General features: G+C 67.5%; 57 protein-coding genes and 1 rRNA gene (1 of these 58 cut by a window edge). 16 read left to right on the plus strand and 42 right to left on the minus strand.

Annotation, left to right across the window (positions count from 1 at the left end; all coding sequences use genetic code 11):
• On the plus strand, positions 1-575 hold the 3' portion of the coding sequence (trpS, locus tag ACFXHA_RS34925; RefSeq protein WP_379363810.1) for a tryptophan--tRNA ligase. It extends 478 nt beyond the left edge of the window; only the last 575 of its 1053 coding nucleotides appear in the window; the start codon falls outside the window, past its left edge; it ends in the stop codon at positions 573-575.
• A 110-nt stretch (positions 576-685) separates the two neighbouring features.
• On the opposite strand, the gene ACFXHA_RS34930 is transcribed toward trpS, so the two are convergent.
• From ACFXHA_RS34930 to ACFXHA_RS34955, 6 genes are all read right to left on the minus strand, one after another.
• Positions 686-910, minus strand: coding sequence for a hypothetical protein (locus ACFXHA_RS34930; RefSeq protein ID WP_379363812.1), 225 nt, complete (start codon positions 908-910; stop codon positions 686-688).
• Between the two features lie 311 nt (positions 911-1221).
• Positions 1222-1533: a hypothetical protein gene (locus tag ACFXHA_RS34935; protein ID WP_379363814.1), complete on the minus strand. Its 312-nt coding sequence runs from the start codon at positions 1531-1533 to the stop codon at positions 1222-1224.
• Positions 1526-1801, minus strand: coding sequence for a hypothetical protein (locus ACFXHA_RS34940; protein ID WP_379363816.1), 276 nt, complete (start codon positions 1799-1801; stop codon positions 1526-1528). Before ACFXHA_RS34940 ends, ACFXHA_RS34935 begins: the two co-directional genes overlap by 8 nt.
• A 183-nt stretch (positions 1802-1984) precedes the next feature.
• The gene (locus ACFXHA_RS34945) at positions 1985-2290 is read right to left on the minus strand and encodes a hypothetical protein (protein ID WP_379363818.1); all 306 of its coding nucleotides are present in this window, start codon (positions 2288-2290) and stop codon (positions 1985-1987) included.
• A gap of 7 nt (positions 2291-2297) precedes the next feature.
• The gene (locus tag ACFXHA_RS34950) at positions 2298-2567 is read right to left on the minus strand and encodes a DUF6959 family protein (RefSeq protein WP_379363820.1); all 270 of its coding nucleotides are present in this window, start codon (positions 2565-2567) and stop codon (positions 2298-2300) included.
• Between the two features lie 11 nt (positions 2568-2578).
• Entirely contained in the window at positions 2579-3790 is a 1212-nt protein-coding gene (locus ACFXHA_RS34955; protein ID WP_379363822.1) for a serine hydrolase domain-containing protein, read from the minus strand.
• A gap of 124 nt (positions 3791-3914) precedes the next feature.
• Between ACFXHA_RS34955 and ACFXHA_RS34960 the strand changes: the two genes are divergently transcribed.
• Positions 3915-4973, plus strand: coding sequence for a helix-turn-helix domain-containing protein (locus ACFXHA_RS34960; protein WP_379363824.1), 1059 nt, complete (start codon positions 3915-3917; stop codon positions 4971-4973).
• On the opposite strand, the gene ACFXHA_RS34965 is transcribed toward ACFXHA_RS34960, so the two are convergent.
• The 6 genes from ACFXHA_RS34965 to ACFXHA_RS34990 form a co-directional block, all read right to left on the minus strand.
• Complete coding sequence (locus ACFXHA_RS34965; protein ID WP_379363826.1) at positions 4900-5625, minus strand: DUF998 domain-containing protein; 726 nt, start codon at positions 5623-5625, stop codon at positions 4900-4902. The two genes, ACFXHA_RS34960 and ACFXHA_RS34965, sit on opposite strands and share 74 nt — an antisense overlap.
• 2 nt (positions 5626-5627) lie before the next feature.
• Entirely contained in the window at positions 5628-6371 is a 744-nt protein-coding gene (locus ACFXHA_RS34970) for an SDR family oxidoreductase (protein WP_379363828.1), read from the minus strand.
• 125 nt (positions 6372-6496) lie between these two features.
• Positions 6497-6769, minus strand: coding sequence for a hypothetical protein (locus tag ACFXHA_RS34975; protein ID WP_379363830.1), 273 nt, complete (start codon positions 6767-6769; stop codon positions 6497-6499).
• A gap of 157 nt (positions 6770-6926) precedes the next feature.
• Positions 6927-9305, minus strand: a complete 2379-nt coding sequence (locus ACFXHA_RS34980) for an ATP-binding cassette domain-containing protein (RefSeq protein WP_379363832.1) — start codon at positions 9303-9305, stop codon at positions 6927-6929.
• Positions 9306-9357: 52 nt separating this feature from the next.
• Positions 9358-9771: a VOC family protein gene (locus ACFXHA_RS34985; protein WP_379363834.1), complete on the minus strand. Its 414-nt coding sequence runs from the start codon at positions 9769-9771 to the stop codon at positions 9358-9360.
• A 5-nt stretch (positions 9772-9776) separates the two neighbouring features.
• Positions 9777-10226 carry a helix-turn-helix transcriptional regulator gene (locus tag ACFXHA_RS34990; protein ID WP_379363836.1) on the minus strand — a complete coding sequence of 150 codons (450 nt, stop codon included), beginning with the start codon at positions 10224-10226 and terminating at the stop codon, positions 9777-9779.
• A gap of 229 nt (positions 10227-10455) precedes the next feature.
• Between ACFXHA_RS34990 and ACFXHA_RS34995 the strand changes: the two genes are divergently transcribed.
• Positions 10456-11481 carry an alpha/beta hydrolase gene (locus tag ACFXHA_RS34995; protein ID WP_379363838.1) on the plus strand — a complete coding sequence of 342 codons (1026 nt, stop codon included), beginning with the start codon at positions 10456-10458 and terminating at the stop codon, positions 11479-11481.
• Positions 11482-11591: 110 nt separating this feature from the next.
• Here the strand turns inward: ACFXHA_RS34995 and ACFXHA_RS35000 are convergent, their stop codons facing one another.
• The 5 genes from ACFXHA_RS35000 to ACFXHA_RS35020 all read right to left on the minus strand — a co-directional run bounded on the left by ACFXHA_RS35000 (position 11592) and on the right by ACFXHA_RS35020 (position 16639).
• Entirely contained in the window at positions 11592-12485 is an 894-nt protein-coding gene (locus ACFXHA_RS35000) for a GNAT family N-acetyltransferase (protein ID WP_379363840.1), read from the minus strand.
• A 59-nt stretch (positions 12486-12544) separates the two neighbouring features.
• Positions 12545-13654, minus strand: coding sequence for a PrsW family glutamic-type intramembrane protease (locus tag ACFXHA_RS35005; protein ID WP_379363842.1), 1110 nt, complete (start codon positions 13652-13654; stop codon positions 12545-12547).
• Complete coding sequence (locus tag ACFXHA_RS35010; RefSeq protein WP_379363844.1) at positions 13651-14220, minus strand: hypothetical protein; 570 nt, start codon at positions 14218-14220, stop codon at positions 13651-13653. The genes ACFXHA_RS35005 and ACFXHA_RS35010 overlap by 4 nt, the downstream gene beginning before the upstream one ends.
• Positions 14221-14401: 181 nt before the next feature.
• The gene (locus ACFXHA_RS35015) at positions 14402-15481 is read right to left on the minus strand and encodes a polyprenyl synthetase family protein (RefSeq protein ID WP_379363846.1); all 1080 of its coding nucleotides are present in this window, start codon (positions 15479-15481) and stop codon (positions 14402-14404) included.
• Between the two features lie 303 nt (positions 15482-15784).
• A complete protein-coding gene (locus tag ACFXHA_RS35020) occupies positions 15785-16639 on the minus strand; it encodes a lysophospholipid acyltransferase family protein (protein WP_379363848.1) in 855 nt (284 codons plus the stop codon).
• A gap of 454 nt (positions 16640-17093) precedes the next feature.
• Here ACFXHA_RS35020 and ACFXHA_RS35025 point away from each other — a divergent pair, with 454 nt between their 5' ends.
• On the plus strand, positions 17094-18518 hold the full coding sequence (locus tag ACFXHA_RS35025) for a DUF1254 domain-containing protein (RefSeq protein WP_379363850.1): 1425 nt from the start codon (positions 17094-17096) through the stop codon (positions 18516-18518).
• Between the two features lie 101 nt (positions 18519-18619).
• Here ACFXHA_RS35025 and ACFXHA_RS35030 read toward each other — a convergent pair whose 3' ends face one another.
• Together ACFXHA_RS35030 and ACFXHA_RS35035 are read right to left on the minus strand one after the other, a co-directional pair.
• On the minus strand, positions 18620-19387 hold the full coding sequence (locus ACFXHA_RS35030; RefSeq protein ID WP_379363852.1) for an ABC transporter permease: 768 nt from the start codon (positions 19385-19387) through the stop codon (positions 18620-18622).
• Positions 19384-20337: an ATP-binding cassette domain-containing protein gene (locus ACFXHA_RS35035; RefSeq protein ID WP_379363854.1), complete on the minus strand. Its 954-nt coding sequence runs from the start codon at positions 20335-20337 to the stop codon at positions 19384-19386. The genes ACFXHA_RS35030 and ACFXHA_RS35035 overlap by 4 nt, the downstream gene beginning before the upstream one ends.
• Before the next feature lie 104 nt (positions 20338-20441).
• Between ACFXHA_RS35035 and ACFXHA_RS35040 the strand changes: the two genes are divergently transcribed.
• A complete protein-coding gene (locus ACFXHA_RS35040) occupies positions 20442-21173 on the plus strand; it encodes a TetR/AcrR family transcriptional regulator (protein ID WP_379363856.1) in 732 nt (243 codons plus the stop codon).
• Positions 21174-21427: 254 nt separating this feature from the next.
• Positions 21428-21700: a hypothetical protein gene (locus ACFXHA_RS35045; protein ID WP_379363858.1), complete on the plus strand. Its 273-nt coding sequence runs from the start codon at positions 21428-21430 to the stop codon at positions 21698-21700.
• Here the strand turns inward: ACFXHA_RS35045 and ACFXHA_RS35050 are convergent.
• Positions 21630-23072 (minus strand): MFS transporter, encoded by a 1443-nt coding sequence (locus ACFXHA_RS35050; RefSeq protein WP_379363860.1) that lies wholly within the window; start codon positions 23070-23072, stop codon positions 21630-21632. The two genes, ACFXHA_RS35045 and ACFXHA_RS35050, sit on opposite strands and share 71 nt — an antisense overlap.
• A gap of 118 nt (positions 23073-23190) precedes the next feature.
• On the opposite strand from ACFXHA_RS35050, the gene ACFXHA_RS35055 reads away from it, so the two are divergent.
• Positions 23191-24078: a LysR family transcriptional regulator gene (locus ACFXHA_RS35055; protein WP_379363862.1), complete on the plus strand. Its 888-nt coding sequence runs from the start codon at positions 23191-23193 to the stop codon at positions 24076-24078.
• A gap of 72 nt (positions 24079-24150) precedes the next feature.
• Positions 24151-25404 (plus strand): hypothetical protein, encoded by a 1254-nt coding sequence (locus ACFXHA_RS35060; protein WP_379363864.1) that lies wholly within the window; start codon positions 24151-24153, stop codon positions 25402-25404.
• Here ACFXHA_RS35060 and ACFXHA_RS35065 read toward each other — a convergent pair.
• The gene (locus ACFXHA_RS35065; protein WP_379363866.1) at positions 25401-27674 is read right to left on the minus strand and encodes a bifunctional serine/threonine-protein kinase/ABC transporter substrate-binding protein; all 2274 of its coding nucleotides are present in this window, start codon (positions 27672-27674) and stop codon (positions 25401-25403) included. The two genes, ACFXHA_RS35060 and ACFXHA_RS35065, sit on opposite strands and share 4 nt — an antisense overlap.
• 188 nt (positions 27675-27862) lie before the next feature.
• Here ACFXHA_RS35065 and ACFXHA_RS35070 point away from each other — a divergent pair, with 188 nt between their 5' ends.
• Positions 27863-28393 (plus strand): hypothetical protein, encoded by a 531-nt coding sequence (locus tag ACFXHA_RS35070; protein WP_379363868.1) that lies wholly within the window; start codon positions 27863-27865, stop codon positions 28391-28393.
• 14 nt (positions 28394-28407) lie between these two features.
• Here ACFXHA_RS35070 and ACFXHA_RS35075 read toward each other — a convergent pair whose 3' ends face one another.
• The gene (locus ACFXHA_RS35075) at positions 28408-28989 is read right to left on the minus strand and encodes a TetR/AcrR family transcriptional regulator (RefSeq protein ID WP_379363870.1); all 582 of its coding nucleotides are present in this window, start codon (positions 28987-28989) and stop codon (positions 28408-28410) included.
• 75 nt (positions 28990-29064) lie between these two features.
• Between ACFXHA_RS35075 and ACFXHA_RS35080 the strand changes: the two genes are divergently transcribed.
• Positions 29065-30018 (plus strand): TauD/TfdA dioxygenase family protein, encoded by a 954-nt coding sequence (locus ACFXHA_RS35080; RefSeq protein ID WP_379363872.1) that lies wholly within the window; start codon positions 29065-29067, stop codon positions 30016-30018.
• Between the two features lie 100 nt (positions 30019-30118).
• Here ACFXHA_RS35080 and der read toward each other — a convergent pair whose 3' ends face one another.
• The 6 genes from der to ACFXHA_RS35110 form a co-directional block, all read right to left on the minus strand.
• Positions 30119-31534: a ribosome biogenesis GTPase Der gene (der, locus tag ACFXHA_RS35085; protein WP_379363874.1), complete on the minus strand. Its 1416-nt coding sequence runs from the start codon at positions 31532-31534 to the stop codon at positions 30119-30121.
• Positions 31531-32199: a (d)CMP kinase gene (cmk, locus tag ACFXHA_RS35090; RefSeq protein WP_379363929.1), complete on the minus strand. Its 669-nt coding sequence runs from the start codon at positions 32197-32199 to the stop codon at positions 31531-31533. Before cmk ends, der begins: the two co-directional genes overlap by 4 nt.
• 62 nt (positions 32200-32261) lie before the next feature.
• Entirely contained in the window at positions 32262-33194 is a 933-nt protein-coding gene (locus tag ACFXHA_RS35095) for a pseudouridine synthase (protein ID WP_379363876.1), read from the minus strand.
• Between the two features lie 1010 nt (positions 33195-34204).
• Positions 34205-35056: an SMC-Scp complex subunit ScpB gene (gene scpB / locus ACFXHA_RS35100; RefSeq protein ID WP_379363931.1), complete on the minus strand. Its 852-nt coding sequence runs from the start codon at positions 35054-35056 to the stop codon at positions 34205-34207.
• Between the two features lie 365 nt (positions 35057-35421).
• Positions 35422-36357, minus strand: coding sequence for a segregation and condensation protein A (locus tag ACFXHA_RS35105; RefSeq protein ID WP_379363933.1), 936 nt, complete (start codon positions 36355-36357; stop codon positions 35422-35424).
• A gap of 83 nt (positions 36358-36440) precedes the next feature.
• Positions 36441-37337 (minus strand): ParA family protein, encoded by an 897-nt coding sequence (locus ACFXHA_RS35110; RefSeq protein WP_379363935.1) that lies wholly within the window; start codon positions 37335-37337, stop codon positions 36441-36443.
• A gap of 485 nt (positions 37338-37822) precedes the next feature.
• Between ACFXHA_RS35110 and ACFXHA_RS35115 the strand changes: the two genes are divergently transcribed.
• A complete protein-coding gene (locus ACFXHA_RS35115) occupies positions 37823-38470 on the plus strand; it encodes a hypothetical protein (RefSeq protein ID WP_379363878.1) in 648 nt (215 codons plus the stop codon).
• The gene (locus ACFXHA_RS35120) at positions 38467-38841 is read left to right on the plus strand and encodes a hypothetical protein (RefSeq protein ID WP_379363880.1); all 375 of its coding nucleotides are present in this window, start codon (positions 38467-38469) and stop codon (positions 38839-38841) included. Before ACFXHA_RS35115 ends, ACFXHA_RS35120 begins: the two co-directional genes overlap by 4 nt.
• A 19-nt stretch (positions 38842-38860) precedes the next feature.
• Here ACFXHA_RS35120 and ACFXHA_RS35125 read toward each other — a convergent pair whose 3' ends face one another.
• Together ACFXHA_RS35125 and ACFXHA_RS35130 are read right to left on the minus strand one after the other, a co-directional pair.
• On the minus strand, positions 38861-39490 hold the full coding sequence (locus ACFXHA_RS35125; RefSeq protein WP_379363882.1) for an antibiotic biosynthesis monooxygenase family protein: 630 nt from the start codon (positions 39488-39490) through the stop codon (positions 38861-38863).
• 67 nt (positions 39491-39557) lie between these two features.
• Positions 39558-40445, minus strand: a complete 888-nt coding sequence (locus tag ACFXHA_RS35130; protein WP_379363884.1) for an alpha/beta fold hydrolase — start codon at positions 40443-40445, stop codon at positions 39558-39560.
• Positions 40446-40572: 127 nt separating this feature from the next.
• Here ACFXHA_RS35130 and ACFXHA_RS35135 point away from each other — a divergent pair, with 127 nt between their 5' ends.
• Positions 40573-41055 carry a hypothetical protein gene (locus ACFXHA_RS35135; RefSeq protein ID WP_379363886.1) on the plus strand — a complete coding sequence of 161 codons (483 nt, stop codon included), beginning with the start codon at positions 40573-40575 and terminating at the stop codon, positions 41053-41055.
• A 9-nt stretch (positions 41056-41064) separates the two neighbouring features.
• On the opposite strand, the gene xerD is transcribed toward ACFXHA_RS35135, so the two are convergent.
• The 5 genes from xerD to steA all read right to left on the minus strand — a co-directional run bounded on the left by xerD (position 41065) and on the right by steA (position 47162).
• Positions 41065-41985, minus strand: coding sequence for a site-specific tyrosine recombinase XerD (gene xerD / locus ACFXHA_RS35140; RefSeq protein WP_379363887.1), 921 nt, complete (start codon positions 41983-41985; stop codon positions 41065-41067).
• Between the two features lie 78 nt (positions 41986-42063).
• Positions 42064-42723: an NUDIX domain-containing protein gene (locus ACFXHA_RS35145; RefSeq protein ID WP_379363889.1), complete on the minus strand. Its 660-nt coding sequence runs from the start codon at positions 42721-42723 to the stop codon at positions 42064-42066.
• A gap of 432 nt (positions 42724-43155) precedes the next feature.
• A complete protein-coding gene (locus ACFXHA_RS35150) occupies positions 43156-44880 on the minus strand; it encodes a CTP synthase (RefSeq protein ID WP_379363891.1) in 1725 nt (574 codons plus the stop codon).
• Positions 44881-45022: 142 nt separating this feature from the next.
• Positions 45023-45943: a copper transporter gene (locus ACFXHA_RS35155; RefSeq protein ID WP_379363893.1), complete on the minus strand. Its 921-nt coding sequence runs from the start codon at positions 45941-45943 to the stop codon at positions 45023-45025.
• Between the two features lie 7 nt (positions 45944-45950).
• Positions 45951-47162, minus strand: a complete 1212-nt coding sequence (steA, locus tag ACFXHA_RS35160; protein WP_379363895.1) for a putative cytokinetic ring protein SteA — start codon at positions 47160-47162, stop codon at positions 45951-45953.
• A gap of 146 nt (positions 47163-47308) precedes the next feature.
• On the opposite strand from steA, the gene ACFXHA_RS35165 reads away from it, so the two are divergent.
• Complete coding sequence (locus ACFXHA_RS35165; protein WP_379363897.1) at positions 47309-47728, plus strand: SRPBCC family protein; 420 nt, start codon at positions 47309-47311, stop codon at positions 47726-47728.
• Positions 47729-47827: 99 nt separating this feature from the next.
• Here the strand turns inward: ACFXHA_RS35165 and recN are convergent, their stop codons facing one another.
• From recN to ACFXHA_RS35185, 4 genes are read right to left on the minus strand one after another with little or no spacing between them, the layout of a single operon-like run.
• The gene (gene recN / locus ACFXHA_RS35170; RefSeq protein ID WP_379363899.1) at positions 47828-49609 is read right to left on the minus strand and encodes a DNA repair protein RecN; all 1782 of its coding nucleotides are present in this window, start codon (positions 49607-49609) and stop codon (positions 47828-47830) included.
• The gene (locus ACFXHA_RS35175; protein WP_379363901.1) at positions 49587-50549 is read right to left on the minus strand and encodes an NAD kinase; all 963 of its coding nucleotides are present in this window, start codon (positions 50547-50549) and stop codon (positions 49587-49589) included. Before ACFXHA_RS35175 ends, recN begins: the two co-directional genes overlap by 23 nt.
• Positions 50546-51436, minus strand: a complete 891-nt coding sequence (locus ACFXHA_RS35180; RefSeq protein WP_379363903.1) for a TlyA family RNA methyltransferase — start codon at positions 51434-51436, stop codon at positions 50546-50548. The genes ACFXHA_RS35175 and ACFXHA_RS35180 overlap by 4 nt, the downstream gene beginning before the upstream one ends.
• Before the next feature lies 1 nt (position 51437).
• A complete protein-coding gene (locus ACFXHA_RS35185) occupies positions 51438-51758 on the minus strand; it encodes a hypothetical protein (protein WP_379363905.1) in 321 nt (106 codons plus the stop codon).
• 138 nt (positions 51759-51896) lie between these two features.
• On the opposite strand from ACFXHA_RS35185, the gene ACFXHA_RS35190 reads away from it, so the two are divergent.
• The gene (locus tag ACFXHA_RS35190; protein WP_379363907.1) at positions 51897-52655 is read left to right on the plus strand and encodes a class I SAM-dependent methyltransferase; all 759 of its coding nucleotides are present in this window, start codon (positions 51897-51899) and stop codon (positions 52653-52655) included.
• Positions 52656-52703: 48 nt separating this feature from the next.
• On the opposite strand, the gene ACFXHA_RS35195 is transcribed toward ACFXHA_RS35190, so the two are convergent.
• Both ACFXHA_RS35195 and ACFXHA_RS35200 read right to left on the minus strand, forming a co-directional pair.
• Positions 52704-53603 carry an HAD-IIA family hydrolase gene (locus ACFXHA_RS35195; protein WP_379363909.1) on the minus strand — a complete coding sequence of 300 codons (900 nt, stop codon included), beginning with the start codon at positions 53601-53603 and terminating at the stop codon, positions 52704-52706.
• 108 nt (positions 53604-53711) lie between these two features.
• A complete protein-coding gene (locus ACFXHA_RS35200) occupies positions 53712-54461 on the minus strand; it encodes a hypothetical protein (protein WP_379363911.1) in 750 nt (249 codons plus the stop codon).
• Between ACFXHA_RS35200 and ACFXHA_RS35205 the strand changes: the two genes are divergently transcribed.
• Complete coding sequence (locus ACFXHA_RS35205) at positions 54450-55799, plus strand: hypothetical protein (protein ID WP_379363913.1); 1350 nt, start codon at positions 54450-54452, stop codon at positions 55797-55799. The two genes, ACFXHA_RS35200 and ACFXHA_RS35205, sit on opposite strands and share 12 nt — an antisense overlap.
• 159 nt (positions 55800-55958) lie before the next feature.
• Here the strand turns inward: ACFXHA_RS35205 and rrf are convergent.
• Positions 55959-56075: ribosomal RNA gene (rrf, locus tag ACFXHA_RS35210) — 5S ribosomal RNA — on the minus strand.
• Positions 56076-56296 lie beyond the last annotated feature (221 nt).

Consider the following 56296-nt stretch of genomic DNA (forward strand, 5'->3'; position numbering starts at 1 on the left):
CCGACATCCTCTTCTGCAAAGGCAACCTGGTCCCGGTGGGCAAAGACCAACTCCCCCACCTCGAACTAACCCGAGTCATAGCCCGCCGCTTCAACGAACGCTACGGCCACGTCTTCCCCGAACCCCAAGCATTGCTCACCTCCACCCCCGAAATCCCCGGCCTGGACGGCCGCAAAATGTCCAAGAGCTACGGCAACGCCATCTCACTGTCGATGACCGCCGACGAAACCGCCACCCTGATCCGCCGCACCCCCACCGACTCCACCCGCACCATCACCTTCGACCCCGAATCCCGCCCCGGAGTCTCGGCATTGCTCACCACAGCGGCCCTCTGCCTAGGCAGCGACGAACAAACCTTGGCCGACAAACTCGGCGACAGCGGCAGCGGCGCCCTCAAAAAGCTGGCCACTGAAGCCGTCAACGACTACTTCGCCCCCCACCGAGCCCGCCGCGAAGAACTAGCCGCCAACCCCGACTTCGCGAGCGACATCCTCCGAGCGGGCAACCACCGCGCCAACGAATTCGCCGAACGCACCCTCGGAGAAGTCCGCACCGCCATGGGCACCCTCTACTAACCCCCACCAAGATCAGGGTGTACTCACCGCGGCGAACCAGACAAATTCCCGCAGTGACTACACCCTGATCTTGAAGACACCGCCCGGATCCAAGTCACATCCAACAAGGATCAACCACCCAGCGCGATCGGGTTGTAAGCCAACGCTTTATCGACGATCTGCTCGGGTGTGAGCCGAGGGTTGGAGTCGTCCCAGAAGATGTAGTCACCGACCCTCGGGTCGGCAACAGCATCTTTCAGAGTCCTGAGCCACTCATCCTGTTGACTCTCGTCGCCCTGCCCCTCATACAGCCGGTTCACAAGGTCGACAAGCTGCGCTCGATCGACTCCAGTCATCTCGAAATCCCTTATCCCAGAGGTTCAACCGCAACTGTCCGGCCGAGGTGCACAGGTTCGGAACGTCGTGGCGTCGATGAGACCCGCCCGCCCGAGAGCAGCGACCAACTCATCGGTGATGAACATTGCGCCCCAGGGGCCGATCTCGTCGCGCATTGCTCCGAGGGCGCGAATCTTTGCTGGAGCCCTTCGGGCTCTGCCACAGATTCCTGACTTAATCGACCCGTCGATCATGAACCCCAGGCTCCGACCGCCCGATCGACAAGCATTAGCCGGACCTTCGACAGCTATGACGCCTAGCGGTGAGCGACTTAGGCTGCGTGGCGGATGAATTCGAGGATCAGCGGGAGGTCGGCGGTGGTCAACGGGCGGGCCTGCGGGCCGGCGAGGTCCTTCTCGATCAGCGATCGGATGTAGGCGGACTGATTCATCCCCAGTTCGGTGGCCCGCGCCTTGCAGCGGCGGTCCAGTGATGCGGGGAGTTTGATCGAGCGGGGCACGATCGTGTCACCGCTGTCCGCGCCCGGGTCCGGAATCATCTCTTCGGCCTGCGCGGGGTCGAGGATCAGTCGCTGGGTCAGGGCCGCGACCTCGTCGGGGGTCATATTCTCGAAGTCATTCATTGCGGGCCTCCCATTGCTCGAATTCAGGGATCAGTTCCGGCGTTGGATGAAACGCATTGATGACGTAAATGTCCTTGCCGTCGATGCGGGCCAGTAGCAACAACGGTAGTCCGTTGTCCGTGCGCCCCATCAGCACCGACGCCTTCAGCCCTGTCGCGTCGTCGACGGCGGGCACGAACCACACTCGCCGCTCTCCCACGAGCCAAGCACTGACCAGGTCGTATACGTCGTCTATGTCGATACCGGACTGGGCCAGCAGATGCGCCAACCCCCAATACCATGTGATCGCCACATCCCAGACTACCACAGACTACCGACACCGGACTGCCGGGATGTACACATACACAGCGGTCACATACGTACTCGCCTATTCCGAGACCCACTGTTCAGTTTGCGGTGCTGGCGGATTGGTGGCCAGGATTGGGGAGCTTGTACAGCTGGGCGCGGATGATCATGACGTATGCATGACACTGAAGCCCATTACATCCCGAATTCCTTGTCCCGACAGTCGGATTCTTGCGACATGCGGCGGGTCGACGAACTCGGATGCGCGGCCGTAGCGAAGCAATCCGTCGATGACCAGGTCGACCTGGACGTCATCGCCATTTCCGGTCCGTCCCTTGATCACCCTGTCCCCAACCCGCACGGTTCCTTCAATGCATCGCACATCCAGGATCGCAGCACGATTACCGTCGATCTCGATCCTATTGATCTCAAAAGCTCCGCCCGTCGCCACACTGAACTCCTTCGCCTTCATTTTCCATTCAGGTGTAGTAGGGAAGTTTGAGGCCTTGTTTCTTCATCATGTCCTGGTAGGAGAGGTCCATGGCGGTGACGGTTTCGAGGGCTTCGCGGAGGGTGAAGAGGGCGTCTTCGATGTTGCCGGCGGCCAACTCTGATTCTGCTTCCTCCAGGACACCTCGGAGGATGTTGAGGCTGTCGCCCTGGATGGACAGGCCTGGGAACTTTCGGGGTTCCCATTTGACCAAGGCGTAGTTGCCCTGGGCGTCGAGGACTCGCGATTCGAACTCCATGCTTCGGGAGGCTAGTCTTCGAGGGCGGAGTAGACGGTGGTTAGGAAGTCGGGGCCTAGGGGGCTGCGCCATTCGGCGGCGATGATGATGTTGGCGGATTGGACGAAAAGTAGGGCTACCAGGTCCTTTTCGGGGTCGGCGTGCCAGTCGGTGCCTAGGCCGCCGGGCCAGGAGAGGGTGCCTGGCGAGGGGACACCGGCATTGGGCTCGGTTTGGATTTTCACGCCGTAGCCGAAACCTTGGTCTGACCAGATGGCCTGGCCCAGTGGGGGGTTGAAGGGTGGGGTCGCGTGTTGTTCGGGGGTGAGGTGGTCGCGGGTCAGGGCCGATACCAGCTCGGTGGAGAGGATGCGGGTGCCGTTGAGTTCGCCGCCGTTGAGGAGCATGTGGGCGAAGCGGGAGTAGTCGTCGGCGGTGGAGACGAGACCTGCACCGCCGGAGGGGAATAGGGGGTCGGTGGCCCAGGCGGTGGTGGCGGGGCGGTCGAGTTCGGTGGAGTCGGGGCCGTAGAGGACGCTGAGGCGGGCTCGCTTCGCTTCGGGGACGGTGAAGCCGGTGTCGATCATGCCCAGAGGATCCAGGACTCGTTCGCGGAGAACGGTTTCCAGAGGTTGGCCCGTTACCCGGGTGAGCAGGATGCCGAGGACGTCGGAGGCGGTGTGGTAGCGCCACACGGTGCCGGGCTGGGCGATCAGGGGTAGCTCGCCGAGCTTGCGCAGCCACTCGTCCGGGGACAGCTTCTCGGCGTTCGGGACGCCGATCGCGCCGGCGATGGGATCGGCTGTGAGGGCGAACAGTTGGGGGGCGAGGGTGGAGATGCCCCAGCCGAGGCCGAAGCGGTAGGTGAGGAGATCTTCGAGGGTGATGGGGCGCTCGGCGGGGACCACGTCGTCGAGGGGGCCTTCGGGGTCGCGGAGAACGGTGCGGTTCGACAGTTCGGGAAGCCACGGGTCGATCGGGTCGTGCAACCCGATCAGGCCGTCCTGGACCAGGGTCAGCGCGGCTACCGCGGTGATCGGTTTGGTCATGGAGGCGATGCGGAAGATGGTGTCGCGCTGCATCGGGAGGTCGGCGGCATGGTCCCGCCGGCCGACTGCATCAACCTGGGCGAGTTCGCCGTGGCGGTAGATCATCGCTACCGCGCCGGCCACTTCGCCGCGCTCGACGTAGCCCTCGAGGACTTCGCGCACCTTCGCCAGGCCGTCGGCCGAAAAACCGTTCACCACAATCGCTCCCTTCACATCGGCAGTCACCATCAACCGCCGGTGGCCACCGATATTCCCGGCCACGGAAGTGGGGGCATCGCGGCGGTTGCCACGCGTCCTACAGTTCGATGACGGGACAAGCATGTCGGCAATCCGGAAGGACGAGCACGTGGACACCCCGAACTCCGCACTGGCCAATACGGTTTCGTCGCAGGTCGCACGCGTGGTGTTGGATACCGCGGTGGCGTGCGGTGTCGATGAGGCCAAGGCCGCGCGGGCGGGTGCGATGGATCGGGAACTGCTGCACGATGAGCTGATCCGGGTGCCCTCGGCCAATCAGTATCGACTGTGGCTGCTGATGCATCATGTGGCCGGTGATCAGGTGGGGGTGCGGGCGGCCGAGGTGGCCGAGCCGGGTCGGCTGGGAGCCTGGGATTACCTGCTCGCCAATGCGCCGACGCTGCCGGACGGGTTCCGGGATGTCGCGCGTTTCGCGGCCGGGCCGTGCGATCCGCGGGTGCGGCTCGAGGTGCATGAGAACGGGTCGGCGCTGACGGTCACCCATCACGGCAGCGGCTACGGCGAAATCGGCGGCGTCGTCAGCGAATTCGCGATGATTCTGCTGACCGACCGCGCCCGTGCCGCGTTCGGTGCGCAGGCCGCGCCGGTGCGGGTGGACTTCGCGCATCCCGCACCGCGCGACCATCGCGTGCTGGCCGCCGCGCTCGGCACCGACGCGGTGCAATTCGGACAGCGAGCGGACCGGATCCATTACCGGCTGGGCCGCGCCGAGCCCCGCCCGCACGATCCCTACCTCCGCCGGATCGTGCAGGCGTCCGCGCAACGCGCCATCGACGACGCCCGCCCGATCCGGGGTTGGCTCGAAACCTTCCGCGCCACCCTGCGTCTCGAAGCGACGGGCGGGCACGCGGTGCCGGTCGCCGCCCTCGCCACCCGGCTCGAGATCGGCGACCGCACCCTGCAACGCCGCTTGGCCGAGGCCGGTACCTCCTGGAGCGCGGAGCTCGCGGCGGTGCGCCGCGACCAGGTCACCCATCTGCTGCGCAACACCAGCCTGACGGTGCAGACCATCGCGCTGCGCACCGGATACAGCGACGCCCGCGCGCTCAGCCGCGCCTTCGACGGCTGGACCGGCCAGTCTCCGAGCGAGTATCGCCGCGCGCACCGCCGGACGAACTGAGCAGCAGGAATCCGACCAGCCCACCCCACAGGGTGAGGCTGTCGAACGCGATCCGCTCCGACACCCCCGCACCCAGGCCGAAATGCCCTTTCGCGAAAAGGAACACACCGCCGATCACCGAAAGCGCCACGGAGCCGGCGGTGCCGGCGGCCAGGACCCGCCGGCGGCGGGCTGTCTCCGGCGTAATCAGGACCATGCCGATCAACTGCACCAGCCACTGCACCACCGCGATGGTGTCGTGCGCCTGCGGCCGGATATCCCAGGGCGCCAACCCGATTCCCGCGATACCGAGACCGGCCACGGCCAGCAGCACGCACCCGATCCGGAACGCCCGGCCCCGCCACCACCACGCCCAGCCGAGCGCACCGGCGACCATGAGCAGCCCGGTGAGCACGAACATCACATTCTGGGCCAGATGATCGGGCGAGCACACCGATCGCGATAGCCCGTCGCGGTCGGTGTACTCACCGCAGCGGGTGATCCCGAGGTCGCTGATGTAGTTGTCCGACAGGCGATATCCCGAAGGCCACGCCCGCGCCACCACGAGTGACACCGGAAAATACAGCAGCGTCAGCAACCAGCAGACCGAGGTCAGCCATTGCCGCCTGGTGCGACCGGCGTGGACCGGAAGCGATGTCAGGTCCGCGGACACGATCAGAACATCGCGCCGTTGGCGCGGATCGTCTGCCCCGACACCCAGCCCGCCTCATCACTGACCAGCCACCCGACCACCGGCGCCGTGTCCGACGGCCGTCCGAGTCGCCCGTGCGGATTGTGCAGCGCCGCAGCGGCGATCGACTCCGGCGTCTCCGCACCCCGGAAGAAGTCGTCGTCGACCGGACCTGGAGCCACCGCGTTGACCGTGATCCCGCGCTCACCCAACTCCTTGGCCGCCGCGACCACCATGCGCTCGACAGCCGCCTTGGACCCCGAGTACAGCCCGTAGGTGCCGGTCATGATCGAGGTGAGCGTGGTCGACAGCACCACGTAGCGCCCGTTGTCGGCGAGGTGCCGCGCCGCGGCTCGCAGCGTGTTGAACGCGGTACGCGTATTGCGCACGATCAGCTGATCGAAATCGTCGTCGGTGGTGTCGGCGATCGGCTTCTTGATGACCCGTCCGGGGACGTGCACGACGATATCCAGCTTGCCGTGGCGCGCAACGACATCCGCGAACAGCGCGTCGACATCGGTTGCGGAGGCGGCGTCGGAGCGCTGGGCCTCGGCGGTCGCGCCGAGCTGTTCGAGGGTCTGCTTGGCGGCCTGCTCGTCGCCCTGATAGGTGACGATGGTGACCGCACCGCGCGCGGCGATGGTGCGCGCGATTTCCGCACCCTGATTACGTGTACCGCCGATGATCAGCGCCACTTTGCCTTCGAGGTCCCGAGTACCTTGCGACATCCGTCGGTTCCCTTTTCTCTCTGCGGGTTTCGAACCTCGCCAATCCTGTCACCGGAGGCAGGTCGAACCCAGGACCGATCGCGTCAGCAGGTAACCGAGAACGTCAGGAGGAGGGAACCCGCCGGCTAGGGGGCGGCGGCGCAGAAGGGCTGGCAGTTGGACACGGGAGCCGGTGTCTTCGGTGCGGGGTCGTGGAATTTCGCGTGACTCACCAGCACCGCGAGGGTGATCACGCCCAGCAGGATCAGCCCGCCGCTGATCCAGGCCACCGCCCAGTTCTGGCGGCGGACGGTGACCAGGATGGTGCCGTCGTCGCCGACCAGTACGGTGCCGAGCGGTGGCCCGGATAGCGGACCGAAGAACGAACTGCCCCAATTGAATCCGAGAGTCGGAGGCACGGCTGACCCCAATCCTGAGCGCACGGGAGTAGACATTCAGCGGCCCAGAGTACGCTCCGACCCAATTAATAGCTATATGCTATATGAGCAGATTATCGGTTGTTTTTACCGGTATGTCCGTTGTATTCCATTCCCGCAAAAGGACATACGCGACAACTCACTGACCGACATAGGCGGCCAGGTGCTGACCGGTCAGCGTGGAGCGCGCCTTCACCAGGTCTGCGGGCGTGCCCTCGAAGACGATGCGGCCACCGTCGTGACCGGCCCCCGGACCGAGGTCGACGATCCAGTCCGCATGTGCCATCACGGCCTGATGATGCTCGATGACAATGACCGATTTGCCGGAATCCACCAGCCGGTCCAGCAATCCGAGCAGATTCTCCACATCCGCCAGATGCAGACCCGTGGTCGGCTCGTCCAGCACGTAGACGCCGCCCTTCTCCCCCATGTGCGTGGCCAGCTTCAGCCGCTGCCGTTCACCACCCGACAGCGTGGTCAGCGGCTGCCCCAGGCTCAGATAGCCCAGGCCCACCTCGGAGAGGTGCTTCACGATCTTGTGTGCCGCAGGGATTTTCGACTCACCCGTGTCGAAGTACCCGAGTGCGTCATCGACCGGCATGGCCAGCACCTCGCTGATATCCCGTCCGCCGAGCTTGTACTCGAGCACCGCCGCCTGGAACCGCTTGCCTTCGCACTCCTCACAGACGGTCGCGACGCCGGCCATGATCGCCAGATCGGAGTAGATCACGCCCGCACCGTTGCACGCCGGGCACGCGCCCTCCGAATTCGCGCTGAACAGAGCAGGTTTCACGCCATTGGCCTTGGCGAACGCCTTGCGAATGGGATCCAGCAGCCCGGTGTAGGTGGCCGGATTGCTGCGCCGCGACCCGCGGATCGAGCCCTGATCGACCGAGATCACGCCCTCCCCCGCCGGAATCGACCCGTGCACGAGCGAACTCTTGCCCGACCCCGCCACCCCGGTGATGACCACCAGTACACCGAGCGGGATATCGACATCCACCTTCTGCAGGTTGTTGGCGGTGGCTCCGCGAATCTGCAACGCACCCTTGGACTTCCGTACCGAATCCTTGAGCGCGGCCCGATCGTCGAAGTGCCGCCCGGTGATCGTCCCGCTGCCGCGCAACCCCTCCACCGTGCCCTCGAAACACACGGTGCCGCCACCGGATCCGGCGCCGGGCCCGATGTCGACGATGTGATCGGCGATCGCGATGGTCTCCGGCTTGTGCTCGACCACCAGTACCGTGTTGCCCTTGTCGCGCAGTTGCAGCAGCAGATCGTTCATGCGCTGGATGTCGTGCGGGTGCAGGCCCACGGTCGGCTCGTCGAACACGTACGTGACATCGGTGAGCGCCGACCCGAGATGCCGGATCATCTTGACGCGCTGGGCTTCTCCGCCCGACAGCGTGCTCGATGCCCGATCCAGGCTCAGGTACCCCAACCCGATCTCCACGAACGAATCCAGCACGCCCTGCAGCGAGTCCAACAGCGGCGCAACAGATTTATCCTTCAACCCGCGCGCCCAATCCGCCAGATCGCTGATCTGCATGGCGCACGCGTCGGCGATGCTGATCTTCTTGATCTTCGAGGACCGCGCCAGTTCCGACAGCCGCGTCCCGTGGCACTCCGGGCAGATCTGGAAGGTGACCGCGCGCTCCACGAACGCCCGCACATGCGGCTGTAGCGAGTCGATGTCCTTGGACAGGAACGACTTCCGAATCTTGGGGATCAGCCCCTCATAGGTCAGGTTGATGCCCTCGACCTTGATCTTGGTGGGCTCCTTGTGCAGCAGATCCGCCAGCTCACGCTTGTTGTACTTCTTGATCGGCTTGTCCGGATCGAAGTATCCGCTGCCGATGAAGATCCGCCCGTACCAGCCGTCCATGCTGTACCCGGGAATCGTGAACGGCCCCTCGCGCAACGACTTGCTGTCGTCATAAAGCTGGGTCAGGTCGATGTCGTTGACCGCGCCGCGCCCCTCACAGCGCGGGCACATGCCGCCGGTGATGGAGAAGCTGCGCCGCTCCTTGACCTGCTGGCCGTTCTTCTCCACGGTCACCGCGCCCGCCCCGCTGATCGAGGCCACATTGAACGAAAAGGCCTGCGGCGAGCCGATATGCGGGCTGCCCAATCGGCTGAACAGGATGCGCAGCATGGCGTTGGCGTCGGTGGCGGTGCCGACCGTCGAGCGCGGATCCCCGCCCATGCGCTGCTGATCCACGCTGATCGCCGTGGTCAGCCCCTCCAGCACATCGACCTCCGGCCGCGCCAGATTCGGCATGAACCCCTGCACGAAGGTGCTGTAGGTCTCGTTGATCAGCCGCTGCGATTCCGCGGCGATGGTGTCGAACACCAGCGAGCTCTTCCCCGAACCGGATACGCCCGTGAATACGGTGAGCCGCCGCTTGGGCAGCTCGACCGAGATGTCCTTGAGGTTGTTCACCCGCGCCCCGACCACCCGGATCAGATCGTGACTGTCGGCGGTCGGTGCGGTCGGGGTGGACTTGCTCGTGGCCATGCGGGTCTCCATCTATGTCGGGCGTTCCGGTCGGGGCGGCTCGGAGAGCAGGTCAGGCGACCTGCTGGATACGGACGAGATTGCCTGCGGGGTCGCGCACCGCGAAGTCCCGCACGCCGTAGGGCTGGTCGGTGGGCTCCTGCACGATCTCGACGGCGTCGAGGCCCTGCAGGGATTCGAAGGCGGCGTCGGCGTCCTTGGTGGCCAACAGGATTCCGCCGTAGGTGCCCTTGGCCATCATCTCGACGATGAGCTTGCGCTCGTCCTCGGTGATGCCCGGGTCCACGGCCGGCGGATGCAGCACGATGGAGGTCCCCGGCTGATCGGGCGGGCCGACCGTCAGCCAGCGCAGCCCGTTGTAACCCACATCCTTGCGAAGTTCGAAGCCGAGCGCGTCGCGATAGAAGGCCAGGGCGGCATCGGCGTCGGTATGCGGCAGAAAGCTCGCGTTGATGGTGATATCCATGCTGATCAGGCTAATTGCGGAGAGCTTGCCGGGGCTTCTCGATTCCTGATCGGTCTGGTCACCTGTTTCTCCACGCACGACGGCAGGCCCTCGGGGGCATCGGCCATCTGCTGCTTGTAGACACTCGGCGGCACCCCGACCAGTTCGGTGAAACGGGTGCTGAAGGTGCCCAGCGAGGACGCGCCGACCGCGAAACACACGTCGGTGACGCTCATTTCACCCATCCGCAGCAGCGCCATCGCCCGCTCGATACGCCGCGTCATCAGGTACGCGTACACCGATTCCCCGTAGGCGGCCTTGAACTGCCTGCTCAAATGCCCGGCCGAGATGTGCGCGTCGCGGGCGAGCGCCTCGACATCCAACGGCTGCGCGTACTCCCGGTCGATGCGATCGCGCACACGCCGCAGCCGCGCGAGATCACTCAGACGCTGTTCCTCGGCGGGCCTACTGGTCACTTGACGATCGTCGCACGCTGCACCGACACCGTCGCGATGACATACCCAGCCACTGTGGGGAGGGCGTACCCGACATTTTCGGGCTACCGTTCGAACGATCTTTCCGGTAACAGTTTTGATCAAACATGAGACAGTACGTGTCGGGGAGGCCGGTTCGTCCGGAATCCGACCACCAACCACTAGCTACTGTGGCCGAGCGTGGCCCGAGGGACTGGAACCGCCAACTCTGATGAAGCTCTCAGCACTACGTAACAGGACCGCGCTGCGGACCGCCGCCGTCGCGCTCTCCGCGGCCCTGTCGGTGGCGCTGGCCACGGGCATCGGCACCGCCGACCCGGACGCCGCCAAGCCTTCCGCGATCAGCTCGATCACCAAGGACGGCAAGGCCTGGCATCTGAAGGTCTACTCCGCGGCCATGGGCCAGGACATTCCGATCGACGTGCAGCGTCCGGTCGACGAGTCGCAGCCCGCGCCGAACCTGTGGATGCTCAACGGCCTCGACGGTGGCATCGGTTCCGCCAGCTGGACCGCGCAGACCAATGCCCTCGGCTTCCTGGCCGACAAGCAGGTCAACGTGATCCAGCCGATCGGCGGCCGCGGCAGCTACTACACCGACTGGATCAAGGACGACCCGCAGCTCGGGCGCAACAAGTGGACGACGTTCTTCACCCAGGAACTGCCGCCGCTGCTCAACGACGCGCTGGGCTCCACCGGTCTCAACGCGCTGACCGGTCTGTCCACCTCCGGCACCTCGGTGCTGCAGCTGGCCGAGGCCGCGCCCGGACTGTGGAAGTCGGTGGCCGCGTACAGCGGTTGCGCGCAGATCGCGGACCCGATGGGCAAGCAGTTCCTCAAGTTCGCCGTGGAGACCTGGGCGGGCGGTAAGACCGAGAACATGTACGGGCCCGACGACAGCCCGCTGTGGGCCGCCAACGACCCGGTGATCAATGCCGAGAAGCTGCGCGGCACCAACCTGTTCATCTCCAGCGGCAGCGGCATCCCGGTGATGAAGGACGTGGAGTACTACACCAAGTCCGCGCCCGGCCCGCAGGGTGACATCAACCTGGCGCTCGGCATGGTGATCGAGGGCGGTGTGGACAGCTGCACCCACAACCTCAAGAACAAGCTGGACTCGATCAATATCCCGGCCACCTACCAGTTCGATCCGGTGGGCACGCACTACTGGCCGTACTGGGAGACCGCTCTGCACAACTCGTGGCCGATGCTGGCCGCGGGCATGAACGTTCCCGCCTGACGCAGTGAATCCGGCCTGACGCAGTGAATCCGGCCTGACGCAGTGAATCAGAGCGCCGCATCTCCCTTTTCGGAGATGCGGCGCTCTCGTCATTCCGGGCAGGCCAGCTGTCAGTCCGGGCGGGCTTCGGCGTGGGCCGAGTCGCGGACGCTGACCGGGGTGCGCGAGATCCGGCCGCCCAGACGTTCATTGACCGCGAAGCCGTGGCGACGGCACCAGGTGGCCAGCCGCGGCACGGCGGAGTCGTCGTCGCGGAACGTCGGCACGAGCTGCCCGACGATATAGAGGTGATGCGCGTCGGCGGCCCGGCACAGCTGCTGCAGCACGGCGGTGCCCAGCCCGGTGCCGCGCAATTCCGGATGCACGGTGATGTTGTCGAGTTTCACGGTGTCGGCGTAGATGTCGAACACCACCTCGACGAGCGGGTCACTGCGGTGCAGGGCGGCGATGTCGAACGGGACCGGTCGCAGCACACCGGGCAGATGATCGGAAAGTCGTTGGCGCGCCGCCTCGTCGGGGGCGGTGCGGGTGAGGTCCAGCAGTTCCTCGGTGAGGTCGGCGACCACGACCCGATCCCCCACGGCGGCCAGCGGACGGGCCGCCTCGGTGGCCTTGCGCAGCGCCTGGGCGCGGCGGGTCCAGTGCGCGTCGGCGGGCTCGTGGCGCTCGATCAGCTCGGTGAGGGTGTCCTCGAGGCACAGGGCGGTGCCGAGACTGCGCACGTACGCGCCGGAGAGCGCACCCCAGCGGTGATCGTCCGCGCCGACACCGTGCACGGCCAGCTCGCGGACCAGCGCGTCGCGGCGGCCGGTGGCGCGGGAGACCGGGGAGCCGGGCAGCAGTTGCAGCCAGCGGTGCCAGCCGCCGAGATTGGCGCGAATGCGGGTGCCGGCGATGTCGGCACTGGCGTCGAGATAGTTGCACAGAGCTTGCCGTCGCTCCCGCAACAGCTCACCGGCACGCTCGTCCGCGGGCTCGGCGGACGGCGTCTGACCCTCGCTCATAGCGACCTACGCTAGCGTCCAGTTCACTTGGTGCTGGTCATCGGCACGCAGAAATCGCGCTACCAGGGGTTGGGGACGTGCACCCCGCCGGGAACGGCACCGGAACCCGGGCCGAAACCACCCGGAATCGGGGTTTGCTGCGATGCAACCAGATCGAGGTCGGTGACCCGGTCCAAGAGGGACCGCTCATACCGTCCGGCCTGTTGCCGCGACCAGCCGGTCGAATGCCGCAGCGCCGAGCGGGCCTTGCGGCGGCGGTGATAGGTCAGCAGCGGTGCCAGCCCGGCCTCACTGCCCACGCTGCGCGCGACCGGACGCGCGATGAGCTCGCGGAACCAGCGCCGCTCGGTCTGCAGCACCCAGGCATACGCGAGGGCGAAGATGACCAGGTCGATGAGGATCGGCAGATAGGTCGACAGCAGAGCGGGGCCGGGCGGGCGCGGTGCGTCGAAGAGGAAGTGCATGGTGAACGCCAACGCGTAGAACAGCCCGAAAACCCCGATCCGCCAACCCCAGGACCGGTCGGTCCGAATCAGCAGCATGACGATGCCGACCCCGGCCAGCGCCGACATGGCCCAGTGCGAGGTGAGCGCGGTGACCAGCCGCAGCACCGCCACCAGCAGCACATCGACCACCGGATCCTGCGGCGAGGTCAGCGCGGTCTGGGTGCTGTAGTGGCAGTCCTCGGCGATCTGCGCGCCCAGCCCGACCGCCGCGCCCAGCAGCAGCCCGTGCATGGGCCGGGTCAGCCGCGCCCGGAACATGACCGCCACCACCGCGATACCGATGGCCTTGATGTACTCCTCGTCGATGGGCGCGGTGATGGCTGCGCTCCAGCTGATGGCGAAGCGGTCGCCGAACAGATTGGTGATGGTCCGGCTGAGGTGGTCATTGGCCCACATGGCCAGCCCGGTCCACACCGTGGCACCCCAGATCGCACCCATGACCATCGGGGCGACCAGGTGGCGGCGAGCTCGGAAAGGGTCCAGCGCGAACAGAATTCGGCCGATGATCAGCAGCGTGAGCGCGGTGATCGGCAGCGCGGCCAACGCCGGCGCGCCCGCGAACCACACCTGCCCGGCCGCCTGCAGCACGAACAGCAGCGGCCCGATGACGACGGCCAGGCAGTACACCCAGAACAGCAGCGAACGCGGTTGGAACCAGGTCATGCCTCGACCGCCTTCGCCGAGGTGAGCAGGTCGGTGATCAGCTGTATCCCGGCCTCGCGGGTGGATCCGGTGACCGTCACCGTGACCGCCACGTCGCCGCTGCCGGCGACCGCGCACACGCCGCCGGTGCTGTCGGGCAGCACGCAGCTGAGTCCCTGGAAGTCGCCCGCAGCGACCGCGCCGCCGTCGAATCGCACGGTGACCCCGGCGGCGCGCAGCGGCAGCAGCAGTCGCGGTGCAGCGGTGGCGAAGTCGGTGATGCCGTCGGATACCGACACCGACACCCGCTCGTCACCGTTCCCCGATTTCAGCACGGCGATGGATTCGTCCCCGGTCGCGATCCGCCGCATCTGCTCGGGCACCCGGAACACGACCGAGTTCGCCGGATCCGTACCCCCATGCACGGCCCCGATCCCGGTGGCGTTCAGCGTGATAACGGTCCCCGCCGCCACGTCGGTCTCCCGGGTCGGTACCGCCGACGACAGCAGTGGCGGCACCACCAGCGCGACCGCCAGCGCCCCCACCGCCCCGATCGCGGGCCCTACCGAATAAACAAGGCGCACCATGTTTTCCACCCTCTCGGCTCCCTGACGCAACGTCCAGGAACGCGCAGGCGTTCCGGCTCCCCGGTTCGACCCCGGGTACCCGACCACCCACCGCTTGCCGCGAGTTAACCACAAGCCCCGGCCCGAACACGCCCGCACCGCCGCGCCAACCTCGCGGCGTGACCCATCGGATGCGGGCCGGTCAGGCGGTGCGGGCGATGACGGAGTCGGCGATGCTGCGGAGGCCGGAGACCGCGGGGGGTGGGAAGGGGGCGCGGGCGAGGGTGCGCTGGACCAGGAGCCAGCGGTCGCGGATCATGCGTTCGACTTTGGGGCGGGCGGTGGCGGCGAGGATGCGGCGGCAGACGGCTGCGCCGTGGGCGTCCAGGCGCGGGTTGCCGATGAGGGCTTCGAGCTGGGCGCGTTGGTTCGGGTCGGCGTAGTGCAGGGCGAGGGCGAGCAGGACGGTGTGTTTGCCGGAGCGCAGGTCGTCGTCGATGGATTTGCCGGTGCGCGCGGGGTCGCCGAAGACGCCCAGCAGATCGTCCTGGAGCTGGAACGCCTCGCCCAGCGGGCCGCCGTAGTCCGAGAGTGCCCGCGCCACATCGGGTCCCGCGCCGGCCAGCGCCGCGCCCAGTTGCAACGGCCGCACCACGGTGTAGGCGGCGGTCTTGTAGCGGATGATCTCCAGGGCCTGATCGAGGTCGCGGGTGGGCTTGCCGGTGGTGAGCAGATCCAGATATTGGCCGTAGTTGACCTCGGTGCGCATGGCGTCGAGAACCGTTGCGGCAGCGGCCATCCGGTCCGGTGGCAGGCCCGCGGTGTGCAGCAGCTCCTGCGACCACACCAAACCGAAATCGCCGATCAGCAGGGCGGCGTGGGTGCCGAAGCGGGCCGCGGTGCTGTGATCGCGCGCGCCGCGGCGGTCGGCTACCGAGCGGTGCACGGTGGGCTGATCGCGGCGGGTGTCGCTGTCGTCGATGATGTCGTCGTGAATGAGGACGGCGGCGTGGAACAGCTCCACCGCGGCGGCCACCCGCACCACCGCGTCCGGCAGGTCGACACCACCGCCCGCATGCCAGCCCAGCACGCAGAACATCGGCCGGATCCGCTTGCCGCCCGCGAACAGGAATGAGCGCACCGCGTCCACCACTTCGGTGGGAAGTCCGGCCGCTGCGGCGGATTCGGCCTTCTCGCCGAGGAATTCGTACAGCGCGGCCTCGACACGCACGCGCATGGCGGTGCGGTCCAGCGGTGACACGGCGATCGTGGGGGTACTCATGGGGGTGTCCTCCGATCGTGCGTTCGCGGCGGGACGGTGGATCGGGGCACGCAGAAGTGCGAAAAATGTGTGATCGAAATGGATAGACGCCAGTGCGTTTCATCGCCGCGCCGGATCGCGCGAACCCAATCCCGTTAGCCCTCAGCCAATGAGCAGAAATGGAAGCTGAACTGAGAGAAGTGTAATACGCGCCATCGCCGCCGGTAAAGCGTTAACTCTCAGCATCGAAAAATGATGCCGGGCACGGTCCCCCAACCGTGCCCGGCATCCACTCGACGTTCCGAAGCCGAAATCCGCTGTGCCCTAGAGCAGGTCGGCCAGCCCCTTGAGCGGCCCGGGCAGCCCGGCCACATGCTTCTTGATGCCCGCCGCCACCGGGTTGGGCGTCTCGGCGCGCAACCGGTCCAGTTCGGCCTGCATGGTTTCGACGGTCTGCGTGTAGTACCCGTCGACGAGGTCACCGTCCTCCGGATCGCCGGGCTGGGTCGACCAGTCCAGGGCGGGCAGGAAGCTGACGGTCACCGAGGCGGGCAGCGGAATCTGCGGCAGGATCGGGGCGACGCCGAAGGGCAGGCCGAGGGTGTAGGGAAACACCTTGGCGCGCACCAGTTTGTCCAGCTGCAGCAGGCGCGCGGTGCGCTCGCCGCGGCTGAGCACGAAGATGGAGTCGTGGCCGCCGTTGGCGACCGCCGGGATGACCGGCACCCCCAATTCGAGGGCGAGCCGAATGAAGCCCTTGCGTTCGGCGTAGTCGATCTTGCCGCGGTCGGTCCACGGGCGGCACGCCTCCCAGTCGCCGCCCGGGTAGACCATCACCGCGCCACCGTCCTTGAGCCCCTTGGCCGCCGACTCCTTCGAGGCCGCGATGACGCCGAAGCCGCGCAGGCTGTCGCCGAGAAACGGTGCGCGCAAAAGGATGTCGTGCGCGACGCCGTAGCTGGGCTCGCCCGGGCGGCGATCCAGCATGGCCATGAAGGTGATCCACACCTCCGGCGCCCAGTAGATGGAAGAGTGATTGCCGATGACCAGCGCCGGTCCGGACGCGGGCAGATTCTCCAGCCCGGTGACGGTCGGGGTGAAGTAGTCGGTGTAGGCCCGGGCCAGCGGCAGCAGCGGGTGGTTCGGGTCGGGGATTACCGTGTTCTCGGTTTCGGTCATGAGCCATTCCTGTCGATTGCTTTGCCGGGGACGGGCGGCACGCAACGACACCTCACGACGCTTCGAGATTGCACAACACTTCGAATCACCGTCGAGCCGAATTGAATTGCCCCCGGGTCACATCCCCATTGATAGCTCCGACGGCCGCGCATGCGCGGTCCTGCTCAGCGTACGGACGTCGCTGCGTTGCGACAGATGCCCGTCACCGTCCTCCTGCGCCCTCGACGTTATCAACCCAAGCGTTTGCTTGTTAGAGAGTGTGCGAAACCCAACATTCATCTCATTGCTTCGCGAAGGCTCCCGAGCTTCGACCTAAGATGACCGATCCCCGCGCAATCCCGGGTCCAGGACATACCGTGCGGCATAATTGCCCGCGATCGACCGGACCGCAATCGGTGTATAAAGCATCACGATCTTCCCGCTCCTCCGTATTCCTGTGGCGAAGGGTATGCGTGTGCGCGACAACGGATTCGACCATCCAGTCAACCGCAGGACGCTGTTCGGACTGAGCCTGGCGGCGGTGGCCGCGGCCGGGTTGTCGAGCTGTTCGAAGTCCACCGGCTCGGCGGGCAGTTCCGCGACGAGCTCGAATTCCGACGATCCCAAGGCGATTGCCACCGACGCCTACCTCTTCGGCTATCCGCTGGTCCTGATGGATGTCACCCGCGCCGTCGCCGGCGGGACGAATCGCTTCCAGCACGCACAGAACCTGCCCACCAGTAGCGACCGCGCCGTGGTCCGCATCAATCTGGACACCCTGTACTCGAGCGCCTGGCTCGATCTCGGGCCCGAGCCCATGGTGCTGCAGGTGCCCGCCATGCCGAGCGGGCGGTACTGGCTGATGCAGCTCATGGACGCCTGGTCCAACACGGCGCAGGATCCCAGCAGTGCCAATCCGCAACTGGCCGACGGGCATTCGGGTCCGCCCTACACCTACGTGATCACCGGGCCCGCGTTCTCCGGCACCCTGCCCGACAATCTGACCCGCCTGTCGATGCCGACCGCGAGCGCCTGGCTGCTCGGCCGCATCCAAGTCAACGGCGAGGACGACCTGCCGGCCGTGCACATGCTGCAGCAGCAGTTGAAACTGATGCCGCTCAGCGCTTGGCTCGCGGGCACGCCCGCCTCCTCCGGCAGTCTGCCTCGCCCGCAGGGCGATCCGCCGCCGGACCAGGTGGCGAACATGGACGCCACCACCTTCTTCAATCGGCTGTGCGCGGCGCTGACCACGAATCCACCCGCACCCGCCGACGCTCCGATGATGAAACGCATTGCCGCCCTGGGCATCACACCGGGCGGGCAAGTGAACGCACAGCCCGCGGAACTGCTCACCGCGGCGGTCAAGGACGCCCAGCACCGGATGATCACCTACCAGAACCCGCAGGGCAAGGACGTCAACGGCTGGAAGTACGCCACCGATCTCGGCACGTACGGCATCGACTACGCACTGCGGGCCAATGTCGCCTATTTCGGGCTGGGCGCGAATCTGTCGCGAGACGCGCTGTACCCCAGCATCGTCGACACGGCCGACGATCACGGCCTGCCGCGCCGGTTCCGGCTGAAGTTCCCCGCCGACCACCTGCCGCCCGCCGACGCCTTCTGGTCGCTGACCGCCTACACCGCCGACAACTATCTGGTCGAGAACGACGCCGATATCTACGCGGTCGGACATGCCGTCCCGGTGGTGCCCGCAGCCGACGGCTCGGTGGAGCTCGCCATCCAGCACGAGGATCCGGGACCGGCTGTGCCCAAGGGCAATTGGCTGCCGATCCCGGCCGCGGGCGAGTTCTCGCTCACGCTGCGGCTCTACGCCCCGAGGCCGGAAGCCATCGACGGCACCTGGCGGCCGCCGGGACTGACCACCCTCCCGGCGAGCTGAACGCAGTGTGCCCGCGAGGTTCGCTGGAACGAACCCCGCGGGCAAGTATTCAGACATGCGGGACATTCATGCCTTAATGCGCATATCGGCGTAAAGGCATCTCAGGAATTCGATCGGCGGCTGAAGAGAATGCCCGCACCCAGGTATCCGACCAGGGCCAATCCCGCACACCACGCCAAGGCCGTCGGCGCGGAACTTCCCACCGGGGTGTCCATGAGCAGGCCACGCATGGTCTCGGTGACCGAGGTGACCGGCTGATGCTCGGCGAAACCACGCAGCCAGCTCGGCAGCGTGTGAACCGGGACGAAGGCACTGCTGACATACGGCAGGAACATGAAGATGAACATGAAACCGTTGGCCGCCTCCGGATTCGCGACCAGCAGCCCCAATGCCGCGGCCACCCACGACAGGGCCAGCACGTAGCAGGCGAGCAGACCCACCACCCCGAGCCAGCGCAGCGGATCGGTGGTCGGGCGGAAGCCGATGGCGACCGCGACCACGATCACCAGCCCCGTGGTGATGAGATTGCGCAGCACGCTCTCGATCACGTGCCCGGTGAGCACCGCGGTCCGCGAGACGGCCATGGCACGGAAGCGGTCCACGATGCCGGTGTGCATATCGCTCGCCACCGCCACGGCGGTGCCGCCGGACCCGAAGCCCGCGCACAGCAACAGGATTCCCGGCACCACGTAGTCGATGTAGGAGCCGCCCACATTCATCGCGCCGCCGAAGACGTAGACGAACATGAGCAGGATGCTCACCGGAATGATGAAGGTCATCATCATGGTGTCGGGGCTGCGCAGGGTGCGGCGCAGATTGCGGCCCACCATGGCGGCGGAATCCTGGGCGGCATAGGTGAGAGTGCTCATCGCACGGCCTCTTTCTTGGCGGCGCCGGTCAGGGCGAAGAAGACATCGTCGAGATCCGGTGTGTGAATGGACAATTGGTCGATGCTCACGGCGTGGTCGTCGAAATGGTCGAGGAGTTTGCGTAGATCGCCGACACTGCCGTCCGAGGGCACCTGCAGCGCCAGCTGCTCGCTGTCCACCTCACCGACCGGCACCGCCCGCGCGGCCGCGGCCAATCCGTGCTCGTCGGCGAAGGCGAGGCGGATGTGGCCGCCGGGCACCAGCCGCTTGAGCTCCTCCGCGCTGCCCTCGGCGACGATGCGGCCGTCGTCGAGCACCGCGATGCGATCGGCCAATTGATCGGCCTCTTCCAGGTATTGGGTGGTGAGGAAGATGGTCACGCCGTCGGCGACCAGGCCCCGGATCACTCGCCACAGTTCCCGGCGGCTGCGCGGATCCAGGCCGGTGGTGGGCTCGTCGAGGAACACGATGCGCGGCTGCCCCATCAGGCTCATGGCGATGTCGAGCCGGCGGCGCATGCCGCCCGAGTAGGTCCCCGCCCGCTTGCCCGCGGCCTCGACGAGTTCGAACTGCTCCAGCAATCTCGTTGTGCGCCTGCCGGTTTCCCGCGAGCCCAGGTGCAGCAGGCGGCCCATCAGCCGGAGGTTCTCGGTGCCGGTGAGCACCTCGTCGACGGCCGCGAACTGGCCGGTGACGCCGATGAGCGCCCGCACCGCGTCCGGCTCGCGCAGCGGATCGTGGCCGCCCACGCGCACCACTCCCCCATCGGGCCGGTTCAGCGTGGTGAGGATGCGGACCATCGTGGTCTTGCCCGCGCCGTTCGGGCCGAGCAGCGAGAACACGGTCCCGGCGGGCACGACGGCGTCGATGCCGCGCAGGACCGGCCGGTCGCCGAAGGATTTGGTGAGCCCGGCGACCTCGATCGCCAGGCCGGTGTCGGATGCCGTCATGGCAACTCCATTCACGAAACTGTTTATGCCGTACACTCTGTTTATAGGCTACACAGTTTTCCGGATGACGCAAGATAGGTGCGGGGAGACGACAGGAGGTCAGAGTGAAGACGCCCGACGATCGGGTCCTACCCAAAGCGGTGAAGCTGATGTGGGATCTGGAGAGTGCGAGCACGCGCGGACCCAAGCGCGGGATGAGCCTGGAGCAGATCCTCGACACCGCCATGGCGATCGCCGACGCCGAGGGCTACGCCGCGGTATCGATGGCGCGGGTCGCGAAGGAACTCGGCTTCACCACCATGTCGCTCTACCGGTATGTCGACAGCAAGGACACCCTCGTCGAGATGATGCACGACCGCATCTTCGACATCCGGCCGGAACTACCCCGCAACGACTGGCGCGCGGCGATGGAAGCCTGGGCCTGGGCCGAATTCCGGGCCATCCGCGCGCACGACTGGTGGCTCGACATCCCCATGACCTCGCCCCCGCTCGGCCCCAAGAACATGGCGTGGCTCGAAGCGGGCATGACCGCGTTGTCCAGCCTGGCCGTTCCCGAGGCGCTCAGACTGCAACTGCTGGTGAACCTTTCGATCTACGTCATCGGCCGCACTCGATTCCTGCGCGACACCATCCAGTCCGACACGGAGGACCGCGACTACGGCGCCATCCTCAGCGCGGTCCTCGACCCCGAACGGTTCCCCGCCGTCACCAGTGCGATCGGCAATCGCGTCTTCGACGATGACGATATGAACTGGGAGGAAGCCGATTTCAGCTTCGCCCTCGCCCGGCTGCTGGACGGCTACGAGGTCTTCCTCGCCAAGCTCGGCGGGCCATAACCCGGGCACGATCGGCGGCAGTGACGCGCGTCTCCTCGATCATGCTGGCCGGTAACGGAATCGGTCCGGGTGTCAAGGCTTCGTAAACACTGCGATAACCGCCGCACGCCGCCTTGACCTGGGATGTTCCGACACGTCACCATGTGCGCACGGCTACCCGATCGGGCGTCCGCGATGACGGGGGAATTCCTTCTCGCAATCTCGTGGCGTTCGAATGTTGGTGCGGTGGCCGCGTTTTGATCGAGGAGTTCGCCATGGCCACAGTCGCAGTCCCCATCCGATCCGCAATCGCCGCGGGTGCCATGGTTCTCATTCTCGGCGGCATGGTCGCGGCCTTCGTCTACGGCGCGGTGCCCGCCGTCGCGGGTCCGGCCGGACCGGTCCCGGCGCTCATCGAGGTGCACACCGACACTCCGGCCACGCTCCCGGCGTGTACCGAAATCACCGAGGACAGTGTCAATCCCGCATGCGTGGACGCGCCCGCGGACCCGGTTCCGGCGAACGCGGCACTCGACGACCAGCGCTAGCGAGCCCGGCCACCAACAGCGCGGCCGGTACGAACAGCGCCGCCACGCAGGCCACCAGCCCGATCCAGCCGCCCGCCGCATAGGCGATGCCCGCGCCGCTGCCGATGACGGCGCTGCCCAGGTAGTAGGCGAACATGTAGAGAGACGATGCGGCGCCACGGTTTTCGGCCAGCGTGCCCACCCAGGCGCTGGCCACGGTGTGCGCACCGAAGAATCCGGTGGTGAACAGCAGAATGCCGAGCAGCACCGTGGACAGGTGGTCGGGGATGGTGAGCAGCACGCCGACGACCATCAGGCTCAGTGCGGCGACCAGGATCCGATGGTGGCCACGGCGATCGACGAGCCGGCCCGCGTACGCGGAGGCCACCGTGCCCGCGAGGTAGAGCACGAACACCGAACCGGCCAGGGCCGCGGGCAATTCGAACGGGCGATGGGTGAGCCGGTAGCCGAGGTAGTTGTAGACCGACACGAAGCTGCCCATCAGCAGAAACGCCAGCCCGAACAGGGCGAGCAGTTCCCGGTGCCGCACCTGCCGGGCGAGATCGCCCGCGAGCGTGCCGAATCCGGCCGGACGCGGGGTGAATCCGCGCGACGGCGGCAGCGCCCGGGCGAACCACACCGTGCACAGCGCCGCCGCCAGCGACACCGCCACCTCGGCCCACCGCCACGACGCCAGCCCCAGCGCGATCGAAGGAATCAATCGCCCCGCGAGCCCGCCGATGGTGGTCCCGGCGATATAGACCCCCATGGCCGCGCCCAGCCCGCCCGCCCCGACCTCCTCTGCCAGGTATGCCATGGCCACGGCGGGCACCCCCGCCAGCGCAATCCCCTGCACCGCGCGGATCGCCAGCAGTACGTCCAGGTTCGGAACCAGCGGCAGCAGCAGTCCCAATGCCGAAGCCAGCACCGCCGACCCGATCATCACCCGCGTCCGCCCGACCCGAGCAGACAACACCCCTGCCGGAATGATGGCCAACGCAAGGAACCCGGTGGTCAGCGAAACAGCCAGCGCCGCATGCGCAGGCGTCGCCCCGAACGCCGCCAGCAGACTCGGCAGCAGCGACTGAGTGCTGTACATGGCGGCGAACGTGGTCAGCCCGGCCGCGAAAAGCGCGACGGTGACCCGCTTCTCATGCACCGACCGCCCCGGAAGCCGAGCAACGGACTCGTGGATCCCAGGCCGCGCGGGCGCGAGATGAGTTGCCGGGGCGGTGCGGGCTATCGCATCGACCGGAAGCCCAGCGCGGTCGAACTCGCCGACGACGGCTCCGGCGGACGGCGCGGCCGGTTCACCCGTGCCTTGCGCGCCGGATGTCCGGATCGGCGGGCGGGCGCCTGCCGGGGCGGACGCGGGTTCTCGGAGGCTGGTCATCGGGTCCTCTCCGGCTGGACGTGGTGTGCGAATTCCAGGGTGGTGCGCAGCCGCTTAGAACGGAAATGCATGATTAGCTGGGTGCTCATGCAGTGACGGCATATAGCGAGGAGGCGGTGTGCTCGGCGCGGATCTGGAGTGGTTCACGACACTCGCCGAAACGGAGAATGTGTCGGCCGCCGCCGATCGGCTGCATCTGGCGCAGCCGACGCTCTCGCGGATGCTCGCGCGGCTGGAGCATCGGCTCGGGGTGGCGCTGTTCGATCGGCACGGCAAGCGGCTACGACTCAACGACTACGGCCGCCTCTACTACGAGCACGCACGCCGCGCTCGCGCAGAACTGCATGCGGGCGAGCAGGCGGTCGCCGATCGTGCGAATCCGGCCAAGGGAGTGGTGCGCCTGTCGTTTCTGCATTCCTTCGGTGGCAACCTGGCGCCGCAGTTGATCGGGGACTTCCGGCGGACGGCGGGCCGGGTCGATTTCACGCTGTATCAAGGTGCGGCCGAGGTGATCACCCGGCAGGTCCTCGACGGCGAGGCCGATCTGGCGCTGGTCTCGCCGCGGCCCGGCACACCCGGGATCGGGTGGCGCACCCTGTTGAATCAGCCTGTGGTGCTGGCGGTTCCGTCCGATCATCGGCTGGCCGGGCAACGGCAGGTGCGGCTGGCCGAGCTCGCCGACGCCGAATTCATTGCCATGCACCCGGGATTCGGCATGCGCCGGGTGTTCGACGAACTGTGCGCCGCGGCCGGGATCGGGCCGCGCATCAGCTTCGAGTCCAGTGATCTGGTGACCGTCCGCGGTCTGGTGGCGGCGGGGCTCGGGGTCGCGCTGGTCCCCGCGGAGGAACCGCTGCCGCCCGGGGTGGCGCTGGTACCGCTCGCCGACGCGGGTGCGTCCCGGGATGTCGGGCTGATCTGGTCGGCGACCGCGACCGGCTCCGAGGCGGTGCGGAGGTTTCGCGACTTCGCGACCGAATGGGCGGCCCGCCGCCACACCCGCTGAGGCCGCGAACCCGGCGCTGTTACGGTTACCGAAAGGTAACTGACCGAGCATTCAGACCCCCGGGAGCGGCCCGTGCAGCGGTATCGTCCGGTTCTCGACACCCTCGGCGCCGGCCTTGCCGCCGCCGTCGCGTGCCTGGCACTCATCGTGCCCGTCGACACCGGCTGCGCCGCCGACTCCTCGGCGCTGCAAATGACGCTGCTGACCATCACCGTGCCCCGCGCCACCGCGGCGGGCGCGGTCATCGCCGTCCTCGCCGCGGTCTGCGTCCACATGTTCGGCACGCGCGCGGCGTGGGGCACCGCCGCCGTCGCGACGCTGATACTGGCCACCGACCATTTCCTGGTGACCTCGACCTCGACGAGTCTGGCCACCGCCAACTTCGTGGATTCACTCGGAGCCGGTGTGCTGCTGGGCGCGGCCGGTGCCGCGGCACTCGAATACCGGCCGCCCGCACTGGGTTATCTGTTCGGGGCGCTGACCGGCATCCTGGTCGGCGACCACCTCGAGAACGTCACCGGGAACGGGACCAGGTCACTGCTCGAACGCGCCTTCATGGATCTTCCGCCGAGCTGGCTGACCATACCGACACTCATCTTGCTAACTATTTGCTATTGGACCTGCCGTCGCCCCGGGGCCTACCCGACCACCTTGAATCTGCCGTTCGGTCCCGTGCTGGGCGCGGCCGTGGTGATCACCACCGTCACGGTCGTGTCCGAACGGCTGGCACCGTCCACGGCGAGCGTCGCCGCCATCGCCGCCGGGGTGGTCGCCATCGCCGCCGCCACCTTCGTGGGCGCGCTGCTGCTGCCCGGCCGCGACGGCACCCTCACCCTGCTCATGGTGGCACTCGCGGCCAGCGGCAGCTCCATCAGCTATGGCGTGCAACATCATTGGCAGGTCGGGCCGATGCTGCTGGCCATGACGCTCGGACTCGGCGTCGGCATGATCCGCCCGGCCCCGCTCGTGGCCGCCGGCGCGATCCTCGCCCTCGGCCTCTTCGACCTGTTCACCCCGGCCGCCGGGAACGCGGATGCCGGAGTCGTATTCCTCGGCAGCTGCGCCGTGGCCGCCATCGCCGGTTACAGCTTCGGCGCGATCGCGACCCGCAGCGCGCCCGGAACCGTGCTGCCCCTGGGCATTCTGCTGATCCCCTCCGCGGTGCTGACACTGGGGCACCGGGTCTGCGGCACCACTCCCTGGTACCGCGAGCCCGGGTCCGTCACGAGCAATCACTCCGCCTGGTTCGCACTCGCACTCGGAATCTGTGCACTGCTGGGCATTCTCGCCCTCCGCCGTCTGCGCCCCGAGCCCGCCGAATCCTAGGAGATGCGGTAGAGCCAGACTCGCGGATCGGCGGGTTCGCCGGCGGGGGTCCAGCCGTAGGAGTGGCCGATGCCGTCGGCGTGGTACTGATGCAGGTAGGTCCGCAGGTCCGTGCGCTGAGTATTGCCGGAGACGATGCCGCGCAGCACGATCGCGGTGAGGTCGTAGCCCTCGACGGCGAAATTGCCCACGTCCTCGCCGATCGCAGCCTTGTAGTCGGCGAGAAAACGGTTCGTCGCGGGCCCACACGAACAGTCCACGATCGTGCCGGGCCCGGCGGATCCCGCGGCGTTGCGGAAGGCCGGATCGTAGTCGCCATCACCCAGTACGAAAGTGGCGGCAACACCGGCACTTCGGAGCTTCTTCAGCAGATCTGCTGCAGAGGGAGGGTAGCCCGAATAGAACACCGCATCAGGATGTGCCGTCGCGATGGCCTTGACCGCCACACTGCGATCGCCGTCCTTGTCGATGCTGACCTGACATTCCGACAGGGCGGTTGTCCCCAGTCCGTCGATGACAGCCGGGGTCAACGCCGTCTCGTACCCGTCCGTGTTGTCCCTAACCACACAAACCCGAGAATAGGCCGCCGTGGTCGCCAGATAGCGGCCCAATGCCGGACCCTGCACATTATCGTTGGCCACACCCCGGAAGAAGCCCGACCAACCCTGCTGCGTCAGTACCGGATTCGATGCCACCGGGGTCAGAAACGGCAGACCCGCGTCGTCCAGAGTCTTGCCGGCCTTCATCACCTCCGGGGAGAGCGCGGGGCCGATTACCGCCACAATGGATTTGTCCGTGGCGATCTTGCGGGCGATCTGGGCCGCTGTAGTCGGGTCGCCCTCGGTATCGAACTGCTTGATCGTCACCGGGCAGACGCCGCCCCCGCCCTGAACGAATTGGGTGACAGCCAGTTTCACGCCACCCAGGATGCTTGCCCCCAGGGCCGCGTTATCGCCCGTGAGTGGCAGTTCCGCCGCGATCGACACCGGCGAGCAGGGCAGACGACCGTCGTTCGCCGGATCCTCGGCGGAGACCGGGCCGCCACTGTTCCTGCCCTGCATGTCGATCTGGGTGAACGGGCCGAATCCGGTCAGCACCGCGGTCTGCGGGATGTCACCGACGGCCGGGGATGCCGGTTTGGCGGCCGGTGAGCTGGAATCGTGTGCCATCCAGATGATTCCGGCTGCTACGGCCAGCACCACCGCAGTGGTGGCCGCACCGATGGCTGCCCAGCGACCGCGCCGACGACGTACCGACGAATTCACCTGCAATCGCGAGGTATCCGCCTCGGTGAGATCGCCGGGAGCGGGCAGGGTCGCCACCGATGCGGTAACACCGACCGACATGGGCTGCCCGTCTTCGGGCAGGGACAGCAGCCGGGTGGTGTCCGACCGGCCGACGATCGCCCCGGACGACGGCGGCAGCGTGGACTCCGAGACTTCCGAAAGCGCCTGGGCCGCTGCCTCGGCGAAGGCCCGGCACGATTCGAAGCGGGCGTCCGGGCGTTTGGCCAAGCCACGCGCGAGCACCGCGTCCAACGCGGCGGGTAGTTCGGGGCGACGATCGGCCAGCTTCGGCGGCTGCTGCTGCAGATGCCCCGCGATGACGGCGGCGACGGTCTCGGCCTGGAACGGTGTCGAGCCGGTCAGCAGCCGAAACAGGGTGCACGCCAAGGAATACTGATCCGACCGCTGATCCAGCGGCGCGCCCGACAGCTGCTCGGGCGAGGCGTAGGTGATGGTCGCGGCCAGCATTCCGGTCCGGGTGATCTGCGCCGAGTCGTCGCGTAGCCGCCCGATCCCGAAGTCTGTCAACAGGATTCGGCGTTCCTGACCCGCGGGCGGGCGGGTCAGCAGGATATTGGCGGGCTTCACATCGCGATGCACCACACCCATCGAATGCGCGTAGTCCAGGGCTTTCGCCGTTTCGGCGATGATGTGCACGGCCTCCTCGGCGGGCAGTGTGAACGGATCCAGCGCGGAGGCGTCGCCGCCGTCGACGTACTGCATGGCGATCCACAGCCGCCCGCCCTCGACTCCGCGATCGTGCACGGACACGATATTCGGGTGATCGAGCCGCGCGATCAGCTCCGCCTCCCGCTCGAACCGAGCGCGAGTCTCCTTCTCCGAGGCCAACTCCCGAGCCAGCACCTTGACCGCGATCAGCCGCGGCAGCCGCGGATGGCGGCCGAGATAGACCTCCCCCATCCCGCCCCCGCCGAGCCGCCGCTCGATCAGATATCCAGCGAATTCCTCGCCCGCACGCACCATTCGGCCCCTCGCACACAAAAACCCTTCGCACCCTACCGCTTCCGGAGCACATCGCGCTTGCCCCGAGCCGGCGGCCAGGCCGAAGGCCGTGCAGTCCGCAGCGTGCGGTTAGCATTGCGCGTCGGCGATCGGGCCGAGGGGTGGGCGGACGATTCCCACCGGTGTTTCGAGCTTTACGGGGAGGGACGATGCGGACGGCTTACGCCCGCATGGCATTCGTGGTGGGTGCCGTGATTGTGGTGACCGGGTGCGGCACGAAAGATCAGCAGGACACCCCGACCGGGGGCGCGCTGTTCGATCCCTGTACGGACATCAAGGACGACGTGTTCCGCAAGGCCGGATTCGATCCCGCGACGAAAAAGCATCCGGTGGCGGAGTTTCCGGACCGATGCAGTGTGGACGCCACCAGCGGTGGCGGGCTGCTGATGGAACATCAGACCACCTACGGTCTCACCTCGGATTACGACCGTTCCCTGGCGAACGATCGAGCCGGCAAGAACAGCGCGCAGATCCGGATCACCACCATCAACGGCAGGGACGCCTACACCGTGCCCCGGATTGTCACCGTCTTGGACTCGCCCCTCGCACTGGGCTGCGACGCCAACCTGCGGACCAAACTGGGGGTGCTCAACATCAATATCTCCTCGGACGCGGGCACCTGCCCCGCAGTTCTGCGCGCGGCCACCCTGATCGAACCCTCCATCGGCCCCAACCGCTGAAACCGCGTCCCAGGTCAGGGGCGGGGTAGGCCCATGACGCTCGCGGCGGCGGTCTCGATCGCGCTGCGCAACTCCGGCTCCGGGACGTCCTGGAGGCCGGTGGCGAAGCGCAGGAACGGTTCGAAGAGTTGCCAGCCCAGCACCAGGGCCAGGGCGTTGGCGGCGGCGAGGTCGGCGCTGCGCTCATCGGGGTGATGTTTGCGAGCCTGTTCGACGACACGGTCGACGGTCGGAAAGTGTTGCTGCAGTTCGCCGACCGGGTAGCCGTCGAGGATGGCGCGGGCCAGGACGGTCCACTGGCGGCGCATGGTCGGATCACCCGCCGAGACCGGCCCGGCGGCGACCCGCAAGGCGGTCTGATCGGCGAGGTGATTGAGGACCGCGGCGACCAGTTGCTCCTTCGCGCCCAGGTGCCGGAAGACCAGGCCGTGGTTGACGCCCGCCCGTTTGGCGATGTCGCGGATCGAGGTCGCGGCGGGGCCTCGTTCGGCGAACAGATCCGCGGCGTGCTCGAGGACCGCCGCGACGACCGCGTCGCGGCCGATCGGGCCCTCGTCCGGATCCGGCGAAGTATCCGTTGCCGAGTCTGTAGTCACGCGACTACACTAGCGCATCATCGACTGTAGTCAGCTGACTACACCAGTGTTTCGACCTCACGAAGGAGCACGCGAATGACCGTCACCACCACCCCGGAAGCCCCCGCGGCCAACCGCCCGCGGTCGATGCGACTGCCCGGATACACCGTGCGAACCGGACCTTTCACCCACCTCCTCGACGAGCACACCCGGCTGGCCGGACTCACCTGGCAGCACTTCGAGGCCCGGCAGGTCGGCGCGACCCTCGGCGCCGAGATCTCCGGAATCGACCTGACCACCGAACTCCCCGATGCCGCGATCGACGAGATCCGGCGCGCGCTCCACGCCTACAAGGTGCTGTTCTTCCGCGATCAACCACTGACCTCGGCCGCGCACGTCGCCTTCGCCCGGCGCTTCGGCGATCTCGAGGTACACCCGTTCCTGCCGGGCAACACCGAACTGCCGGAACTGGTGCGATTCGAGAAGAGCGCGCAGATCGCGGGCTTCGAGAACTCCTGGCATCACGACGTGACCTGGCGCGAGACGCCGTCGATGGGTGCCATCCTGCACGCCATCGCCGTCCCCGAGATCGGCGGCGACACCCTGTTCTCGGACATGTACGCCGCCTACGACTTCCTCGACGACGAGACCAAGGCGCGGATCGAAACCCTCGACGCCATCCACGATTACACCCGCGCCTTCGGCTTCGCCCTCGGCCCGGAGCAGCAAGCGGAGATGCGCGCGAAATTCCCCTCGGTCCGGCACCCGGTCGTCTGCACCCACCCCGCCACCGGCCGCAAGCACCTCTACGTCAACCGCGTCTTCACCGACCGCATCGAAGGCCTCGCCCCCGAGGAGAGCCGCACACTGATCGACGAATTGTGCCGAGCCGCCGACTCCCCCGAACACCAGGTCCGCCTGCACTGGCAGCCCGACACCATCGCCTTCTGGGACAACGCCGCCGTCCAGCACTACGCCGCCAGCGACTACTGGCCGCAGGTACGAATCATGGAGCGCGCCTCCATCATCGGCCCACGCCCGGCACGCTGAGCACCCCCGCGTCAGCTGACGCCCGGGTGACTGCCCGCGCATATGGGTCGGCCCGGGACATGGTTTCGTGTCCCGGGCCGACTCGTACGCGGGTCGCGCGTTACTTCTTCTTGTCCCGCTTCTCGCGGACGCGCACGTTCACGCGGACCGGGGAACCGTCGAAGTTGAACTCCTCACGCAGCCTGCGCTCGATGAAGCGGCGGTAGCCCGCCTCGAGGAAGCCGGTGGTGAACAGCACGAACGTCGGCGGGCGGGTGGACGCCTGAGTGGCGAACAGGACTCGGGGCAGGCGGCCGCCGCGCATCGGGGGCGGAGTCGCGGCAATCACCTCCTTGAGCCAGTTGTTCAGGCGGCCGGTGGAGATGCGCTTGTCCCAGGAATCCAGGGCGGTTTCCATGGCGGGCACGAGCTTCTGGACCGCACGACCGGTGTGCGCGGAGATGTTGACGCGCTGCGCCCAGCGCACCTGCACCATCTCGCGGTCGATCTCGCGTTCCAGCATCTCGCGGCGGTCCTCGTCGACCAGATCCCACTTGTTGTAGGCGATGACGAGGGCGCGCCCGGCCTCGGAGACCATGGAGATGACGCGGATGTCCTGCTCGGTGAGCGGTTCGGAAGCGTCGATCAGCATGACCGCGACCTCGGCGGCCTCGATGGCCCCCTTGGTGCGCAGCGAGGCGTAGAACTCGTGGCCCGATGCGGTGCTCACCTTGCGGCGCAGGCCCGCGGTGTCCACGAAACGCCAAGGCTTGCCGCCCAGTTCGACCAGCGAGTCGACCGGGTCGACGGTGGTGCCCGCGACATTGTGGACCACCGAACGCTCCTCGCCCGCCAGGCGGTTGAGCAGCGACGACTTGCCGACATTCGGCTTGCCGACCAGCGCCACACGACGCGGGCCGCCGGTGAGACCCGTTCCCTCGCGCGGAGTTTCGGGCATCACCTCCAGAATGCGATCCAAGAGGTCACCGGTGCCACGGCCGTGCGCGGCCGAAACCAGCTGCGGCTCACCCAGACCCATCGACCACAGCTCGGCGGCGTCGGCCTCGAGCTTCTGGTTGTCGACCTTGTTGGCGACCAGGATGACCGGGGTCTTGCTGCGGCGCAGCGTCTTCGCGACCGCCTCGTCCGCGGAAGTCGCACCGACGGTGACGTCGACCACGACCACGACCGCGTCGGCGGTCTGCATGGCGATCTCGGCCTGCCGGGCCACCGACTGCTGCAGGCCCTTGGCGTCGGGTTCCCAGCCGCCGGTGTCCTGCACCAGGAATCGGCGACCGGCCCAGGTGGCCTCGTACGAGATGCGGTCACGGGTGACGCCGGGGATGTCCTCGACGACGGCCTCGCGGCGCCCCAGAATGCGGTTCACCAGCGTGGATTTGCCGACATTCGGGCGGCCCACGATGGCGACGGTGGGCAGCGGAATGTGTTCCGCGTCCTGCTCGCCCTCGAATTCGGCGATGTCCCAATCGGATTCGTCCGACCAGATGCCGTCACCGGCGAAGGTGTCCTGGGTCACTGCGCGCCTCCAGCCGAAATTCGTTCGGCCACCACGCGGTACAGCTCGTCGATGACCTCGTCCTTGTTCAGATCACTGGTGTCGACCAGCACGGCGTCCGTGGCCGGACGCAGCGGCGACACCTTGCGCGTCGAATCGAGGGTGTCGCGACGCTGCACATCGGCCAGCACGGCCTCGAAGTCGTCACCGCGACCCTCGGAAATATTCTGGGCATTGCGACGGAACGCGCGCGCCTCCGCCGATGCCGTGAGGTAGATCTTCACGTCCGCCTCGGGCAGCACCACGGTGCCGATATCGCGGCCCTCCACCACGATTCGACCGGCCGCACCGGTGATATCGCGCTGCAGGGCGACGAGCTGCTCGCGCACCTCGCCGACGGCCGACACCGCCGACACCGCCTTGGTCACCGCATTGCCGCGGATCTCGCTCGACACGTCCTCACCGTCGAGCAGGATCACCTCGCGGCTCGGATCGGTGCCGATGGTCAACGGCAGTTCCTTGACCGCCACCACGATCGCCTCGGCGTCGTCCAGGTCGACGCCGCTGCGCAGCACGCGCAGCGTCGCCACCCGGTACATGGCGCCGGTGTCGAGGTAGCTGGCCTCGAGGCGAGTCGCGAGCTGACGCGACACGCTCGACTTGCCGGTGCCCGACGGGCCGTCCATGGCGACGACCAGTTGCGCGGAACCGGTCAGTGCGCCGGTCTCGATCAGACTTCCCACACCGTTCACAACGACACCGCCTCGTAGAGCTTCCCGATTTCGTCCCGGCCCAGCACACGCAGCGTGCCCGGCCGCTGATCGCCCAGGGCGACAGGTCCGATATGAGTGCGCACCAGCGCGATCACCGGGTGGCCGACCGCGTCGAGCAGGCGGCGCACGATGTGCTTGCGACCCTCGTGCAGCACCACCTTCACCAGCGACTTGCCCTGACCGACCTCGAGCACCTGGAACTTGTCCACTGTGGCGGGTCCGTCCTCGAGCTCGATGCCGTTCTTGAGCAGCTTGCCGACATCGCGGTTGTTGACCTCACCGTTGACCGTGGCCAGGTAGGTCTTGGACACCTCGAACGACGGGTGCATGAGCCGGTGTGCGAGATCGCCGTCATTGGTGAGCAGCAGCAGGCCCTCGGTGTCGGCGTCCAGACGGCCGACGTGGAACAGGCGCTGCCCGGCCGCGATTCGCTCGGCGACGATATCGCCGACGCAGGGCCGGTCCATCTCGTCGGACATGGTCGACTGCCAGCCCTTCGGCTTGTTCAGCGCCAGGTACACCTGCTCGTCGCGGATCACCACGCGCACGCCGTCGACCCGCACGACCGCGGTCTCCGGGTCGATGCGCAGGCCCTGCTCCTTCACGATCTTGCCGTCGACCTCGATACGGCCGGCCTCGATCATCTCCTCGGCCGCGCGGCGCGAGGCCACACCGGCCTTGGCGAGCACCTTCTGCAGCCGCTCACCCTCGCCCCACGGCAGCTTCTTCGGGCCCTGAGCGGCGTCGCCGTCCAGCTCCACGTGCTGACGACGAGCGGGCTTGGCATTGCTGATCAGCACCGGCTGCACGGCCTGCTTGACCGGCTTCACGGTCTTCTTCTTGGCCGGAGTATTGGGCGAAGTGTGCGGGGCCAGCGGGCTACCGCCACCGATCCGGCCGCGCGCCACATTGCGGTCCTGCCCGAAACCGGCCCGGTCCGAACCGAATCCGGTCCGCCCCTGACCGCCACGGCTGTCCCCACGCGCAGAGTTGCCGTAGGAAGAGCCGCCACGCGAAGGCGCTCCGCCACGCGAACCGCCTCCGCCCCACTGGCTTTCGCCCCGCGCACCGGAACCTTCACCGCGCGAGCCGGAACCGCCACGCGCGCCATAACCTTCGCCACGCGGCGCGTAAGAGCCGGAGCCACCACGAGATTCGCCGTACGACCCACCGCGCGAACCGCCGGAGCGCGAGTCGTACGACCCGCTGCCACCACGGCCACCACCGAACGAGCCGCTACCGCCACGCGAGTCACCACGGGAATTGCCGCCCCACGACGAACCGCCACGGGAATCATTGCCACCACGGCCGCCACCGAAGGAGCCACTGCCACCACGGGAGTCACCGCGAGAATTGCCGCCCCAGGAGGACGAACCGCCGCGATTCGCGGAACCGCCACGAGAATCGCCGCCACCGCGGGAGTCACCGTAGGAGCCGCCACGCGAACCGCCGCGTGAGTCAGAAGACCCGCTGCCGCCACGGCCACCGAACGAACCGCTACCGCCGCGCGAGTCACCGCGAGAATTGCCGCCCCACGACGAACCGCCACGGGAATCACTGCCACCACGGCTGCCGCCGTACGAGCCGCTACCACCACGCGAGTCACCGCGGGAATTGCCGCTGCCACGGGAATCGCCGTACGAGCCGCCACGCGAACCGCCGCGCGAGTCCGAGGACCCGCTGCCGCCACGGCCGCCGTAGGAGCCGGACCCGCCGCGCGAGTCGTATGAGTTGCCGCCGCGCGAGTCGCCGCGGGATCCGGCGGAGCCTCCGCCGTAAGAGCTGCCGCCCCGGGCGGACCGGTCGTCTCCGGTCTTGCCTCGTGCGGCCCGGGAGCCGCCACTGGGCGGCTCGCTGCCACGTTTCCTACGTTCCGGTGTGCCATCTCGGCGAGCGGGTGTATTCACGTTGTCCTATTTCAGTCATCGGTGCCGAGGTCGATATCCGCCACGGCTGGTTTCTTCAGCCTGGTGTACCGGGGGTCGGTGTCCAGGCTCTCGTTGATCTCGTCGATCAGATCGACGCCCGGGAGCAGGGGGGCCAACGGCGGCAGATCCGCCAGTGACGCAAGCCCGATCCGTTCCAGGAACAGTTCGGTGGTGATGTACAGAGTGCCGTTGGTCTCCGGGTCCGCTCCGGCCTCCGCGATCAGGCCCCGCGCCAGCAGGGTCCGGATCACGCCATCCACGTTCACGCCGCGCACCGCACTCACGCGTGCTCGGGTAACCGGTTGACGGTACGCGATCACCGCCATGGTTTCCAAAGCGGCGCGTGTGAGCTTCGATCGTGCGCCGTCCAACAGCATACGTTCCACATAGGGCGCGAATTCCTGCCGCGTGTAATAACGCCACCCGTCGCCCACGAACCTGAGATCCATGCCACTGCGCCGCGCGGTCAACTCCCCCGACATCTCCCGCAACGCCGTCTCCACCCGAATCGGATGCGCGCGCATCGCCGACGCCAGCAACTCCACCGGCGCAGGCGCATCCACCACCAACAGCATCGCCTCGAGCGCCGCCCGAAACTCCTCCTCGGTCAGCTCCTCGTCATCCTCATAGAGCTCGGCGTCACCCCCACCCCGCGCGGAGACATCCGCCACATCCACGCGAGCGACGGCTGGTGTCCCAGCGTCAACGGGTGCCTCAGCATCCGCGGGCACGTCCGCGACCACGACCTCCTGTGCGTCCGCGGGCACCTCCAAGTCGACAGAGGTCTCCGCGTCCACATGGACCTCTGCGTCCTTGGCCGCGACGGACTCCGCAGATGCCATGACCACAGGTGTCACACCCGAGGGCGTCGCCAACGTGGGCGTCGCGGGCGCGGAAAAAAGCGTCACTTCATCGGATTCGGGCTGCGCCGAGTCGGATTCGGGCTGCACGGAGCCCGACTCGACGGCGACCGAGGTCGCTTCCTCGGGCGCATCGGCGTCCGGTTCGGCCGAGGTGGGCCGGCCTGAATCCTGTGCCACGACATCGAGGTGCCCCGTCGGCTCGCTCGTGCGCATGAGCACGGCGGGCACGGGTTGGGCCTTCGCTGCCGCGGCCGCATCGGCGATGATCTGCTGGGCCGGGGTGAGCGCGGCTGGGCCGGCGGCGGGCGGGGTCCGCGCGTCGTCTCCCGGGTTCTGCACCTCGGTCACCCGTAGTCCTCCTCGATCAGCACCGGTTGTGGGGGTAGGTTTTCCAGCTCGCCGAGCCAGCTGACGGACAGCGGACCCAGCGGGTCGGGCTGTTCGAACTCGATGGTCTTGCCGCGGTAGAGCTCGAGCAGCGCCAGGAAGCGGGCCACGATCTGGATCGGGTGCTCGCAGTCGACGCAGATTTCGTGGAAGGTCGTCCACCCGCCCGCTCCACGGCTTTTCAGCAGCTCCAGGACGAGCGCGGCTTGCTCGGCGATCGAAATCGAGTGGGCGTGGATGTGATCCAGCCCCACCCGGGGTGTCGGACGCGGCCGGAACACCGTGGCGGCGACCTCCGCGAAACCCGCGGCGTCCACCCCCAGCGTAACCTCGGGCAACAGCGCCAGATACCGCTCTTCCAGCGAGACCGCACGCGGATACCGTTGCAGCGCGGCCGCCTCCAGCTCGCCGAGCAGCTCGGCCACCTGTTTGAACGCCCGGTACTGCAACAGTCGCGCGAACAGCAGGTCGCGGGCTTCCAGGAGTTCCAGGTCCTCCTCGTCGGAGACTTCGCCCGACGGCAGCAACCGGGCCGCCTTCAGATCGAGCAGTGTCGCGGCGATGAGCAGGAATTCGGTGGTCTGGTCGAGGATCTTGTCGGCGCGCAGGCCTTGTTCGCCGGACAGGCTCGCGGTGAGAGCCTTGGTGTAGGCGATGAACTCGTCGGTCACCTTGTGCAGCGCGATCTCGGTGACGTCCAGGCGGCGCGAGCTGATCAGCTGCAGCAGCAGGTCGAACGGGCCCTGAAAGTTGGCCAGGTTCAGGTGAAATTTGCCCTTTGAGTCCGAATTGTCCGATGTAGCGGTCGGGTTCGGAGCCGGGGCGGCATTCGGGACCGGGACATCGACCGGGGCCGCGGCGTCCGCCGCCTCGACCGCGCCGGAATCGGCGATATCCCCGAGCACGCCACCGTCCCCGGGCAGCGCCGTATCCGCGTCCGCCGGGTCGTGCGCGGACGCCGAGTCGAAAGAATCGCTCAACGGCCCGACCGCTGGATGACTTCCCGCGCCATCGCCCGATAAGCCTCCGCGCCACCGGATTTCGGAGCCCAGGTGGTGATCGGCTCACCCGCGACACTGGCGTCCGGGAAGCGGACGGTGCGCGAGATGACCGTGTCGTACACGAGGTCGCCGAACACCTCGACCACGCGCGTCATGACCTGACGCGAATGCAATAGGCGGGCATCGAACATGGTGACAACGATGCCGTACAGCACCAGCTCGGGATTCAGCCGGTCCCGCACCTTCTCCACGGTGTCGTTGAGCAGGGCGAGGCCACGCAGCGAAAAGTATTCGCACTCCATGGGAATGACGACGCCGTCGGCGCAGGCCAGGGCGTTGATGGTGAGCAGACCCAGCGACGGCTGGCAGTCGATGAGGATGTAGTCGTAGCGATTGCGCAGCGGCGCGAGCGCCCGGCCCAGCGTGTGCTCGCGGCCCACCTCGTTGACGAGCTGGATCTCGGCCGCGGACAGATCGATATTGGAAGGCAGCAGATCCATGCCGTCGACCTTGGTGCTCATCAGCACATCGTCGACATTCACCTTGCCCGGCCCGACCAGCATGTTGTGCACGGTGACATCCAGATCATGGTGCGCCACACCGAGACCCGCCGACAGCGCGCCCTGCGGATCCAGGTCCACCAGCAGCACTTTGCGCCCGTACTCCGCCAGCGCCGCACCGAGATTGATGGTCGAGGTGGTCTTGCCGACGCCGCCCTTCTGATTGCACATGGCGACGATCAGCGCCGGCGCGGTGTGATCGGGCTCCGGCGGCTCCGGAATCTCCCGCAACGGGCGACCCGTGGGACCGACCTGCTTGCTGTCGTGCACCACATCGGGTGCCTCCCACAGCGTTTGCGCGGCGGTTTCGATCCGCTGGCCCGCACCACCGGTAGTCGTCACGTCCGCTGCTCCTTCGACGTTCCTGCCCTTAACCCCCGCCCACCACCTGCCGTGGACGACGCGCCCGGCCGCGTGTGCGAACCGGTCCATCTAGACGCTACCGCCTGTTCGCGCCGGACCAACGCTCGGACACGCACTGTAAACCTGCACTTCAGGGCTGGTAAGGGTGTCCTAGCTCAGCCGCCTGACCAGGCCCGAACACTCTCGCGTTGTGGGACAGCAGATTACGGGCTCCCAAGCATGTTCCCAGCAGATCAGACCATTTACCCCCAATTCCGTCCCAATCACGCCGAATCCACAGCCACCAACCTCCGTTAGACTCCGCCCGTTCAAGACGGAGATTCTCGGGGGGCGTGGTGTCCAAAGGTGTTCGAATCGTCGGGTCGATACTCTGCGGGCTCATCGGAGTAGGGCTGATCGTGGGCGGGGGACTCGGCTTGCGCCACAGCAGTCCGATGTACGCCGCCGGCTACCAGATCGAATCGCAAGCAAACGACGCGGGCTTCTCCACGTACAGCCCCGTGAGCATCGTTGTGCTCGTTGGGTCGACGAACGGCACGCTCGAACCCACGGCAATAGCCCACATCGCCTTGAACATCCGTGGGATGAAGAACGTCAGGTCCGTCACAACGTCAGGGGACATCGCACAACTCATGAACAAGGACAAGACTGCAGCCTTGGTCATGGTGCAACCGAAGGACGATGATCGGGACACAGTCGTCGATGAGGTGAACCATATGTCAGCGCCGGTCGGAACGACTGTCCGCGTCCTCGGTCCTACCGATCCGCCGTCCTGGCGCGAACCCGCTTCCTGGGCAGCCTCGGGTATCGGCGCATTGCTCGTATTCGCTTCCGGAGCAATGGCCTTCGCCGGCTCCCGGAGCATCACCGCCGCAACCGGCACCCCGATTCCCGGATACCCCGCGCCGGGAACCTACCCGGCGATCGGACAGTTTCCGCAGCCGCAGGCACCGCTGCACTCGCAACCCGTCTTCCAGTCGCAGCCGTTACCGTCGACACAGCAATTCCAGCCGCAGGCGTATCACTCAACTCCGCCGACCCAGCTCTCCGCACACGACGCACCGATCGACCCGACCAGGTGAGCACCGGTCACGAAACCAAGACCCTGCCAGGTGAATCGCTATCCCGCCACCGCATACGCACCCCGCAGGAGAAGAAGGCGTTGTCGTATGCGAAGGATCGGCGGAATGACTACGGCGAGAACGACAAGAGTTCGCGGAAGAACATTCCGCGCACCAAGCGGATATTGAATCGCAGCGACCGGCATCGGGATCGGGGGCAGCTGGCGGCGGCGACCGGGCGAGTGGACCCGACAGCCGCCGAATATGCCGAAACCGCGCTGCTGGGACAGCATTCGAAGTGGGATACCGCCCGATGGCGCAAGCGTCCGGATGTCCCGCTGGGTGTGATTGTGCGGCGGACGCTGCAGCGACGGGCACCGCGCCCGCGGTGACGGCCCGCTCACCTCGACCTCAGTACTGCGCGACGAGCGCGAAGAGTGCGGGGTTGGCGGTGGCGAAGGTTGGGGCGGCGGTGAGGCGTTGCTGGAAGCGGGGGTCATTGGTGGCGGCGATCCACGCTTCAGGCGTGTCCCACTGGGCGATGTTGACCAGTGGGAAGTGGGTGGTGGGGTCGAGGGCTCGGTGGAGGCGGTTGGCTCGGAAGCCGGGGGCGGTACTCATGTGCTGGGCACGGTCGCGCCAGTTCGGGAGGAAGTCGTCGATTCGGTCGGCGGGGATTTCGAAGGCGTTGACGAAGGTGATACCCGGGCCTTCACCCGAATTGCCTGTCGTGGAGTGGAATTCGGCTGCCACCCCGTATCGGCCACTGCGCACCTCGGCATTGCCGGGTGCGACGACCTCCGATGCGGTGAGACCGTGATCGGCAAGGGCCTTGTCGTGGGCTTCGAGACTGTCCCAGTGTGCGACGGCGACGAGGCCGAGTCGGGACTCCGGCGACAATCGGCGATGTAGACGGGCGTCCCGGAATCCGGGGGCGGTGTGAATGAGCGCGACGCGCTGTTGCCAGTCCGCGATGGACTCGTCGATGCGGTTCTCGGGTAGTTCGAGCGCGTCGATCAGGGTGATTCCGGTGTCGGTCATCTCCTCATCGTGAAACCTCAACCATGCTGTAGGTCAACCCTTTATGAGACGACGACCGGCCTGTCGGTTACTTCTGCGAGGCGTGTCGTTGGATGAGTTGGTAGGTGCGTTCGGGATCCTCGAGTTGCGGGTAGTGGCCGAGGCCGGGGAGGCGGGTCAGTTCGACTTCCGGGCGCAGCTTCTGGACCGCTTGCAGGACGGATTCGGTGCAGATGGGGTCCAGTTCGGCCCAGCCCAGCTCCAGTCGGCCCGGCCAGGAGCGTAAGGCGTTGTGCCAGCGCAGGGAGGTGGGCGGGGTGACGCGTTCGTGGTTGTAGTAGATCAGCTTGTCGAGCATGCGGTGACCGTCGTTGTGCCGCAACAGCGCCCACTGGTCGGCCGCTTCCTCGGCGGTCAGCGGGTGAGCCTTGGAGAAGATGCCGCCGAACGAACGACGGAAGGACATCTCGCTGACCAACCGGGCGAACACCGGACCGACGCGGCTGAGCAGCAGCTTCTGCCCGACGAGCAGACTGGCCTGCTCGCGGACCAGGCTGGCGTTGAACAGCAGCGCGGATTTCAGTGTGAACGAGAGGGTTCCGTCGAGGTCACGGGCGAGTAGTTCGGTCGCGACCGAGCTGCCCATATCGTGCGACACCATGACGACCGGCTCGTCCCCGAACCGTCGCGCCACCGCCTCCACGATATCGGCCTGAATCCGCAAGGAGTACAGCTCATCTCGCGGCTTGTCCGACAGCCCGAAGCCGAGAAAGTCGAAGGTGAGCAGCCGATGTCCCTCGATCCGCTCGAATGCTGCACGCCAGTCGTAGGAGCTCGACGGATACCCGTGCAGCAACAGCACCGGTGGCAATTCGGGATCGCCGTCGCGCTCGCGCACGAAGATCCGATGGCCACCAACGTCTTCGACCGTGCCCGCTCGCTGCCAGTCCGCGACTCGCGAAGTCAGCGCCGCCATGTTTCCTCCCGGAGGTCGTGTACGAAACCACGCTAAACAATTTGCACCACCGATGCAACTATCTCCGACACGCCCTCCCCGACCGGGATGGCGGCAGCGCGGCTACCCTCGCGAACATAATGCGCTGATGGAGGCGATCGCGGCATGGTGCGGATTCATCGGCGCGTGGGTGCTGGTGGCCGGACCCATGTATCAGGGCGCAGTCGAACTGGGCGAGCTCGGCCGAGGCACAGCGCAAATCCGAACCCAAATGAACACCATCCCGCACCCCCGCGTCTCCCCGTGGTGGTGGCTACTCCCTCCCGTCGCCTACGTACTGACCCGACGCAGCGAAAGCGCCTGGCAGCAGCGAGTACTGGAGTCACTCACACCCCAGCAACGCACCGAGTTCGTCACCTACTCCAACAAGGCCGCCGGCTGGTTCGTCGTAGGCGGCGGCGCCGCCCTGATCGGCGTCAAGGAGGCAGTCGAACTCGCCGAGATCCTGGAGTGGCCAACTCCCGTCGCCTTCATCCTGATCCTGGCGGCGGCCGCCATCGCCCTGGTGTTCACGGTGCGCCGCATGCAACTGACCGACCGCGTCCTGCATATCGACGGCCCGGCCACCTAGCCGATTGCCTTACCGGGCACGGGGATGCGCGGTCGCCCATACTTCGTGCAGTGTTCCTACGGTCACGAGCGTGTAGATCTGCGTCGTGGTGACCGAGGCGTGGCCGAGCAGCTCCTGCACGACCCGCACATCCGCGCCGCCGTCGAGGAGATGGGTCGCGAAGGAGTGGCGGAGCGTGTGTGGTGAGACCTGTGCGGCGATACCGGCTCGCTCCGCTGCGGATTGCAGGACCTGCCAGGCGGTTTGCCGCGATAGCCGGCCACCGCGATGGTTCAGGAACAGGGCGCTGTTGCCGCGGCCGAGCGTCGCCAGTGCCGGGCGGCCGCGCACCAGGTATGCGTCGACCGCGGCCAGCGCGGGCCTGCCGATCGGCACCATGCGCTGCTTGCCGCCCTTGCCGCGCAGTACCACCGCCCGCTCCGCGGTATCGATATCGTCCACGTCCAGGCCGATGATCTCCGAGATGCGGGCCCCGGTGGAATACAGCAGTTCGAGCAGCGCGCGATCTCGCAAACCGCGTGGCCCCTCGGCGATATCGCCGCCCGCGGCCTCGAGTAGTCGCGAAACCTGGTCGTAGGGCAGCGCTTTGGGTAGTCGCCGCGCGGGAGTGGGCGGTTTCACCGGATGCGCCACATCGGCGTCGGTGATCCCCTCCGCCGTCGCGAACCGGTGCAGTCCGCGCACCGCGATGAGGGCCCGCGAGGCGGAGGAGGCCGCCAGCGCCGGATGTTCGGTGTCCCCCGACCGCAATGCGATCATGTATTCCGCGATATCCGACTCGGCCACGCGCGCAAGCGTTTCCACCCCGCGCTCCACCAGAAAGTGCTGGTAGCGGCCGAGATCGCGGCGGTAGGCGCTGAGCGTATTGCGCGCGGCACCGCGCTCGACCGCCATATGGTCGAGGTACGCGTCGATCTGCCGCTTCAGCACGGGTCACATCATTGCAGCCACCACCGACGAACTCGCCCAGCCGAAGCACGCAAATCGAACAAGTATCCCAATCGGGATCTATTGCGACGCGGAGTTCTCCCGCGCCTTGCGCTCCAGGAAGGCGGTCGGCAAACCCGGCCACGGAGCATCCGCCGGACGCAAGGCCGCACCGCTGGCCCGGGCCGTCATCAGCGCGGTCACCCCGGCAACCGCTGTGGCATTGGTGATTTCACCGGCGAGCGCGGCCCGCACCGCCTCGGCGAGCGGCACCCGCAGAATCTGCAGGTCCGCCTCCTCCAATTCCGGTTCGGGCCGGTCGGTTTCGTACAACCCGGTCGCCAGATACACCCGCAACGCCTCATCGGTGAACCCCGGCGACAACGCCACATCCACCAGCACCGACCACTCGCGCGCCGCCAGCCCCGTCTCCTCGGCCAACTCCCGCTTGGCCGCTTCAAGCGGATCCTCCCCCAGCTTGTCGAGCAACCCCGCCGGCAACTCCAGCAACCGGCCCCCGATCGGATGCCGATACTGATTGATCAACACCAGATTCTCGTCCTCATCCAGCGCCGCGACCGCCACCGCCGCATGATGCTCAACCACCTCCCGCTCGGCAGTCCGCCCACCCGGCATCACCACCTGATCCAACCGCAACGCCAGAATCGCCCCCGAATACACCGTGCGACTGGACAGAACATCGAACTCGTGCGCGCCGGGCACCGAACCAGAAGACGTCATCCGCAAACCCTAGCGCGCCCCACCATCTACCCGGTGCACGCCGCCGACCGGCTCACCAATGCACCGATCCCGACATAACTCCCACACGAACGCGCGCAACGAAACGCCCCGCGCGGCACCGAAGCCCACCCGGCCCCCTGATCCGATCGGCATCCGCGCCATCGGCACCACAGTCGGGGCTTGCCCGGCCCCGCGCAGAAATAGCTACCGTCCTGGCATCCGGCCCACAGCAGTCCCTCCGGCGCTAACCCACTCACTGCCACCGTCGGATCACCACGTGGCACATGGGCAAATCCGGCGGACCACCTCCGAGGTGTGTCATTCAGGCGTTGTGGCCCGAGGCGGTGCGCTGCCACCCACGAGGTGGCGTGAACGCGATCCGCCCGCGCACTGCTGTGTGCGCGGGCGGATCGGGTTATGGCAGGTGGTGAGTTACTTCGAGACCTTTTCCGCCTCGGCCGGAGCCTCGTTGGGGATCTCGACCGGGAGGCGTTCGGCGGCCTTGTAATCCAGCGCCGCCGAGATCAGTGCCGCGAAGAGCGGGTGCGGACGGGTGGGGCGGGACTTGAGTTCCGGGTGGGCCTGGGTGGCCACCAGGAACGGGTGCTGCGAAGCGGGGTACTCGACGAATTCGACCAGGTGGCCGTTCGGGGAGACGCCGCTGAACTTCAGGCCGCTCTTGGCGATCTTGTCGCGGTAGGTGTTGTTGACCTCGTAGCGATGACGGTGCCGCTCGGAGACCTCGGTCTCGCCGTAGGCGGCGGCCACCAGGGAATCCTTCTGCAGCACAGCGGGGTACGCGCCCAGGCGCATGGTGCCGCCGAGATCGGCTTCACCGGCGACGATCTGCTCCTGGTCGGCCATCGTGGAGATGACCGGGTACTTGGTGTCGGGCTCGAATTCCGCCGAGTTGGCGTCCTTCAGGCCCACCGAGCGCGCCGCCTCGATGACCACGCACTGCAGTCCCAGGCACAGGCCCAGCAGCGGAATCTTGTGCTCGCGGGCGTAGCGGATCGCGCCCACCTTGCCCTCGATGCCGCGAATGCCGAAGCCGCCGGGGATCAGGATCGCGTCGACGTCGGACAGGTGCGAACGCGCGCCCGCCTCGGTCTCGCACTCGTCGGACTGCACCCAGCGGATGTTCACCTTGGCCTTGGAGGCGAAGCCGCCCGCCCGCAGCGCCTCGGTGACCGACAGGTAGGCGTCCGGCAGGTCCACGTACTTGCCGACCAGCGCGACGGTGACCTCTTCGCGCGGGTTGTGCACGCGATCCAGCAGATCGCCCCACACCGTCCAGTCCACGTCCCGGAAGGGCAGACCGAGGCGGCGAACGACGTACGCGTCCAAGCCCTCCCGGTGCAGCACCTTCGGAATGTCGTAGATCGACGGCGCGTCCGGCGTCGAGATGCAGGCGTCCACATCCACGTCGCACATCAGCGCGATCTTGTTCTTGAGCGGCTGCGGCACGTCCCGATCGCAGCGCAGGATCAAAGCATCCGGCTGGATACCGATATTGCGCAGCGCCGCCACCGAGTGCTGGGTCGGCTTGGTCTTGAGCTCGCCCGAGGGACCCAGGTAGGGCACCAGCGTGACGTGCAGGAAGAAGCAGTTGTCGCGGCCCACCTCGTGGCGAATCTGCCGCGCCGCCTCCAGGAACGGCTGCGACTCGATATCGCCGACGGTGCCACCGATTTCGGTGATCACCACATCCGGGGCCTGTCCGTGCAGGTCGGGACCTGCCATGGCCTGGATGCGGCTCTTGATCTCATCGGTGATGTGCGGGATCACCTGCACCGTGTCACCGAGGTACTCGCCGCGACGTTCCTTGGCGATCACCTTCGAGTACACCTGGCCGGTGGTCACATTGGCGTCCGCGGATAGATCGCGGTCCAGAAAACGTTCGTAGTGGCCGACATCGAGATCCGTCTCAGCGCCGTCCTCGGTCACGAAAACCTCTCCGTGCTGGAAAGGATTCATGGTGCCCGGATCGACGTTCAGGTACGGATCCAATTTCTGCATCGTGACGCGCAAACCGCGCGACGTAAGTAGTTGACCGAGGCTGGAGGCGGTCAAACCCTTACCGAGTGAAGAGGCGACACCGCCGCTGACGAAGATGTGTTTCGTGGCCTGGCGCGCCGGAATCCGTGAATTACCCACGGGACTTCACGGTAACACGGATCGGTGGAGCCGATCGAATGCCACGCACATCGGTTGCCCGCGATTGGCTCGCCTCGGAGTGTCGATTGCCCCGATTCTGCGTGTCGCGGGCGAACTTTCCCGTGTGGGCCGGGGCTTTCACTCAGCGCGGCAGGGCCGCGAGTGTGAGCGAGGTCGCCTTCGCGCCGGTGCCGTACCGGCCGGTGCCGCCGTTCAACTGCTCGGTGAGCCCGAGCACCGTGGTGATCCGGCCGATCTCGCGATCCACATTGTCGACGGTGGTGACCGTGGCCAGCCCGCCCTCGGATCGCGCCACCGCGATCGCCCCCGGTCCTTCGGCCGCGCCGTAGCGACCCGCCAGCACCACCCCGGCGCTGTGCGAGCGCAACCCGCCGGCGAAGCGGGCGATGATGGTGCCGCGATTGTTCTCGTCCGCGCGCGCCCCGTCCCCGGTGACCACCACGGCCAGCTGTGCGGGCGCCACGTCACCGAAGGTCAGGAAGCCGCCGCCGCGCAGCGTTTCCAGGGCCAGGCCGCGTTCCTGCGCGGTCCCGCGCGACTGCCCGCTGACGGGATCGGCGAGCAACACCTGACCGAGCAGGTCCCCGGCGAGGCTGCCCTGATCGACGGCGTCGATCTTCAGCTGTGCGCCCGCGGGCACCACGTTCACCAGCGCCGTGCGCAGGCGGTCGCCCTCGGAGGAGTCGGTGAAGGCGCCGGTGAGCCCGACCCGGCCGGTGACGGTGGCCCCGGCGGTGGTGAGCGCGGCGGTGACCGCGTCGGCGTCGCCACTGTCCGCGTCGGGGGTGGTGAACAGCAGTACCGACCGGTTGGCCAGACTGCCCGCCAGCAGCTTCCCGGCCGCACCCGCCAGGAACGCGTCGGAGGCCTTCACCTGTTCGCTCAACCGTGCGTTCTCGGCGCGCAGATCGTTGGCCTGCTGCCGGTCACCTGCTCCAGGGAACAATCCGTTGCCCTGGGTGCGGGTGCCCAGCACCACCCCGACCGCCAGGGCCAGGAATACCGCGGCGATCGAAATCGCATGGTGGCGAAAGGAAATCATGAGTCCTCTACTTTTGCCGGTCCAATAGCCCCGATACCCAATGCGATCCGCGATGCCAGAAGTCGGTGGCCCAGGTCAGCGCCTCACCGCCCATGTGGGTGGCCAGCACCGCCACGACCAGGGCGACCAATGCGGCCAACACCACCAGCGCGACCGCCCACCCGGAGCCCCGGTGACGGTACAGCGCCGCAACGGCTTTCGCATCCATCAGCTTGGTGCCCATTTTGAGGCGTGTCAGGAAGGTTGCCGGATTCGAATCGCGGCGACCACGGTCGAAGAAGTCGTCGAGGGAGGCCGCCGCGCCGACGGTGACGATGAGCGACGCGCCGTGGTGATCGGCCAGCAGCAGCGCCAGATCCGCGGGTGCGCCCGAGGACGGGAAGGTGGTCGCGCCGATGCCCAGATCCTGGATCCGCTCCAAACCCTTGGCGTGCCCGTCGGTATCGGCGGGCAGGATCACCTCCGCGCCGGATTTGAGCGTGGTGGCGGTGATCTCCTCCGGATCGCCGACGATCAGGTCGGGCCGGTATCCGTTGCGGGTCAAGGTATCCGCGCCGCGGCCGACACCGATCAGGATGGGCGCGTACTCCTTGATGAACGGCTTGATCCGCTTGAGGTCCTCGATGTGGTCCGGACCGTCGGCGACCACCACGACATGCCGCTTCTTCATGTCGATTTCGACATCCGGCACCCCGATTCCATCGATGAGCAGCGAGGATTCGGTGCGAATGAATTCGATGGTGTTGCCGGAGAACGCTTCCAGGTGATCGGCCAGCCCGTTGCGGGCCTCGATCATGCGTTCGGCGATGGCGGCCTCGGTGAGCTCGATGCCCTCGACGAGCGCCTCGGGTTCCTTCTTCGACAGCTTGTCGGCGTAGACCACGCCGTCCTCGACGCGGACCCGGATGCCGTCCTTGATCTTCTTGAAGACGTCCGAGCTGAGCGCGTCCATCAGCTGAATCCCATTGGCCACCAGCACTTCCGGGCCGAGGTTGGGGTATCTGCCGGAGATCGAGGGCGAGGCGTTGATGACCACCGCCACCTGGGCCTCGACGAGCCGGTCGGCGGTGAGCCGATCCAGGTCCATCTCGTCCAGGACGACCACGTCCCCGGGCCCCACTCGCTGCAACAACCGCCTGGTGTTCCGGTCCACCCGGGCCATGCCGGTCAGACCAGGCAGCGTTTCGGTTGTGCGCGAAAGCAGGGCCAGCATCTTCATAACGATCGATGATTACCGTAAAGTCTCAACCTATGGTGGAGGCGCGCCGGTCAGCATGGCGATCCGTCACAGTGATGCCATCGGCCCGAACGGAATGTCCCATTCGCGCCTATCTTCTTACCAGCCGGTAAGGATATGCTCCCGTCATGGCCAGTACCACCGTCGACACCGTCCTCCCCGCCCCGCGTGAGACCGTCTACAAGCTCTTCACCGAGCGAGACAGCATCAATCCCTATGTGCCCATCAAGGTCTCGCTCAAGAAGCCGGGTATCGGCGCGCCCAACGGCGTCGGCGCCCAGTACCACCTCGGCATCGGCGGCATCGGCCCCACCGAGGAGACCACCGAGCTGGTCCCCAACGAGCGCATGGTCTACCGCGTCATCGCCGGCGCCCCCGTCAAGCGCCACGTCGGCACCGTCAGCTTCTCCGACGCCCCCGGCGGCACACGCGTCGTCTACACCATGGAATCCGAGCCGAGCCTCCCCATTCCGGACGCCGTCCTCGAGCCCGGCCTGCGCGCCCTCACCAACCAGCTGATCGGTGCCGTCCGCAAGGCCCTGAAGTAGCCGAACCGCAGTCCCTGGGCCGCCGCAGACCCCTCGATCGCAGCGCGGCAGCCCGAAACCGGCCGGACCCCTTTGGGGCCCGGCCGGTTTCGTCGAGGGCTATTCGCTGCCGACCGCGGCGCCGACTTTCTCGGCATCGGCGGTGGTGAGCAGTTCCCAGGCGTGGGCGCGACCGGTTTCGGTGTCGCCCATGCCCGCGAGCATGCGGGCGAGTTCGACGACGCGTTCGTCCTGGGTCAGCGCCTTGACGCCGGATTTGACGGCCTTGCCGTCGTCGAGTTTGTCGACCACCAGGTGGGTGTCGGCGAAGGCGGCCACCTGCGGCAGGTGGGTGACGACGATGACCTGGTGGGTGCGGGCCAAACGGGCCAGGCGGCGGCCGATTTCGACGGCGGCGCGGCCGCCGACACCGGCGTCGACCTCGTCGAAGACCATGGTGGTGCCGTGTTCGGAGCTGGCCAGCACCACCTCGAGGGCGAGCATGATGCGGGAGAGCTCACCGCCAGAGGCGCTCTTGCTCAGCGGCAGCGGGTGCGCGCCGGAGTGAGCGGCGAGGCGGAACTCCACCTCGTCGACGCCGGTGGATCCGGCGTGCAGTTCCTTGCCGTCGATGACCAGCGGGGCCGAATCCTGTACGCCCGCAGGGACGGGACCGACGCCGACCTCGAGCCGGGCCCGGCCCATTGCCAGACCGCCCAGTTCGGTGCTCACGGCGGACGCCAGCTTGCCCGCGGCCTTGCTGCGGGCGGCGGTCAGCTTGCGGGCCGTCTCGCGCACCTTCCCCGCGGCGGTCTCGACCTCGGCGGCCAGCGCCGAGAGCGCCTCCTCCGAGACGTCCAGCGAGTCCAACCGCATGCGGGCCTCGTCGGCCCACTTGATGACCCCGTCGATATCGGGCGCGTACTTGCGGGTCAGCGTCTTCAGCTCGGCCTGCCTGGTCAGCATGGATTCCAGCGCACCCGGATCCGACGGCAGGTCCGACAGGTAGGAGCTGAGCTCGGTGGCCAGATCCACGACCACCGAAATCGCCTCGGCCAGCCGGGGACCCAGCCCCGACAGCTTGGGATCGTCGGAGGATTCGATGCGGGCACGCGCCGTGCCGAGCAGATCCAGCGCACCGGAATCCTCGCCCGGCGAGTCGGCGGGCCCGGCCAGCGCGTCGTGCGCGGTGGAGGCGGCCTCACGCAGTGAGTCCAGGTCCGAGAGCCGGCGCACCTCGGCGACCAGATGCTCGTCCTCACCGGGTTCCGGTGCGACGGCGTCGATTTCGGCCAGCGACTGGGTCAGATGGTCGGCCTCGAGAGCCAATTCCCGGCTGCGCGCGGTTCTTTCGAGCAGCTGATTGCGCTTGTCCAACCAGGCTTTCCGCGCCTTCTGGTACTTGGCCAGCAGCGGTGCCACGGCGTCGGCGGCGAACTGGTCCAGCGCGTGCAACTGCTGATCCGGCCGCTGCAAACGCAACTGGTCGTTCTGTCCGTGCACGGTGAGCAGCGGGGTCGTGAAATCCGAGAGCACCGAGGCGGGCACACTGCGACCGCCCAGATGCGCCCGGGAGCGGCCGTCGCTGCCGACGGTCCGGACAGCGATGATGCTGCCGTCGTCATCCCGTTCGGCCCCCGAGGATTCCATGACCTCTTCGACCTCGCCGAGCGCCCCGTCGTGCACCGAGTCCACGGTGAAACGGCCCTCCACCACGGCCCGTGACGCGCCCAACCGGACCCGCCCGGGGTCGGCGCGCGCACCACTGAGCAGGTGCAGGCTGGTCACCACCATGGTCTTGCCCGCGCCGGTCTCACCCGTCAGTACGGTCAGCCCTTCGTGGAATTGCGCGGTGGCGGTGGAAATTACGCCAAGCCCGTCAATCCTGATCTCTGTCAGCACTCGTGCTCTCCGTCCGTCGGCCTCGCCAGCCTGTCACGGGCAACTGGAATTTGCGCACCATCCGGTCGGCGAACGGCGCGGAGTCGAGCCGCACCCATCGCACCGGTTCGGTCCCGCGGACCGTCTCTACCCGGCCGCCCCGCGGCAATGCGAGGGTGCGTCGGCCGTCGAGGAAAACAATGGCATCATGGCCCGTCGCCACGGTTTCCACCGCGATCCGCGAATCCGGGCTGGTCACCAGGGGTCGCGCGAACAGCGCGTGGGCATTGGACGGAATCACCAGCAGCGCTTCGAGATCCGGCCACACCACCGGCCCGCCCGCCGAGAAGGCGTAGGCGGTGGACCCGGTGGGCGTGGCGATCAGCACGCCGTCACAACCAAAGGACGAGACCGGGCGGTTGTCCACTTCCAGGACCACCTCGAGCACGCCCATACGGGCGGCATTCTCGATGCTGGCCTCGTTCAACGCCCAGCCACGCTCGGTGACCGTATCGTCGACGCGCACGGTGACATCGATGGTCATCCGCTCCTCGACGATATAGTCGCGCCGCACCACCTGCGACAGCGCCTCATCGAGGTTCTCGGCCTCCGCCTCGGTCAGAAAACCGATGCGCCCCAGATTGATTCCGAGCACCGGCACCCCCGCGCTGCGGGCCAGTTCGGCCGCGCGCAGAAAAGTGCCGTCCCCGCCGAGGGCGAGCACCATCTCGGTGCCGACCGCGGCGTCCGGATTGTGCGCCATGACCCGTGCCGGATACCCGTCGGCCACGCCGTCGTCGTCGATATCGAAACGAGTGCTGTACGCCTCGTCCTCGAGCACCCGCAGCCCGATCCCGGCGCCGCACAGGATCTTCGCGACGCGATGCGCGGTATCGGTGATCTCCGGCCGTCCCGGATGCGCGACCAGCAGTACTTCTCTGGCCGGGCTAGCCGCGTTCACTGTGGACCCTCCTGCACCGCACGATCGATCAACGTCGCAACACGAGACGCCTCGTCTGCATCGTAGGCGTCCGCACCGACGCCCGCGCCGTCACCGGGTGTGACGCCGGTTTCCTCCGGTTCACCGACCGACCCGCTTTCCTTGCGCAACCACAGGAAATACTCGACATTCCCGGACGGACCGGGCAGCGGACTGGCCACCACGCCGCGCGTGCGCAGGCCGAGTTTCGCTGCGGCGGCGGCGACTTCGCGCACCACCTCGGCGCGCAACGCCGGATCACGCACCACGCCACCGGAACCCACCCGGTCCTTGCCGACCTCGAACTGCGGCTTCACCATGGGCAGCAGATCCGCGCCCGGCGCCGCGCAGGCGGCCAGCGCGGGCAACACCAGGGCGAGGGAGATGAACGACAGGTCGGTGACCACCAGATCGACTGTGCCACCGATGAGTTCGGGCGTCAGCTGCCGCACATTGGTGCGATCGTGCACCCGGACGCGGTCATCGTTCTGCAGTCGCCAGATGAGCTGGCCGTAGCCGACATCGGCGGCCACCACCTCTTTCGCCCCCCGCGACAGCAACACATCGGTGAATCCGCCGGTGGACGCGCCCGCGTCCAGGCAGCGCTTGCCCTCCACCGACACGCCCAGCGGCTCGAAGGCTTCCAGCGCGCCGAGCAGCTTGTGCGCGCCGCGCGAGGCCCACTGCACCTCGTCGGGTTCGTCCCGCACCAGCAGCGGTGTAGCGGTTTCGACCCCGGTCGCCGGTTTGGTGGCGACCGACCCATTGATCAGGACGCGGCCCGCGTTGATCAGCTCGACCGCGTGTTCCCGCGATCGCGCCAATCCGCGGCGAACCAGTTCCGCGTCCACCCGTGCACGCCTGGCCACTTCAGATCTTGTCCACCGTCGCGAGGGCCTGCACCAGCACATCGTGCGCCTGCTCGAGAATCTTGGCCCGCCGCACGATATCGGTGCCCTCCGAGTGCACGCTGGGCGCGCCCGGAAAACCCGGATTCGGTGCTCCCGCCGACAATTCGGCCAATAACGCGTCCACGTCCGCACGCACCCGGGCGGGGTCGGCGAACTCCTGATTCGCACCCGCCAGATGCTGACCGGGTAGCGGCATCCCGGGACGGGGACCCTGCGGTCCCGGCATCCCCGAATGCGGCCCCGGCGCGGGGATCTGCGGATGAGGCATGGGCGTAGTCATGGTGGCGACAACGCTACCCGAACTCGCATTCGAACACACGTACCCCCACCGCATCTCGACCCGCTCACCGACCGGCACCGGCGGACGGTCGGGTGTGGCACCGAAAATCGGTTGCGGGCGGCTGACAGGATTGGGCAAATGGACAGCGACTTCGAAGATCTGATCGCCGAGGCCGAGACCGTCTCCGTCGCCGGCTGGGACTTCTCCTGGCTCGACGGGCGTGCCACCGAACAGCGGCCGTCGTGGGGATATCAGAAACAACAGGCCCGGCGGCTGGCCACCGCCCGCGCCGCGCTCGACATCCAGACCGGCGGCGGTGAAGTGCTCGCCGAGGCGGGCACCTTCCCGCCCACCATGGTCGCCACCGAATCCTGGCCGCCGAACCTGGACAAGGCCACCCGGCTACTGCATCCGCGCGGCGCGGTCGTGGTCGCCGATCCGGACGAGCCGCCACTTCCGTTCGCGGATGCCGCCTTCGACCTGGTGACCAGCCGCCACCCCGCCACCATCTGGTGGGACGAGATCGCCAGGGTGCTCGAACCCGGCGGCATCTACTTCGCGCAGCACGTCGGACCGGCCAGCGTCTTCGAGGTGGTCGAATACTTCCTCGGCCCACAGCCGGAGGCCCGCCGCGGCCGCGATCCGGAAACCGAGGCGGCCCAGGCGCGGGCGGCCGGTCTCGAGCTCGTGCAATCCCGCACGGAACGACTCCGCATGGAATTCAACGACATCGGCGCGGTCGTCTACTTCCTGCGCAAGGTGATCTGGATGGTCCCCGGCTTCACCGTCGAGGCCTACCGCGACCGCCTGCACAACCTGCACCGGCAGATCACCGCGGAGGGCCCGTTCGTCGCCTACTCGGCCCGCACCCTCATCGAGGCGCGAAAACCGTTCTGAGAGTTCCGAATCCATCGGGTGGACGACGCCACCCGATGGGCGCACGGCTCATACCGGAACGGACATGACCGCGATCGCGCGGCCGGGGGCCGCACGCAGCCGGGCGGCGATCTCCGCCGCGATATCGCCGCTACCCGGCACTACCGGATCCAGTTCGGCGACAGGATGATTGAGGGCGTCGAGCGATTCGGCGACATAGGTCGGCAGCTGGTCGGCGGGCTGGACGCGTAGATCTTCGAGGGTGCTGACACCGGTGAGGACCATCAGCGACTCCAGGCCGGTGGTGTGCGCGCCGTCGATATCGGTGTCGAGGCGGTCGCCGACCACCAGGGCGTCACGGGTACCGGCGCGTTCCAGCGCGTCTTCCATGAGGGGCGCGAACGGCTTGCCCGCCACGATCGGTTCCAGACCCGACGCCTGCCGCAGCGCCGCCACCATGGAACCGTTGCCGGGGGCCAGACCACGCTCGGTCGGCAGGGTGGCATCGGTGTTGGCGGCCACCCACAGCGCACCCGAACGCAGCGCATACGCCGCCTCGGCCAGATCGGCCCACGCCGTCTGCATGGAATGGCCCTGGATCACGGCACTGGGCGTGACCCCGTCGAAACGCCGGACCGCCTGCAGGCCGACGTTCTCCACCTCGGACATCAGATCGTCGGTGCCGACCACCAGCACGGTGGAGCCGGGCGCGACCCGCTGCGCCAGCAGGCGCGCGGCCGCCTGCGCACTGGTCACCACCTCGTCCTCGGAGGCGGCGAAACCCAGCTCCCGCAGATGCAATGCCACCGCGTCGGCCGAACGGCTCGCGTTGTTCGTGACATACATGAGGCGCTGCTTGGACTCGCCCGCCGAAAGCGCTTCCGGCGCACCCGGAATCCGCTCGTGGCCGCGGAACAGCGTGCCATCCAGATCCAACAGCAATGCCTCGAAGCGGTCCCGCAGTCGCATTACGCCGTCCCTCTCATTACTTGCGCTGAAAATACCGTGCCTGCAAACGAAAACGACCGTGCGGCTGCGCTGAAGCGCGGCCGCACGGTCGAAATCACCTGTCTGTCCTCAGTTCTCGTTCTCGCCGTCGGACTTCGCAGTCGGCTCGGGAGCATCGGGAGCCTCGGCGGAGTCCTGCTCGGCGACCGGAGCGTCGTCGCCCTCGTCGTCCGAGTCGTCCTCAGCGTCCTCGTCGTCCGCATCGTCGTCTTCGTCGTCGTCGAAAGCCTCGGTCCAGTCCGAACCGTCACCGCCCTCCGACAGGTCGGCCGCACGCTCCTCGGCGTCGGTCTCACCGTCGAGGTCCGCCGACGCGGCGTTCATGAACCAGGTCAGTGACTCCTCCGCGCGACCGGCGGCCAGCAGCGCCTCGGCGTAGGCGTAGAACAGGCGCGCGGTGGCCGAACCGGTGCGTGCCGGATCCAGCTCGGCGGTCTGCAGGGTGACCACGGCCTGGTCGTGCTGACCCAGATCCATGCGGGCACCGGCGACCACAATGCGCAGCTCGGTGGCCTCGTCGCCCTGCAGGGCGCGGGCCTCGTCGCTGCGACCCAGTTCGATGGCACGCTCCGGACGACCCAGACCGCGCTCGCAGTCGGCCATGACGGCCAGCAGGCCCGAGCCACCGGACATGCGGCGCGCGGTCCGCAGCTCGGACAGCGCCTCGGCCCACTCACCCGCGTGATAGGCCGCGACACCGGCGGTCTCGCGAACCACCGCGATCCGCCCGGCCCGCTGCCGCGCCGCACGGGCATGCGCCAGCGCCAGTTCCGGATCCTCGTCCAGCAACTGCGCCACCATCACCAGGTGCCGCGCCACGGACTCGGCATTGCTCTTGTCGAGGCTCAGCAGATCACGCCGGACGGCCGGCTCGAGATCGGCGGCCTGCACATCATCGGGCAACGACGGCTCATCCGGCCGGCCCGAACGCTGCTCACCACCGAACCGCGAACCCTCGCCACCCCGGCGACGGTCCCCGCCGTCGAAACTCCGCTCGCCCGAACCCTTCCCGGCCCGGTCGAAGTCCCGGCCACCCGAGCTCTCCCGCTTGTCATCCCCGAACCCGTTGCGCGCGAAGCCCTTCCGCTCCTCCGACGCCCCACGATCCCGGTCGAATCCCCGTCCGCCACCACGGTTCTCACCGCCACGGTTCTCCCCACCGCGGTTGAACCCGCCTTCACGACGCTCGCCGCCACCGCTCCGGTTGAAACCACCCTCACGACGGTCACTGCCACCGCGGCTGAAGCCACCTTCGCGACGCTCGCCACCACCGGCGCGGTTGAATCCACCTTCACGACGGTCACCGCCGCCCCGGTTGAAGCCGCCCTCGCGACGCTCGCCACCACGATCGGAACCGCCCTCGCGACGGTCACTGCCACCGGTGCGGTTGAACCCGCCTTCACGACGCTCGCCACCGCTGCTGCGGTTGAAACCGCCCTCACGGCGATCTCCGCCACCGCGGTTGAACCCGCCCTCACGACGATCACCACCGCCGGTACGGTTGAAACCACCTTCACGACGGTCACCACCACCGCGGTTGAAGCCGCCTTCACGGCGCTCACCACCACGATCGGAACCGCCCTCGCGACGGTCACTGCCACCGGTGCGGTTGAACCCGCCTTCACGACGGTCACCACCGCCGCTGCGGTTGAAACCGCCCTCACGACGATCTCCGCCACCGCGGTTGAAGCCACCCTCACGACGATCACCACCACCGGTACGGTTGAAACCGCCCTCGCGGCTGCCGCCCCGGCTGGGACCGCTGTCACGGTCGCCGCGGTTGAAACCGCCACGGCCACTGTCGCGTTCGGATCCGCCGCGGTTGCTCTCGCCACCCCGATAGCCGCCGCGATCGCGGTCGCCTTCGGAGCGGTTGTAGCCACCGCGATCGTTGTCACGGTTCCGGTTGAAGCCGCCACCGTCGCGGCCGGATCCACCGCCGCGGTTGAAGCCGCCTTCGCGGCTGCCACCGCTGCCGCCGCCTTCGCGACGCGGACCACCGTACGACGACCGCCCCTGATCGGACCGTCCCTGATCGCGTTTTTCGTTGTCCTCGCGCCGGCCGTAGCCGCCCTGTCCGGTCCCACCGCTGTTGCGACGGAAGGGTTTGCGGTCGTCGTTCTGCTCCGCCACGGTGATCCCTCTCTGTTCTTGTAGCCTGCGGTACCCGGCCACGGCGCTGGACGGCGCGTGAGGAGGGCGGGTGGGCGATACCACTTACCCCAAATTCAATCACGCGCCCCTGAGCGACCTCGCGGCACAGGTGCTGAAACGACGAAAGGGGACCCAGTGTTGGGTCCCCTTTCGTGAAGGATGTTCCGGCGGTGTCCTACTCTCCCACACCCTGTCGAGTGCAGTACCATCGGCGCAGGTGGCCTTAGCTTCCGGGTTCGGAATGGGACCGGGCGTTTCCCCACCGCTATAGCCGCCGTAACTCTATGAAACTGTCACATTCCATGTGCCAGAGGAGAATTTTCGAGGGGTAACCCCTCGAACACCCCAATCAATGGGGGTCCTAGGGGGGAACCCCCTAGAAAAATCCTTCTCCAACACACGGTCGTGTGTTGTTTCAGATACTGCACAGTGGACGCGTAGCTTCTTTGTTGGTAAGTCCTCGGCCTATTAGTACCAGTCACCTACACCTGTTACCAGGC

Origin of the sequence: Nocardia sp. NPDC059240 (assembly GCF_042753865.1) — a bacterium.
GTDB lineage: Bacteria > Actinomycetota > Actinomycetes > Mycobacteriales > Mycobacteriaceae > Nocardia.

Excerpts from the sequence above, each read along its gene's own strand:
- ACFXHA_RS35020 (WP_379363848.1), bottom strand. The coding sequence starts at position 16,639 with ATGACCGAAACCGAGAACACGGTAATCCCCGACCCGAACCACCCGCTG.
- ACFXHA_RS35005 (WP_379363842.1), bottom strand. The coding sequence starts at position 13,654 with ATGACCTGGTTCCAACCGCGTTCGCTGCTGTTCTGGGTGTACTGCCTG.
- ACFXHA_RS35030 (WP_379363852.1), bottom strand. The coding sequence starts at position 19,387 with ATGAGCACTCTCACCTATGCCGCCCAGGATTCCGCCGCCATGGTGGGC.
- ACFXHA_RS35130 (WP_379363884.1), bottom strand. The coding sequence starts at position 40,445 with ATGGCGGCGCTGACTTCGCGAGTCGCGGACTGGCAGCGAGCGGGCACG.
- ACFXHA_RS35165 (WP_379363897.1), top strand. The coding sequence starts at position 47,309 with ATGGCCAGTACCACCGTCGACACCGTCCTCCCCGCCCCGCGTGAGACC.
- scpB (WP_379363931.1), bottom strand. The coding sequence starts at position 35,056 with ATGGCATCTGCGGAGTCCGTCGCGGCCAAGGACGCAGAGGTCCATGTG.
- ACFXHA_RS34930 (WP_379363812.1), bottom strand. The coding sequence starts at position 910 with ATGACTGGAGTCGATCGAGCGCAGCTTGTCGACCTTGTGAACCGGCTG.
- ACFXHA_RS35065 (WP_379363866.1), bottom strand. The coding sequence starts at position 27,674 with ATGGTGCGTGCGGGCGAGGAATTCGCTGGATATCTGATCGAGCGGCGG.
- ACFXHA_RS35190 (WP_379363907.1), top strand. The coding sequence starts at position 51,897 with ATGGACAGCGACTTCGAAGATCTGATCGCCGAGGCCGAGACCGTCTCC.
- ACFXHA_RS34970 (WP_379363828.1), bottom strand. The coding sequence starts at position 6,371 with ATGTCGCAAGGTACTCGGGACCTCGAAGGCAAAGTGGCGCTGATCATC.
- ACFXHA_RS34935 (WP_379363814.1), bottom strand. The coding sequence starts at position 1,533 with ATGAATGACTTCGAGAATATGACCCCCGACGAGGTCGCGGCCCTGACC.
- ACFXHA_RS35185 (WP_379363905.1), bottom strand. The coding sequence starts at position 51,758 with ATGACTACGCCCATGCCTCATCCGCAGATCCCCGCGCCGGGGCCGCAT.
- ACFXHA_RS35015 (WP_379363846.1), bottom strand. The coding sequence starts at position 15,481 with ATGAGTACCCCCACGATCGCCGTGTCACCGCTGGACCGCACCGCCATG.
- ACFXHA_RS34960 (WP_379363824.1), top strand. The coding sequence starts at position 3,915 with ATGTCGGCAATCCGGAAGGACGAGCACGTGGACACCCCGAACTCCGCA.
- ACFXHA_RS35115 (WP_379363878.1), top strand. The coding sequence starts at position 37,823 with ATGTACGCCGCCGGCTACCAGATCGAATCGCAAGCAAACGACGCGGGC.
- ACFXHA_RS35145 (WP_379363889.1), bottom strand. The coding sequence starts at position 42,723 with ATGACGTCTTCTGGTTCGGTGCCCGGCGCGCACGAGTTCGATGTTCTG.
- ACFXHA_RS34985 (WP_379363834.1), bottom strand. The coding sequence starts at position 9,771 with ATGGATATCACCATCAACGCGAGCTTTCTGCCGCATACCGACGCCGAT.
- steA (WP_379363895.1), bottom strand. The coding sequence starts at position 47,162 with ATGAAGATGCTGGCCCTGCTTTCGCGCACAACCGAAACGCTGCCTGGT.
- ACFXHA_RS35070 (WP_379363868.1), top strand. The coding sequence starts at position 27,863 with ATGCGGACGGCTTACGCCCGCATGGCATTCGTGGTGGGTGCCGTGATT.
- ACFXHA_RS35155 (WP_379363893.1), bottom strand. The coding sequence starts at position 45,943 with ATGATTTCCTTTCGCCACCATGCGATTTCGATCGCCGCGGTATTCCTG.
- ACFXHA_RS34945 (WP_379363818.1), bottom strand. The coding sequence starts at position 2,290 with ATGAAGGCGAAGGAGTTCAGTGTGGCGACGGGCGGAGCTTTTGAGATC.
- ACFXHA_RS35010 (WP_379363844.1), bottom strand. The coding sequence starts at position 14,220 with ATGGTGCGCCTTGTTTATTCGGTAGGGCCCGCGATCGGGGCGGTGGGG.
- cmk (WP_379363929.1), bottom strand. The coding sequence starts at position 32,199 with ATGGACGGCCCGTCGGGCACCGGCAAGTCGAGCGTGTCGCGTCAGCTC.
- ACFXHA_RS35195 (WP_379363909.1), bottom strand. The coding sequence starts at position 53,603 with ATGCGACTGCGGGACCGCTTCGAGGCATTGCTGTTGGATCTGGATGGC.
- ACFXHA_RS35125 (WP_379363882.1), bottom strand. The coding sequence starts at position 39,490 with ATGACCGACACCGGAATCACCCTGATCGACGCGCTCGAACTACCCGAG.
- ACFXHA_RS34995 (WP_379363838.1), top strand. The coding sequence starts at position 10,456 with ATGAAGCTCTCAGCACTACGTAACAGGACCGCGCTGCGGACCGCCGCC.
- ACFXHA_RS34950 (WP_379363820.1), bottom strand. The coding sequence starts at position 2,567 with ATGGAGTTCGAATCGCGAGTCCTCGACGCCCAGGGCAACTACGCCTTG.
- ACFXHA_RS35080 (WP_379363872.1), top strand. The coding sequence starts at position 29,065 with ATGACCGTCACCACCACCCCGGAAGCCCCCGCGGCCAACCGCCCGCGG.
- ACFXHA_RS35000 (WP_379363840.1), bottom strand. The coding sequence starts at position 12,485 with ATGAGCGAGGGTCAGACGCCGTCCGCCGAGCCCGCGGACGAGCGTGCC.
- ACFXHA_RS35035 (WP_379363854.1), bottom strand. The coding sequence starts at position 20,337 with ATGACGGCATCCGACACCGGCCTGGCGATCGAGGTCGCCGGGCTCACC.
- ACFXHA_RS35050 (WP_379363860.1), bottom strand. The coding sequence starts at position 23,072 with ATGACCAGCCTCCGAGAACCCGCGTCCGCCCCGGCAGGCGCCCGCCCG.
- ACFXHA_RS34980 (WP_379363832.1), bottom strand. The coding sequence starts at position 9,305 with ATGGCCACGAGCAAGTCCACCCCGACCGCACCGACCGCCGACAGTCAC.
- ACFXHA_RS35045 (WP_379363858.1), top strand. The coding sequence starts at position 21,428 with ATGGCCACAGTCGCAGTCCCCATCCGATCCGCAATCGCCGCGGGTGCC.
- ACFXHA_RS35135 (WP_379363886.1), top strand. The coding sequence starts at position 40,573 with ATGGAGGCGATCGCGGCATGGTGCGGATTCATCGGCGCGTGGGTGCTG.